Source organism: Streptomyces sp. Tu 3180 (genome assembly GCF_009852415.1).
Classification (GTDB): Bacteria; Actinomycetota; Actinomycetes; order Streptomycetales; family Streptomycetaceae; genus Streptomyces.
Genome location: NZ_WOXS01000002.1, coordinates 4,477,627 through 4,534,459, shown reverse-complemented (window position 1 = coordinate 4,534,459; position 56,833 = coordinate 4,477,627). Strand labels below are relative to the sequence as shown.

At 70.8% G+C, this 56,833-nt stretch carries 49 protein-coding genes, 1 tRNA gene and 5 pseudogenes (2 of these 55 running past the window's edge); 27 read left to right on the top strand and 28 right to left on the bottom strand.

Annotated elements, in window-relative coordinates:
• On the top strand, positions 1-36 hold the final stretch of the coding sequence (locus GL259_RS21330; protein ID WP_159534966.1) for an ATP-binding protein. 945 nt of this gene lie to the left of the window's left edge; 36 of the gene's 981 nt are visible here — the last part of the coding sequence; the start codon falls outside the window, past its left edge; it ends in the stop codon at positions 34-36.
• A 3-nt stretch (positions 37-39) separates the two neighbouring features.
• Here GL259_RS21330 and GL259_RS21325 read toward each other — a convergent pair whose 3' ends face one another.
• Positions 40-1,311, bottom strand: coding sequence for a hypothetical protein (locus tag GL259_RS21325; RefSeq protein ID WP_159534965.1), 1,272 nt, complete (start codon positions 1,309-1,311; stop codon positions 40-42).
• A gap of 331 nt (positions 1,312-1,642) precedes the next feature.
• Between GL259_RS21325 and GL259_RS21320 the strand changes: the two genes are divergently transcribed.
• The 6 genes from GL259_RS21320 (at position 1,643) to GL259_RS38860 (ending at position 9,763) form a co-directional block, all read left to right on the top strand.
• Entirely contained in the window at positions 1,643-4,042 is a 2,400-nt protein-coding gene (locus GL259_RS21320; RefSeq protein ID WP_159534964.1) for a SulP family inorganic anion transporter, read from the top strand.
• A 206-nt stretch (positions 4,043-4,248) separates the two neighbouring features.
• Positions 4,249-6,204, top strand: a complete 1,956-nt coding sequence (gene acs / locus GL259_RS21315) for an acetate--CoA ligase (RefSeq protein WP_159534963.1) — start codon at positions 4,249-4,251, stop codon at positions 6,202-6,204.
• Between the two features lie 242 nt (positions 6,205-6,446).
• Entirely contained in the window at positions 6,447-7,883 is a 1,437-nt protein-coding gene (gene nhaA / locus GL259_RS21310; protein ID WP_159534962.1) for a Na+/H+ antiporter NhaA, read from the top strand.
• Between the two features lie 141 nt (positions 7,884-8,024).
• Positions 8,025-8,513 carry a phage holin family protein gene (locus tag GL259_RS21305; RefSeq protein ID WP_159534961.1) on the top strand — a complete coding sequence of 163 codons (489 nt, stop codon included), beginning with the start codon at positions 8,025-8,027 and terminating at the stop codon, positions 8,511-8,513.
• On the top strand, positions 8,510-9,475 hold the full coding sequence (locus GL259_RS21300; protein WP_159534960.1) for an alpha/beta hydrolase: 966 nt from the start codon (positions 8,510-8,512) through the stop codon (positions 9,473-9,475). The genes GL259_RS21305 and GL259_RS21300 overlap by 4 nt, the downstream gene beginning before the upstream one ends.
• Positions 9,476-9,580: 105 nt before the next feature.
• Positions 9,581-9,763, top strand: a complete 183-nt coding sequence (locus GL259_RS38860; RefSeq protein WP_159534959.1) for a hypothetical protein — start codon at positions 9,581-9,583, stop codon at positions 9,761-9,763.
• Between the two features lie 69 nt (positions 9,764-9,832).
• Here the strand turns inward: GL259_RS38860 and GL259_RS21290 are convergent, their stop codons facing one another.
• The 3 genes from GL259_RS21290 to nth all read right to left on the bottom strand — a co-directional run bounded on the left by GL259_RS21290 (position 9,833) and on the right by nth (position 13,097).
• A complete protein-coding gene (locus GL259_RS21290; RefSeq protein ID WP_159534958.1) occupies positions 9,833-11,032 on the bottom strand; it encodes a MarP family serine protease in 1,200 nt (399 codons plus the stop codon).
• Positions 11,033-11,149: 117 nt separating this feature from the next.
• Positions 11,150-11,845: a CoA pyrophosphatase gene (locus GL259_RS21285; protein ID WP_159538834.1), complete on the bottom strand. Its 696-nt coding sequence runs from the start codon at positions 11,843-11,845 to the stop codon at positions 11,150-11,152.
• A gap of 112 nt (positions 11,846-11,957) precedes the next feature.
• On the bottom strand, positions 11,958-13,097 hold the full coding sequence (gene nth / locus GL259_RS21280) for an endonuclease III (RefSeq protein ID WP_159534957.1): 1,140 nt from the start codon (positions 13,095-13,097) through the stop codon (positions 11,958-11,960).
• A gap of 275 nt (positions 13,098-13,372) precedes the next feature.
• On the opposite strand from nth, the gene GL259_RS21275 reads away from it, so the two are divergent.
• Positions 13,373-14,047 (top strand): Crp/Fnr family transcriptional regulator, encoded by a 675-nt coding sequence (locus tag GL259_RS21275; RefSeq protein WP_010031945.1) that lies wholly within the window; start codon positions 13,373-13,375, stop codon positions 14,045-14,047.
• Positions 14,048-14,162: 115 nt separating this feature from the next.
• On the opposite strand, the gene GL259_RS21270 is transcribed toward GL259_RS21275, so the two are convergent.
• The 4 genes from GL259_RS21270 to GL259_RS21255 all read right to left on the bottom strand — a co-directional run bounded on the left by GL259_RS21270 (position 14,163) and on the right by GL259_RS21255 (position 16,874).
• Positions 14,163-14,993, bottom strand: a complete 831-nt coding sequence (locus GL259_RS21270) for an MBL fold metallo-hydrolase (RefSeq protein ID WP_159534956.1) — start codon at positions 14,991-14,993, stop codon at positions 14,163-14,165.
• Positions 14,990-15,871, bottom strand: a complete 882-nt coding sequence (locus GL259_RS21265) for an NUDIX domain-containing protein (RefSeq protein WP_159534955.1) — start codon at positions 15,869-15,871, stop codon at positions 14,990-14,992. Before GL259_RS21265 ends, GL259_RS21270 begins: the two co-directional genes overlap by 4 nt.
• Before the next feature lie 377 nt (positions 15,872-16,248).
• On the bottom strand, positions 16,249-16,716 hold the full coding sequence (locus GL259_RS21260) for a RidA family protein (protein ID WP_159534954.1): 468 nt from the start codon (positions 16,714-16,716) through the stop codon (positions 16,249-16,251).
• Positions 16,713-16,874 (bottom strand): DUF4177 domain-containing protein, encoded by a 162-nt coding sequence (locus tag GL259_RS21255; protein ID WP_142194045.1) that lies wholly within the window; start codon positions 16,872-16,874, stop codon positions 16,713-16,715. The genes GL259_RS21260 and GL259_RS21255 overlap by 4 nt, the downstream gene beginning before the upstream one ends.
• A 150-nt stretch (positions 16,875-17,024) precedes the next feature.
• Here GL259_RS21255 and GL259_RS21250 point away from each other — a divergent pair, with 150 nt between their 5' ends.
• Both GL259_RS21250 and GL259_RS21245 read left to right on the top strand, forming a co-directional pair.
• Complete coding sequence (locus GL259_RS21250; protein WP_159534953.1) at positions 17,025-18,002, top strand: ArsA-related P-loop ATPase; 978 nt, start codon at positions 17,025-17,027, stop codon at positions 18,000-18,002.
• Between the two features lie 133 nt (positions 18,003-18,135).
• Positions 18,136-19,572, top strand: a complete 1,437-nt coding sequence (locus GL259_RS21245; RefSeq protein WP_159534952.1) for an ArsA family ATPase — start codon at positions 18,136-18,138, stop codon at positions 19,570-19,572.
• 109 nt (positions 19,573-19,681) lie between these two features.
• Here GL259_RS21245 and wblA read toward each other — a convergent pair whose 3' ends face one another.
• Positions 19,682-20,020 carry a transcriptional regulator WblA gene (wblA, locus tag GL259_RS38000; RefSeq protein ID WP_208026623.1) on the bottom strand — a complete coding sequence of 113 codons (339 nt, stop codon included), beginning with the start codon at positions 20,018-20,020 and terminating at the stop codon, positions 19,682-19,684.
• A gap of 418 nt (positions 20,021-20,438) precedes the next feature.
• Between wblA and GL259_RS21230 the strand changes: the two genes are divergently transcribed.
• The 7 genes and pseudogenes from GL259_RS21230 to GL259_RS38855 all read left to right on the top strand — a co-directional run.
• Positions 20,439-22,742, top strand: a complete 2,304-nt coding sequence (locus tag GL259_RS21230; protein WP_159534951.1) for a transglycosylase domain-containing protein — start codon at positions 20,439-20,441, stop codon at positions 22,740-22,742.
• 282 nt (positions 22,743-23,024) lie between these two features.
• The gene (locus GL259_RS21225) at positions 23,025-23,435 is read left to right on the top strand and encodes a transposase (protein ID WP_159534950.1); all 411 of its coding nucleotides are present in this window, start codon (positions 23,025-23,027) and stop codon (positions 23,433-23,435) included.
• Positions 23,436-23,534: 99 nt separating this feature from the next.
• The gene (locus GL259_RS21220; RefSeq protein WP_159534949.1) at positions 23,535-24,152 is read left to right on the top strand and encodes a hypothetical protein; all 618 of its coding nucleotides are present in this window, start codon (positions 23,535-23,537) and stop codon (positions 24,150-24,152) included.
• Between the two features lie 46 nt (positions 24,153-24,198).
• The gene (locus tag GL259_RS21215; protein ID WP_159534948.1) at positions 24,199-24,594 is read left to right on the top strand and encodes a hypothetical protein; all 396 of its coding nucleotides are present in this window, start codon (positions 24,199-24,201) and stop codon (positions 24,592-24,594) included.
• A 47-nt stretch (positions 24,595-24,641) separates the two neighbouring features.
• Positions 24,642-25,079, top strand: coding sequence for a hypothetical protein (locus GL259_RS21210; protein ID WP_159534947.1), 438 nt, complete (start codon positions 24,642-24,644; stop codon positions 25,077-25,079).
• A 298-nt stretch (positions 25,080-25,377) separates the two neighbouring features.
• The gene (locus GL259_RS21205) at positions 25,378-25,884 is read left to right on the top strand and encodes a hypothetical protein (RefSeq protein WP_159534946.1); all 507 of its coding nucleotides are present in this window, start codon (positions 25,378-25,380) and stop codon (positions 25,882-25,884) included.
• A gap of 196 nt (positions 25,885-26,080) precedes the next feature.
• Positions 26,081-26,206: pseudogene (locus GL259_RS38855) on the top strand (helix-turn-helix domain-containing protein); the annotation flags it as partial.
• Between the two features lie 139 nt (positions 26,207-26,345).
• Here GL259_RS38855 and GL259_RS21195 read toward each other — a convergent pair.
• The 4 genes from GL259_RS21195 to GL259_RS21180 all read right to left on the bottom strand — a co-directional run bounded on the left by GL259_RS21195 (position 26,346) and on the right by GL259_RS21180 (position 30,941).
• The gene (locus GL259_RS21195) at positions 26,346-27,098 is read right to left on the bottom strand and encodes a hypothetical protein (protein ID WP_243762350.1); all 753 of its coding nucleotides are present in this window, start codon (positions 27,096-27,098) and stop codon (positions 26,346-26,348) included.
• Position 27,099: 1 nt separating this feature from the next.
• Positions 27,100-27,582: a hypothetical protein gene (locus tag GL259_RS21190; RefSeq protein WP_159534945.1), complete on the bottom strand. Its 483-nt coding sequence runs from the start codon at positions 27,580-27,582 to the stop codon at positions 27,100-27,102.
• Positions 27,583-27,587: 5 nt separating this feature from the next.
• Positions 27,588-29,828 (bottom strand): glycoside hydrolase domain-containing protein, encoded by a 2,241-nt coding sequence (locus GL259_RS21185; protein ID WP_159534944.1) that lies wholly within the window; start codon positions 29,826-29,828, stop codon positions 27,588-27,590.
• Positions 29,829-30,476: 648 nt separating this feature from the next.
• On the bottom strand, positions 30,477-30,941 hold the full coding sequence (locus GL259_RS21180; protein WP_159534943.1) for a GatB/YqeY domain-containing protein: 465 nt from the start codon (positions 30,939-30,941) through the stop codon (positions 30,477-30,479).
• A 165-nt stretch (positions 30,942-31,106) separates the two neighbouring features.
• On the opposite strand from GL259_RS21180, the gene GL259_RS21175 reads away from it, so the two are divergent.
• From GL259_RS21175 to GL259_RS21165, 3 genes and pseudogenes are all read left to right on the top strand, one after another.
• A complete protein-coding gene (locus GL259_RS21175) occupies positions 31,107-32,042 on the top strand; it encodes a metallophosphoesterase (protein WP_159534942.1) in 936 nt (311 codons plus the stop codon).
• Between the two features lie 246 nt (positions 32,043-32,288).
• A pseudogene (locus GL259_RS21170) lies at positions 32,289-33,040 on the top strand (Pr6Pr family membrane protein).
• Between the two features lie 69 nt (positions 33,041-33,109).
• A tRNA-Pro gene (locus GL259_RS21165) sits at positions 33,110-33,183 on the top strand.
• A 70-nt stretch (positions 33,184-33,253) separates the two neighbouring features.
• Here the strand turns inward: GL259_RS21165 and GL259_RS21160 are convergent.
• Both GL259_RS21160 and GL259_RS38850 read right to left on the bottom strand, forming a co-directional pair.
• A complete protein-coding gene (locus tag GL259_RS21160) occupies positions 33,254-34,435 on the bottom strand; it encodes a site-specific integrase (protein WP_159538826.1) in 1,182 nt (393 codons plus the stop codon).
• An 82-nt stretch (positions 34,436-34,517) separates the two neighbouring features.
• A pseudogene (locus GL259_RS38850) lies at positions 34,518-34,682 on the bottom strand (DNA-binding protein); the annotation flags it as partial.
• A 151-nt stretch (positions 34,683-34,833) separates the two neighbouring features.
• Between GL259_RS38850 and GL259_RS21150 the strand changes: the two are divergent.
• Positions 34,834-35,169 carry a hypothetical protein gene (locus GL259_RS21150; RefSeq protein WP_159534941.1) on the top strand — a complete coding sequence of 112 codons (336 nt, stop codon included), beginning with the start codon at positions 34,834-34,836 and terminating at the stop codon, positions 35,167-35,169.
• On the opposite strand, the pseudogene GL259_RS21145 reads toward GL259_RS21150, so the two are convergent.
• The 3 genes and pseudogenes from GL259_RS21145 to GL259_RS21135 all read right to left on the bottom strand — a co-directional run bounded on the left by GL259_RS21145 (position 35,166) and on the right by GL259_RS21135 (position 37,940).
• Positions 35,166-35,970, bottom strand: a pseudogene (locus tag GL259_RS21145) (IS5 family transposase). The gene GL259_RS21150 and the pseudogene GL259_RS21145 sit on opposite strands and share 4 nt — an antisense overlap.
• 100 nt (positions 35,971-36,070) lie before the next feature.
• Positions 36,071-36,793, bottom strand: a complete 723-nt coding sequence (locus GL259_RS21140) for a HEPN domain-containing protein (RefSeq protein WP_159534940.1) — start codon at positions 36,791-36,793, stop codon at positions 36,071-36,073.
• Positions 36,794-36,800: 7 nt separating this feature from the next.
• A complete protein-coding gene (locus GL259_RS21135; RefSeq protein ID WP_159534939.1) occupies positions 36,801-37,940 on the bottom strand; it encodes a DUF262 domain-containing protein in 1,140 nt (379 codons plus the stop codon).
• 584 nt (positions 37,941-38,524) lie between these two features.
• Here GL259_RS21135 and GL259_RS21130 point away from each other — a divergent pair.
• From GL259_RS21130 to GL259_RS21120, 3 genes and pseudogenes are all read left to right on the top strand, one after another.
• Positions 38,525-38,943 (top strand): annotated as a pseudogene (locus tag GL259_RS21130) (transposase).
• Between the two features lie 1,417 nt (positions 38,944-40,360).
• Positions 40,361-40,867, top strand: a complete 507-nt coding sequence (locus tag GL259_RS21125; RefSeq protein ID WP_243762348.1) for a GNAT family N-acetyltransferase — start codon at positions 40,361-40,363, stop codon at positions 40,865-40,867.
• Positions 40,868-42,130: 1,263 nt separating this feature from the next.
• Complete coding sequence (locus GL259_RS21120) at positions 42,131-42,421, top strand: zinc-ribbon domain-containing protein (RefSeq protein ID WP_159534938.1); 291 nt, start codon at positions 42,131-42,133, stop codon at positions 42,419-42,421.
• Positions 42,422-42,499: 78 nt separating this feature from the next.
• Here GL259_RS21120 and GL259_RS21115 read toward each other — a convergent pair whose 3' ends face one another.
• On the bottom strand, positions 42,500-42,889 hold the full coding sequence (locus GL259_RS21115) for a BlaI/MecI/CopY family transcriptional regulator (RefSeq protein ID WP_159534937.1): 390 nt from the start codon (positions 42,887-42,889) through the stop codon (positions 42,500-42,502).
• A gap of 153 nt (positions 42,890-43,042) precedes the next feature.
• On the opposite strand from GL259_RS21115, the gene GL259_RS21110 reads away from it, so the two are divergent.
• Positions 43,043-43,267 (top strand): twin-arginine translocase TatA/TatE family subunit, encoded by a 225-nt coding sequence (locus GL259_RS21110; protein ID WP_159534936.1) that lies wholly within the window; start codon positions 43,043-43,045, stop codon positions 43,265-43,267.
• A 6-nt stretch (positions 43,268-43,273) separates the two neighbouring features.
• Here GL259_RS21110 and GL259_RS21105 read toward each other — a convergent pair whose 3' ends face one another.
• Positions 43,274-44,008 carry a TIGR03943 family protein gene (locus GL259_RS21105; protein WP_159534935.1) on the bottom strand — a complete coding sequence of 245 codons (735 nt, stop codon included), beginning with the start codon at positions 44,006-44,008 and terminating at the stop codon, positions 43,274-43,276.
• Between the two features lie 41 nt (positions 44,009-44,049).
• Complete coding sequence (locus GL259_RS21100; RefSeq protein ID WP_159534934.1) at positions 44,050-45,096, bottom strand: permease; 1,047 nt, start codon at positions 45,094-45,096, stop codon at positions 44,050-44,052.
• A 214-nt stretch (positions 45,097-45,310) separates the two neighbouring features.
• Between GL259_RS21100 and GL259_RS21095 the strand changes: the two genes are divergently transcribed.
• The gene (locus tag GL259_RS21095) at positions 45,311-47,212 is read left to right on the top strand and encodes an NAD(P)-binding protein (RefSeq protein ID WP_159538820.1); all 1,902 of its coding nucleotides are present in this window, start codon (positions 45,311-45,313) and stop codon (positions 47,210-47,212) included.
• Positions 47,213-47,311: 99 nt separating this feature from the next.
• Here the strand turns inward: GL259_RS21095 and GL259_RS21090 are convergent, their stop codons facing one another.
• Positions 47,312-49,159 (bottom strand): prolyl oligopeptidase family serine peptidase, encoded by a 1,848-nt coding sequence (locus tag GL259_RS21090; RefSeq protein WP_159534933.1) that lies wholly within the window; start codon positions 49,157-49,159, stop codon positions 47,312-47,314.
• A 155-nt stretch (positions 49,160-49,314) separates the two neighbouring features.
• Between GL259_RS21090 and GL259_RS21085 the strand changes: the two genes are divergently transcribed.
• The gene (locus GL259_RS21085) at positions 49,315-50,115 is read left to right on the top strand and encodes an SURF1 family protein (RefSeq protein WP_279578627.1); all 801 of its coding nucleotides are present in this window, start codon (positions 49,315-49,317) and stop codon (positions 50,113-50,115) included.
• Between the two features lie 49 nt (positions 50,116-50,164).
• Here the strand turns inward: GL259_RS21085 and GL259_RS21080 are convergent, their stop codons facing one another.
• The 6 genes from GL259_RS21080 to recR form a co-directional block, all read right to left on the bottom strand.
• Positions 50,165-51,679, bottom strand: a complete 1,515-nt coding sequence (locus GL259_RS21080; protein WP_159534931.1) for a hypothetical protein — start codon at positions 51,677-51,679, stop codon at positions 50,165-50,167.
• Complete coding sequence (locus tag GL259_RS21075) at positions 51,676-52,251, bottom strand: SigE family RNA polymerase sigma factor (RefSeq protein ID WP_159538818.1); 576 nt, start codon at positions 52,249-52,251, stop codon at positions 51,676-51,678. The genes GL259_RS21080 and GL259_RS21075 overlap by 4 nt, the downstream gene beginning before the upstream one ends.
• A 479-nt stretch (positions 52,252-52,730) precedes the next feature.
• Complete coding sequence (locus GL259_RS21070) at positions 52,731-53,804, bottom strand: aspartate-semialdehyde dehydrogenase (RefSeq protein ID WP_159534930.1); 1,074 nt, start codon at positions 53,802-53,804, stop codon at positions 52,731-52,733.
• Positions 53,804-55,081, bottom strand: a complete 1,278-nt coding sequence (locus GL259_RS21065; protein ID WP_159534929.1) for an aspartate kinase — start codon at positions 55,079-55,081, stop codon at positions 53,804-53,806. The genes GL259_RS21070 and GL259_RS21065 overlap by 1 nt, the downstream gene beginning before the upstream one ends.
• A gap of 589 nt (positions 55,082-55,670) precedes the next feature.
• On the bottom strand, positions 55,671-56,333 hold the full coding sequence (locus GL259_RS21060) for a DUF5063 domain-containing protein (RefSeq protein ID WP_159534928.1): 663 nt from the start codon (positions 56,331-56,333) through the stop codon (positions 55,671-55,673).
• On the bottom strand, positions 56,326-56,833 hold the 3' portion of the coding sequence (gene recR, locus GL259_RS21055; protein WP_159534927.1) for a recombination mediator RecR. It continues 92 nt past the right edge of the window; only the last 508 of its 600 coding nucleotides appear in the window; its start codon lies beyond the right edge, outside the window; its stop codon occupies positions 56,326-56,328. The genes GL259_RS21060 and recR overlap by 8 nt, the downstream gene beginning before the upstream one ends.

Genomic DNA, 56,833 nt, shown 5'->3' with positions numbered 1-56,833 from the left:
TTCGTGCTCGGCGAGAGGGTCACGGCGCCCGTCTGACGCTCACCGCTTCGCCGCCGGCGCCCCGGGCACGCCCTTGGGGGCCGGGGCGGGAGCGCCGGACAGGAAGGACTTCCAGCCCCGCTTCGGGGCCTCGCCGACGTCCAGGGTGCGCAGCTTCGCCAGTGTCTTCGGGTCCTGGGCGTCCAGCCAGTCCACGAGCTGCCGGAAGGAGACGCAGCGCACCTCGGACCTGGTGCACACCGCCTCGATGACCTCCTCGACGGCGCGCATGTAGGTGCCGCCGTTCCAGGACTCGAAGTGGTTGCCGATGATCAGGGGCGCGCGGTTGCCGCGGTAGGCCCGTTCGAAGCCCCGGAGCAGGCCGTCGCGCATCTGATCGCCCCACATCTCGTGCTTGTCCGGGTCGCCCTGGGTGGTGGTGCCGGACTGGTTGACCATGAAGTTGTAGTCCATGGTGAGCTGCTCGAAGGAGTGCCCGGGGAAGGGCACGAGCTGCATCGACAGGTCCCACAGACCGCGTTCCTTCTTCGGCCACACCTGGTTGTTGACCCCGCTGGTGTCGTAGCGGAAGCCCAGGTCGCGGGCGGCCCTCATGAAGTTCTTCCGCCCCTCCAGGCACGGGGTGCGGGCGCCGATGAGCTCCTCGTCGTAGTCGAAGGGCAGCGGGGCCTTGCTCTTCATGCCGGTGTTGGTCTTCCAGGTCTTCACGAAACGCTTGGCCTGGGCGATCTCGTCCTTCCACTCCGCCACCGACCACTCGCCGACCCCGCCGCCGCTGCCGCAGAAGTGCCCGTTGAAGTGGGTGCCGATCTCGTTGCCCTCCAGCCAGGCCAGGCGCAGCTGCTTCACGGTGTCGGCGATGCCCTGCCGGTCGTTGAAACCGATGTCGGAGCGGCCCGGGGAGTGCCGCGGCGGGCGGTACAGGTGGCGTTTCTCCTCCGGGAGCAGGTACACGCCGCTCAGGAAGTACGTCATGGTCGCGTTGTTCTCCTTGGCGACCCCGCGGAAGTGGGAGAAGAGCTTCTGGCTGTCCTCGCCCGCCCCGTCCCAGGAGAAGACGACGAACTGCGGCGGCCTCTCGCCCGGCTTCAGCCGCTCGGGCCGGGGCAGGCGCGGCTGCGCCCCGGTGTACGCGGTGGAGCCGTCGCCGATCAGCCGGACGACGTTCTTCGGCGCGGGGGCCGGCCCGGCCTTCTCCCGGCCCCCTTCCCGCTCGCGGGGGCCGTCGGTGCCGGTCCCGCAGCCGGCCAGCGAGACGACGCACACCGCGGCGACGACGGTGCCCGCGGCGATCCTGTGGGTGGCGGCCATCCGCCCACCTTCTTCCTTCTCTCGGACCGACCCCGATGGGGGCGATGTCTGGTGCCGCGCCGGCCCGGACCGACGGCGCCGCCAACGTCGCACGGAACCGAGAAGGAATAAGTACGACAAGCCGATGAAATGACCGCTTCACTCGCGAGAATGATTGATTAGTCCATTTGCCCGGAAAGTCTATGCTCGACCTTTACTCTCAATTACGATCCGTTTACTGATTGTTGATGCATCCCGCCGATCTACGCCGTGCCCCACGGCCGCGACCACCCCGCCCCGTGCGGGGCCCACCCTTTCCGCGACCGCGCAGACCTGGAGGAGACGGGAGACCATGTCAGCCTGCGTTCCCGCCCGCACCGCCGACTCGGACCGGACCGAGCGCACCCACCCGCCCCACAGCCCGCCGACCGGACCGCGGCGCTTCCGCATCGCGGGCGCCGACCTGTCGGCCTCGATCGCGGTCTTCCTGATCGCCCTTCCCCTGTCCCTCGGCATCGCCCTCGCCACCGGCGCGCCGCTCCAGGCCGGACTGGTCGCCGCCGCCGTGGGCGGACTCGTCGCCGGGCGGCTCGGCGGCTCCCCGCTCCAGGTGAGCGGCCCGGCCGCCGGGCTCACCGTCGTCACCGCCGACCTCATCCAGCAGTACGGCTGGCGGACGACCTGCGCCATCACCGTGCTCGCCGGACTCGCCCAGCTCGGCCTGGGATGTCTGCGGGTGGCGCGCGGCGCGCTCGCCGTCAGCCCCGCCATCGTGCACGGCATGCTCGCCGGCATCGGCGTCACCATCGCCGTCGCCCAGCTGCACATCGTCCTCGGCGGCACCCCGCAGAGCTCCGTCCCCGACAACCTCCGCGCGCTCCCCGCCCAGTTGGCGAACCTGCACCCCGCGGCCCTGTCGGTGAGCGTGCTGACGCTGGCGCTGCTGCTGCTGTGGCCCCGGCTGCCCGGCCGGGCCGGACGCGTCGCCCGCGCGGTCCCGGCCGCGCTCGTCGCCGTCACCGGGGCCACCGCGGTGGCCGCCGCGGCCGGCCTCGTCCTGCCCAAGGTGGAGCTGCCGTCCTGGCGCAACCACGCCCTGGCCGGTCTGCCCGACGGTCCGGTGCTCGGCCTCGCCGCCGCCGTGCTCACGACGACGCTGGTGTGCAGCGTGCAGTCGCTGCTCGGCGCGGTCGCCGTGGACAAGCTGGCGTCCAACCGCCCCGGTCCCGCCCGCGTGGGGCGGTCCGACCTGGACCGCGAACTGCTCGGACAGGGCGCGGCCAACATCGTCTCCGGCTCCCTCGGCGGACTGCCCGTGGCCGGGGTGGCCGTCCGCAGTTCCGCGAACGTGCACGCGGGCGCCGTGAGCCGGAACTCCACGATGCTGCACGGCGCTTTCGTCGTGGTCGCCGCGCTGCTGATGGTGCCGCTCCTGGAGCTCATCCCGCTCGCCTCGCTCGCCGCCCTGGTGATGGCCGTCGGCATCCAGATGGTGTCCCTGCACCACATCCGCACGGTGACCCGCCACCGCGAGGTCCTGGTCTACGCCGCCACCACCCTCGGCGTGGTGTCCCTCGGCGTCCTGGAGGGCGTGGCGCTGGGCATCGCCGTGGCCGTCGGCGTGGCCCTGCACCGCCTCACCCGCACCCGTATCACGCACGAGGAGCGGGAGGGGGTCCACCACGTCCACGTACGAGGGCAGTTGACGTTCCTCGCGGTGCCGCGGCTCAGCCGCGCCCTGCATCTCGTCCCGCACGGGGCCGACGCCGTGGTGGCGTTGGACGGATCGTTCATGGACCACGCGGCGTACGAGACGCTGCAGGACTGGCAGAGCACCCACACCGCGCGGGGCGGCACCGTGGAGATCACCGGCCGCCGTGCCGGGATCCGGATCGCCGAGCCCGCGACCCTCACCGGCCACCACCCGGAGGACGGGACCGAGGAGAGCGGCGCGTCCGGCGCCGACTGCCGCTGCCGGCCCTGGACGGCCTGGCGCAACCACCAGTGCGAACGCCCGCAGTCCGGACCGGGCGGCGCAGGGCCGAGCGCGCCCGACGAGGACGAGCCGGAGCCGTCCGGCACCGGCGGACACGAACTGGTGCGGGGCATCAGCACGTTCCAGCGCAACACCGCTCCCCTGGTGCGCGGTGAGCTGGCCCGGCTGGCGCGCGAGGGACAGCGGCCCACGCAGCTGTTTCTGACCTGCGCCGACTCCCGGCTGGTGACCTCGATGATCACGTCCAGTGGTCCGGGGGACCTGTTCGTGGTGCGCAACGTCGGCAACCTCGTGCCGCCGCCCGGCGAGGAGAGCGGCGACGACTCGGTGGCGGCCGCCATCGAGTACGCCGTGGAGGTGCTGGCGGTGCGGTCGATCACCGTGTGCGGCCACTCGGGGTGCGGCGCGATGCAGGCGCTGCTCGACTCGGATCCGGACGGCGCCGAGACCCCGCTGAGACGGTGGCTGCGGCACGGGCTGCCGAGTCTGGAGCACATGGGCGACGCGAACAGGTCCTGGGCGCGGCTGGCCGGGCGGGCGCCCGCCGACGCGGTCGAGCAGCTGTGCCTGACCAACGTGGTCCAGCAGCTGGAGCACCTGCGCGCCCACGCCTCGGTGGCCCGGGCCCTGGAGAAAGGGGCCCTGGAACTGCACGGGCTCTACTTCCACGTGGGCGAGGCGCAGGCGTACCTCCTCACGGAGCGGGACGGGGAGGGGGTGTTCGACCGGGTGCGCGCGGTGGACCTGGCGGTGTGAGGGGGCCCGTCCGGGTGTGAGAGGCGTTACACCGCTTGAACCGGCTTGCTCCGGGGTCCGTGGGAACGGATGACCGGGACGACGGTGACCTCACCTCTCTCCACCCAACAGGTCTAAACCAGTTTGCCGTCGACCCTTGTCAGCGCACCCCCAGGTCTGATGAGCTGTGGCCTGGGACACAACGGACACCGGGAAAGGCAGATGCCGTGAGCAATGAAAGCCTGGCCAACCTTCTGAAGGAGGAGCGTCGTTTCACGCCCCCCGCCGACCTGGCCGCGAACGCCAACGTCACGGCGGAGACGTATGAACAGGCCAAGGCTGACAGGCTCGGCTTCTGGGCCGAGCAGGCCCGCCGGCTGACCTGGGCCAAGGAGCCCACGGAGACCCTCGACTGGTCGAACCCGCCGTTCGCCAAGTGGTTCAAGGACGGCGAGCTCAACGTCGCCTACAACTGCGTCGACCGGCACGTGGAGGCCGGTCACGGCGACCGGGTCGCCATCCACTTCGAGGGCGAGCCGGGCGACAGCCGCTCCCTCACCTACGCCCAGCTCAAGGACGAGGTCTCCAGGGCGGCCAACGCCCTGCTCGAGCTGGGGGTCCGCAAGGGCGACCGGGTCGCCGTCTACATGCCGATGATCCCGGAGACGGCGATCGCGATGCTGGCCTGCGCCCGCATCGGCGCCGCGCACTCCGTCGTCTTCGGCGGCTTCTCCGCGGACGCGCTCGCGACCCGCATCCAGGACGCCGACGCCAGGGTCGTCATCACCGCCGACGGCGGCTACCGGCGCGGCAAGCCCTCCGCGCTCAAGCCGGCCGTGGACGAGGCCGTCGGACGCGTGGAGAGCGTCGAGCACGTCCTCGTCGTCCGCCGCACCGGCCAGGACGTCGCCTGGACCGAGGGCCGCGACGTGTGGTGGCACGACCTGGTCGAACGGCAGAGCGCCGAGCACACCCCGGAGGCGTTCGGGGCCGAGCACCCGCTGTTCATCCTGTACACCTCGGGCACGACGGGCAAGCCGAAGGGCATCCTGCACACCTCCGGCGGCTACCTCACCCAGACCGCGTACACCCACTGGGCCGTCTTCGACCTCAAGCCGGAGACCGACGTGTACTGGTGCACGGCCGACGTCGGCTGGGTCACCGGGCACTCGTACATCGTCTACGGCCCGCTCGCCAACGGCGCCACCCAGGTCATGTACGAGGGCACGCCGGACACCCCGCACCAGGGCCGCTTCTGGGAGATCGTGCAGAAGTACGGCGTGACGATCCTCTACACCGCGCCCACCGCGATCCGGACGTTCATGAAGTGGGGCGACGACATCCCCGCGAAGTTCGACCTGTCCTCGCTGCGGGTGCTCGGTTCCGTCGGTGAGCCGATCAACCCCGAGGCGTGGATCTGGTACCGCAAGAACATCGGCGCGGACCGCACCCCGGTGGTGGACACCTGGTGGCAGACCGAGACCGGCGGCATCATGATCTCGCCGCTGCCGGGCGTGACCGGGGCCAAGCCCGGCTCCGCCCAGACCCCGCTGCCCGGCATCTGCGCGACCGTCGTCGACGACGAGGCGGGCGAGGTGCCGAACGGCGGCGGCGGCTACCTGGTGCTCACCGAGCCGTGGCCGTCGATGCTGCGCACCATCTGGGGCGACGACCAGCGGTTCATCGACACGTACTGGTCCCGCTTCGAGGGCAAGTACTTCGCCGGCGACGGCGCCAAGAAGGACGACGACGGCGACATCTGGCTGCTCGGCCGGGTCGACGACGTGATGCTGGTGTCCGGGCACAACATCTCCACCACCGAGGTCGAGTCCGCGCTCGTCTCCCACCCGTCGGTGGCCGAGGCGGCCGTGGTCGGCGCGGCGGACGAGACCACCGGGCAGGCGATCGTCGCCTTCGTGATCCTGCGCGGCACGGCGGCGGAGAGCGACGACCTGGTCGGCGAGCTGCGCAACCACGTGGGTGCCACGCTCGGGCCGATCGCCAAGCCCAAGCGGATCCTGCCGGTGGCCGAGCTGCCGAAGACCCGCTCCGGCAAGATCATGCGCCGTCTGCTGCGGGACGTGGCGGAGAACCGCCAGCTCGGCGACGTCACCACGCTCACCGACTCCACGGTGATGGACCTGATCCAGGCCAAGCTGCCCCAGGCGCCCGGCGAGGACTGAGCGGACACGGACCGGTCACGGACCGGTCACCGAGGAACCGGTCACCCGACTGCTCACCGCCGCACGGGGCACCCGGCACCCGCCGGGTGCCCCGTGCGGCACGTCGGCGGCACGCGACCGGGAGTCCTCCCGATGCGCCCCGCAAGCACGTTAGGTAAGCTAAGGATAAAGCTGTCTCATGGAGCGCCGGGAAGTCTGGTCGGCACGCGATTCGTGTTGCCCGACGACCAGAGGACCCACCCGTGACCGCGCCCCGCACCCCCAGCCCCCGCAAGGCCTTCGGACGCCTCTCCCTGCCCGAGCGGACGTTCGTCGCGGACGCGCTGCGCACCGAGACCGTCGGTGGTGTCCTGCTCCTCCTCGCCGCCGTCGCCGCGCTGGTCTGGGCGAACGTGCCCGCGCTGCACGACAGCTACGAGAGCGTCAGCCACTTCCACTTCGGCATCGAGGCCCTCGGCCTGAATCTGTCCGTGGCGCACTGGGCGGCCGACGGACTGCTCGCGATCTTCTTCTTCGTCGCCGGGATCGAGCTCAAACGCGAACTCGTCGCCGGTGACCTCAGGGACCCGAAGGCGGCCGCGCTGCCCGTGGTCGCGGCCCTGTGCGGCATGGCCGTACCGGCGCTGGTCTACACCCTCACCAACCTCGCCGGCGGCGGCTCGCCGGCCGGCTGGGCCGTGCCCACCGCCACCGACATCGCCTTCGCCCTCGCCGTGCTCGCCGTCATCGGCACCTCCCTGCCGAGCGCGCTGCGCGCCTTCCTGCTCACCCTCGCCGTCGTCGACGACCTGTTCGCGATCCTGATCATCGCGGTCTTCTTCACCGACGACCTGAACTTCGCCGCGCTCGGCGGCGCGGCCGCGGGCCTGGCCGTCTTCTGGCTGCTGCTGCGCAAGGGCGTGCGCGGCTGGTACGTGTACGTCCCGCTCGCGCTCGTCGTGTGGGGGCTGATGTACAACAGCGGCATCCACGCCACCATCGCCGGTGTGGCCATGGGCCTGATGCTGCGCTGCCACCGCCGCGAGGGCGAGGAGCAGTCCCTGGGCGAGCACGTCGAACACCTCGTCCGGCCGCTCTCGGCGGGCCTCGCGGTCCCGCTGTTCGCCCTGTTCAGCGCGGGCGTGACCATCTCCGGCAGCGCGCTCGCGAACGTGTTCACCCAGCCCGAGACGCTCGGCGTCGTGCTCGGACTCGTCGTCGGCAAGACGCTCGGGATCTTCGGCGGCACCTGGCTGACGGCCCGTTTCACCCGGGCCTCGCTCAGTGACGACCTCGCCTGGGCGGACGTGTTCGCCGTGGCGACCCTCGCCGGGATTGGCTTCACCGTCTCGCTGCTCATCGGCGAACTCGCCTTCGAGGGCGACGCGTCCATGACCGACAGCGTCAAGGCCGCCGTGCTGACCGGTTCGCTGATCGCCACCGGCGTCGCGACGGTGCTGCTGAGGGTGCGGAACGCCAGGTACCGCAGGCTGACCGAGGAGGAGGATCGCGACGAGGACCTCAGCGGAGTCCCGGACATCTACGAGCAGGACGACCCGGCGTACCACCTGCGCATGGCGGAGATCCACGAGCGCAAGGCCGCAGAGCACCGGCGACTCGCCCGGGAGAAGGCCGCCGAGCGGGACAGGCTTGCCGAAGTGGCGGGCAGGGCAGGCGAGGACCACGAGGGTCCGGCATGATCTGACGAGACGGTACAAAAGACAGGACTGCGTCCGGCCGCACGCGAGCGGCCGGACGCAGGCGGTCGTACACGGACCGTCGGACGGCAGACTGAACCGTACGCGCAGGCACGCAGAAGTACGCAGAAGAGGGAGACCGCGATGAGCGCACCCGACGGCAGCCCGGTCGGCGCCGAACGCAGCATCGGCCAGCTGTTCGCCTCGGCCACGGCGGACATGTCGGCGCTGGTGCACGACGAGATCGCGCTGGCGAAGGCGCAGCTCAAGCAGGACGTCAAGCGGGGCGCGACCAGCGGCGGCGCGTTCACGGCGGCCGGCCTGCTGCTCCTGTTCTCCCTGCCGATGCTGAACTTCGCGCTGGCCTACGGCATCCGCACCTGGAGCGGCTGGAACCTCGCGCTCTGCTTCCTGCTCTCCTTCGCGGCGAACGTCCTGATCGCGCTGGTCCTCGCGCTGATCGGCGTCCTCTTCGCGAAGAAGGCCAAGAAGGGCCGGGGACCGCAGAAGGTCGCCGCCTCGATGAAGGAGACGGCGGGCGTGCTGCAGAAGGCCAAGCCGCACCCGCGCCCCGAGCTGCCGGAGGACCGGGGCGCCCCGGCCATCGAGGCTGTGGCACGCTCGTCCTCATGACGGGCACCTCCACCCCTTCGGGACCACCCCCCGCACCGCAAGCCGGCTCGGCCGTACGCCTCGGCATCCCCGGCGGTGCCGGGGTGGTCCACCGGGACGTCGCCGCCAACGGCGCCCGCTTCCACATCGCGGAACTGGGCGACGGACCGCTGGTGCTGCTGCTGCACGGCTTCCCGCAGTTCTGGTGGACCTGGCGGCACCAGCTGACGGCACTCGCCGACGCCGGGTTCCGGGCGGTCGCCATGGACCTGCGGGGCGTCGGCGGCAGCGACCGCACACCGCGCGGTTACGACCCGGCCAACCTCGCCCTGGACATCACCGGGGTGATCCGCTCCCTCGGCGAGCCGGACGCCGCGCTGGTCGGCCACGACCTGGGCGGATACCTGGCGTGGACGGCGGCGGCGATGCGCCCCAAGCTCGTGCGGCGGCTGGCGGTCGCGTCCATGCCGCATCCACGGCGCTGGCGGTCGGCGATGCTCTCCGACGCCCGGCAGTCGGCCGCCATGGCGCACATCTGGGGGTTCCAGCGGCCCTGGATCCCGGAGCGCCGGCTCACCGCGGACGACGGGGCGATGGTGGCCAAACTCATCCGGGACTGGTCCGGGCCGCGGCTGCCGGACGAGGAGGCGCTGGAGAACTACCGGCGGGCCATGTGCATCCCGTCCACGGCGCACTGCTCGATCGAGCCGTACCGCTGGATGGTGCGCTCGCTGGCCCGCCCGGACGGCTTCCAGTTCAACCGCCGGATGAAGCGGCCGGTGCGGGTGCCGACGCTGCACCTGCACGGTTCGCTGGACCCCGTGATGCGCACGCGCAGCGCCGCCGGGTCCGGGCAGTACGTCGAAGCGCCCTACCGCTGGCGGCTGTTCGACGGGCTCGGGCACTTCCCGCACGAGGAGGACCCGGTCGCCTTCTCGACCGAGCTGGTCAACTGGCTGAAGGATCCCGAACCGGACCGGTGAGCGGACTGAACACCCGTATGACGATCGGCCAATTGCCCGGCGCATAGGCCAATTGGAAGCCCGCGGGGCGGTTATCGACCATGGGGCGGGGGCAGACGTCGGGGTATGGGCTGGACGCACGACTACAGTGACGCAAGCCGCACCCGCCGCTCGGCGGGCGGTATGGGTTCCCACCAGCGAGGCGGTGCACCGCAGATGGCAGGTACGGACCTCAGGGTGGGAATCCCGCGCATCCTCCGCCGTCGGGCCCGCTGGGTCTCGGTACGTCTGCGTCATCCGCGCGGCTGACCGGACCTCCGCCCGAGCGGCCGGTCCCCGCCCGGGCAGCCGGCCGTCCGTGGGCCTCCCCCGGCGTTCCTAGAGCGCGCAGCTGTCGCTGTCCACCTGCTGGTTCGCGGTGCGGCCCTTGGCGATGTCCTCCCGGATCTCGTCCGCGGTGAGCGCGTAGCCGGTCTCCGCGTCGTCCCTGGACTTCGCGAAGATGACGCCGTAGACCTCCCCCTCGGTGGTCAGCAGCGGTCCGCCGGAGTTGCCCTGACGGACGGTCGTGTACAGGGAGTACACGTCGCGGCGGACCGTGCCCCGGCGGTAGATGTCCGCGCCGTTGGCCGTGATGCGCCCCCGCACGCGCGCGGAACGGACGTCGTACGCCCCGTTCTCCGGGAAGCCGGCGACGATCGCGTTGTCGCCGCTGCTCGCGTCCTCGGTGGTGAAGCGCAGCACGGGCGCCTTCAGGTCGGGGACGTCGAGGACGGCGATGTCGCGCTTCCAGTCGTAGAGGACGACCGTCGCGTCGTACTTCCTGCCCTCGCCGCCTATCTGCACGACCGGTTCGTCGACGCCGCCCACGACGTGCGCGTTGGTCATCACGCGGCGGTCGTCGAAGACGAAGCCGGTGCCCTCCAGGACCTTGCCGCACCCGGCGGCGGTGCCCGTGACCTTGACGATGGAACGCTGGGCGCGGGTGGCCACGGCGCTGTTCGCGAGGGCCGGGTCCGGGGGCCGGACGTCGGTGATCGGCTCGTTGGCGAACGGGCTGAAGACCTGCGGGAAGCCGTTCTGCGCGAGGACGGAGGAGAAGTCGGCGAACCAGGTGTCGGCCCGGTCGGGCAGTGCCCGGGAGACCCCGAGCAGCACCCTGGAGCCGCGGACCTCCTTGCCGAGCGTCGGCAGCGTCGTACCGGCGAGGGCCGAGCCGATCAGCCAGGCGACCAGGAGCATGGCGACGACGTTGACCAGGGCGCCGCCGGTGGCGTCCAGCGCACGGGCCGGTGACCAGGTGATGTAGCGGCGCAGTTTGTTGCCGAGGTGGGTGGTCAGGGCCTGGCCGACGGAGGCGCAGACGATGACCACGACGACCGCGACGACGGCGGCGGCCGTGCCGACCTCGGAGTTGTCCGTCAGGACGTCCCAGATGACGGGCAGCACGTACACGGCGGCGAGGCCGCCGCCCAGGAATCCGATCACCGACAGGATGCCGACGACGAACCCCTGGCGGTAGCCGACAACCGCGAACCAGACGGCGGCGACCAGCAACAGGATGTCCAGCACGTTCAACGCTTCACGCCTCGCCTCGTCGTTCCGGTCGCTCCCGTTCGGCCGGAGCCCGGGGGCACACGGCGCTGACCGCCGCCGTCGTCCGCCCCCGGAGCGCACGGCACGGCGCCCACCCTGTCACGCCCGCCAGTCCAGCGGGACCTGCCTGTCGTGGTCCCAGGGGCGCTCCCACCCGGCGAAATGCAGCAGCCGGTCGATGATCCCGGCCGTGAAGCCCCACACGAGGGCCGATTCGACCAGGAATGCCGGACCTCGGTGGCCGCGGGGGTGGACCGCGGTCACCCGGTTGTCCGGGTGGGTGAGATCCGCCACGGGGACCGTGAAGACCCGGGCGGTCTCCTTCGGGTCCACGACGCCGACCGGGCTGGGCACCCGCCACCAGCCCAGCACGGGCGTGACGACGAAGCCGCTGACCGGGATGTAGAGCTTCGGCAGGACACCGAAGAGCTGGACCCCGGACGGGTCGAGCCCGGTCTCCTCCTCGGCCTCGCGCAGAGCGGCCCGCAGCGGCCCGTCGCCCTGCGGGTCGCCGTCCTCGGGGTCGAGGGCGCCGCCGGGGAAGGACGGCTGGCCGGCGTGCGAGCGCAGCGAGCTCGCCCGCTCCATCAGCAGCAGCTCCGGGCCGCGCTCCCCCTCGCCGAACAGGACGAGGACGGCGGACTGGCGGCCCGCCCCGTCCTCCGGGGGCAGGAAGCGGCTCAGCTGCCCCGGCGCGACCGTCTCCGCCGCGCGGGCCACCGGGTCCAGCCAGGCGGGCAGGCCCTCCCTGTCGAGCGTCAGCCGGCCGCCCTGGGTATCACTCGCACGCGTCATCGCCACCCCCGCCGTCCTGTCCCGTCCCGTGTCCCGTCGCACGCCGCGTCCCACGGGTCCAACGCCCGGCGTCCCCGAGATCGTTCCGCGGGCCGCCGCGTGCGCCGCGCCGTCATCCGGCCCCCAGCGGCGGGGCCGGCCGCCCGCCCGCGTCCAGGTAGGCCTGCGGCGGCTTCAGGCGCTGGCCCGGGAGTCCGCCCTTCTCGTACTTCAACAGCTTCTTCGCCTTCTCCGGGTCCGTCTCGCCCTCGCCGTACGCCGGGCAGAGCGGGGCGATGGGGCAGGCGCCGCAGGCGGGCTTGCGGGCGTGGCAGATGCGGCGGCCGTGCCAGATGACGTGGTGCGAGAGGTCGGTCCAGTCGCTCTTGGGGAAGAGCGCGCCGACGGCGGCCTCGATCTTGTCGGGGTCGGTCTCGTCCGTCCAGCGCCAGCGGCGCACCAGGCGCTGGAAGTGCGTGTCCACGGTGATGCCGGGACGGCCGAAGGCGTTGCCGAGCACGACGAAGGCGGTCTTGCGGCCGACTCCGGGCAGCTTCACGAGGTCCTCGAGCCGGCCCGGCACCTCGCCGCCGAAGTCCTCGGCGAGCATCCTGGAAAGCCCCATCACCGACCGGGTCTTGGCGCGGAAGAAACCGCACGGGCGCAGGATCTCCTCCACCTCCTCGGGATCGGCGGCGGCCAGGTCCTCGGGGGTGGGGTACTTCGCGAAGAGGGCGGGGGTCGTCTGGTTGACGCGCAGGTCGGTGGTCTGGGCCGAGAGCACCGTGGCGACGAGGAGTTGGAAGGGGTTCTCGAAGTCCAGCTCGGGGTGCGCGTACGGGAACACCTCGGCGAGCTCGCGGTTGATGCGGCGCGCGCGGCGGACGAGCGCGGTGCGCGACTCCTCCTTGACCGGCTTGGCGACGGTCCTCGTCGGGGCGCCCTGCACGGCGGCGGCGGTCTCCCCGGGGGCGACGAGGGGCTTCCCGGCGGCCGGAACCCTCCCGGCGGGGGCGGACTTCCCGGCGGGCGCCCTGCGCGCGGCCGCCCTGCCCGCGGACGCACTCCTCCCCGCGGACGCCGGCTTCTTCGCCGACGCCTTCGCGGGCGCGGCTTTCCCGGCGGGCACGGCCTCTTCGGCGGCCGCCTTCCCCGTCGGCGCGGGCTTCTCCTCGGCCGCGCCGCTCGCGCGTACCGTCGGTTTCCTTCTCACCGGGGCCCTCTTTGCCGCTTTCGCCGTTTCCCTACCGCCATCGGAGTCCTGTTCGCCCATAGCGGAATCGCGACGTACCACCACTCGCGCAGCCCCCTCGGCCTGTGCTCTCACCGGCGATTTGGACACCCGGCCAGCCTACGACCCGGCACCGACATCCGCTCCGGACCTCGGTGACCGGCGTCCAATCGGACCCCTGCCGCTTACCCCGGCGGGTCCGTGCGGCATCCTTGTGACAGATCACACTGTTTGGACCGTCCGGCAAAATGGGCACCACGGTCCCCTGGTACGTGGGGGCGCAAGATCCCCTGAGCAGGTCGACAAGGAGAGAACTCGTGGACGACGTTCTGCGGCGGAACCCGCTCTTCGCGGCGCTCGATGACGAGCAGGCCGCGGAGCTTCGCGCCTCCATGAGTGAGGTGACCCTGGCACGGGGCGACTCCCTGTTCCACGAGGGCGACCCCGGCGACCGGCTCTACGTGGTCACCGAAGGCAAGGTCAAGCTGCACCGCACGTCCCCCGACGGCCGCGAGAACATGCTCGCCGTCGTCGGCCCCGGCGAACTGATCGGCGAGCTGTCGCTCTTCGACCCGGGCCCGCGCACCGCGACCGCCACGGCGCTCACCGAGGTGAAGCTGCTCGGCCTCGGCCACGGCGACCTCCAGCCCTGGCTGAACGCCCGCCCCGAGGTGGCCACGGCGCTGCTGCGGGCGGTGGCACGACGGCTGCGCAAGACCAACGACGCGATGTCGGACCTGGTCTTCTCGGACGTCCCGGGCCGTGTCGCGCGCGCCCTGCTCGACCTCTCCCGCCGCTTCGGCGTGCAGTCGGAGGAGGGCATCCACGTCGTGCACGACCTCACGCAGGAGGAGCTGGCCCAGCTGGTCGGCGCGTCCCGCGAGACGGTCAACAAGGCCCTGGCGGACTTCGCCCAGCGCGGCTGGCTGCGCCTGGAGGCCCGTGCGGTGATCCTCCTGGACGTCGAGCGCCTCGCGAAGCGCTCCCGCTGACGTACGGCGCGACTCCTCGGGCGCACGAGCCCCGCTTCCCCCGGAAGGCGGGGCTCCGTCGCGTCCGGGCTCCTGCCCGGGGCGCCGTCCGGGCTTCCGCCCGGGGCGCGGCCGGTCAGATGATCCCGTGCTCCTGGAGGTACTCCAGCTGGGCCCGCACGGACAGTTCCGCCGCGGGCCACAGCGAGCGGTCGACGTCGGCGTAGACGTGGGCGACGACCTCCGACGGGGTGCGGTAGCCGTCCTCGACGGCCGTCTCGACCTGGGCGAGGCGGTGGGCGCGGTGGGCCAGGTAGTACTCGACGGCGCCCTGGGCGTCCTCCAGGACGGGTCCGTGGCCGGGCAGGACCGTGTGGACGCCGTCGTCGACGGTGAGGGACCGCAGGCGGCGCAGCGTGTCCAGGTAGTCGCCGAGGCGGCCGTCGGGATGGGCCACCACGGTCGTGCCGCGGCCCAGGACGGTGTCGCCGGTCAGGACCGCCCGGTCGGCCGGGAGGTGGAAGGAGAGGGAGTCGGCGGTGTGGCCGGGCGTCGGTACGACCCTCAGCTCCAGGCCCCCGACGGTGACGACGTCACCGGCGGCCAGCCCCTCGTCCCCGAGCCGCAGCGCCGGGTCCAGGGCCCGCACCTTGGTGCCGGTCAGCTCGGCGAACCGGGCGGCGCCCTCGGCGTGGTCGGGGTGACCGTGCGTCAGCAGGGTGAGGGCGACGCGCTGTCCCGCCCGCTCCGCCGTGTCGACGACGTTCCGCAGGTGTCCCTCGTCCAGCGGGCCGGGGTCGACCACGACCGCGAGGCCGGAGTCCGGTTCCGCCAGGATCCAGGTGTTGGTGCCGTCCAGGGTCATCGCCGAGGGGTTGGGCGCCAGCACGTTGACGGCGCGTGGGGTGGCACGGCCGGAGAGGGCTCCGACCCGTGGCCGGCCGGGAAGGGTGCTTGCGTCCGTCATGCGGGGGCTCCACCCGTCGGGATGTGTTTGGTGAACTCGTCGTGTCCCGGCCAGGAGAGCACGATCCCGCCCTCCCCCAGGCGCGCGGTGGCCAGCACCGGCGTGAGATCACGCGCGGGCGCCGCCTCGAGCGCCTGGGCCGCCGTCCCGTACTCCGTCAGCTGGCGCAGGGTCGCGATGGTCGGCGGCATCATCAGCAGCTCGCCCCGGTCGTACGCGGCGGCCGCCTCGCGCGGGGTGATCCACACCGTGCGGTCGGCCTCCGTGGAGGCGTTGCGGGTGCGCTGCCCCTCGGGGAGCGCGGCGACGAAGAACCAGGTGTCGTAGCGGCGCGGCTCGAACTCGGGGGTGATCCAGCGCGTCCAGGCGCCGAGCAGGTCCGAGCGCAGGACCAGTCCGCGACGGTCGAGGAACTCCGCGAAGGAGGTCTCCCGCGCGACGAGCGCGGCACGGTCCGCCTCCCAGTCCTCGCCCGTGGTGTCACCGACCACGGAGTCGGGGGCCGGGCCGGCCAGCAGGACGCCGGCCTCCTCGTACGTCTCCCGCACGGCCGCGCACACGATCGCCTGCGCCCCCGCCTCGTCGACGCCGAGCCGCTCGGCCCACCACGCGCGCGCGGGGCCCGCCCAGCGGACGTGACGGTCGTCGTCACGCGGGTCGACGCCGCCCCCGGGATAGGCGTACGCGCCGCCGGCGAAGGCCATGGAGGCGCGCCGGCGCAGCATGTGCACGACGGGTTCGCCGCCGGCGTCCTTGAGCAGCATGACGGTGGCCGCGCGCCTCGGCGCGACCGGCGTGAGCGTGCCGTCCGCGAGCGCACGGATCCGGTCCGGCCATTCCGGCGGGTACCACTGCCCACCAGCCTGCGCATTCGCCATGGCCGGAGGCTATCCCGTGACGGGCGGATGTTCGAGTGCCCACCGGGACGGGAGCGGGGGAAGCGCCGCCCCGGCACTCCGCACGGCGCGACGCCGGGAGGACCGGACGTGTCCCCGCCGCCTCGGCGGAGCGGTACCGGCCGGCCGGGCGGCGGTCCGGTCCGGCGCCCGCACCGGGCACCCGGGCACCGGGCGTGGGCAGAGGCCCGCGGCGGGGCCGCCACGCGCGTCGGCGGCCGGGTGCCGGTGGGGCGGACCCTGCTCCGGTGGGGCGGGGAGGCCGGGGACGGGACGGCGGGCCCGGGGATCGGGACGGCGGACCCGGCACCGGCGGGCCTGTGGGCCGACGGGCCGGTACGGCGCCGTCCGCCGGGGGCCTACGCCTCCGTGAGCTCCACCTGGACCTCGACCTCGACCGGTGCGTCCAGCGGCAGCACCGCGACGCCCACCGCGCTGCGCGCGTGGACGCCCTTGTCGCCGAGGACCTCGCCCAGCAGCTCGCTCGCGCCGTTGAGGACCGCAGGCTGGCCCGTGAAGTCGGCGGCGGAGGCGACGAAGCCGACGACCTTCACCACGCGCGCGACACGGTCCAGGTCACCGGCGACGGACTTGACCGCCGCGAGGGCGTTCAGCGCGCAGACGCGCGCCAGCTCCTTCGCCTCCTCCGCCGTGACCTCCGCGCCGACCTTGCCGGTCACCGGAAGCCGGCCGTCCACCATGGGGAGCTGGCCGGCGGTGTAGACGTACCGCCCCGACCGCACGGCCGGCTGGTACGCGGCCAGCGGCGGGACGACCTCGGGCAGGGTCAGGCCCAGCTCGGCCAGCTTGGCCTCGACGGCGCTCATCCCTGCTTCTCCCGCTTCAGGTAGGCCACCAGCTGCTCGGGGTTGTTGGGCCCGGGCACGACCTGGACGAGCTCCCAGCCGTCCTCGCCCCAGGTGTCCAGGATCTGCTTCGTGGCGTGGACGAGCAGTGGCACAGTCGCGTATTCCCACTTGGTCATGGGGCCGACTCTAGCCGCTGCCGTCCCCGGTCCCGGCGGCGACCGCGACCGCGCCGTCACCGGCCGCGCCCCGGCGGCTCCGGGACGCGAATCCCCGGAACCGCCCCCCGGATCCGCCGGGGCGCGCGGGAAGGAATTAGGCTCGAAGGCGTGAGCAGGCTCCAGGTCGTCAGTGGCAAGGGCGGAACCGGCAAGACCACGGTGGCCGCGGCCCTCGCGCTGGCCCTGGCCACGGAGGGGAAGCGGACGCTCCTCGTCGAGGTCGAGGGCCGCCAGGGCATCGCACAGCTCTTCGAGACGGAGGCGCTGCCGTACGAGGAACGGAAGATCGCCGTCGCTTCCGGGGGCGGCGAGGTGTACGCCCTCGCCATCGATCCCGAGCAGGCCCTTCTGGACTACCTCCAGATGTTCTACAAGCTGGGGAGCGCCGGACGGGCCCTGCGCAAGCTCGGCGCGATCGACTTCGCCACCACCATCGCGCCCGGTCTGCGGGACGTCCTGCTGACCGGCAAGGCGTGCGAGGCGGTGCGGCGCAAGGACAGGGACGGGCGGTTCGTCTACGACTACGTCGTGATGGACGCCCCGCCGACCGGCCGCATCACCCGCTTCCTCAACGTCAACGACGAGGTCGCCGGGCTCGCCAAGATCGGCCCGATACACAATCAGGCCCAGGCCGTGATGCGGGTGCTGAAGTCGCCGGAGACGGCCGTGCACCTGGTGACCCTGCTGGAGGAGATGCCGGTCCAGGAGACCGCGGACGGCATCGCCGAGCTGCGTGCGGCCCGGCTGCCGGTGGGGCGGGTCATCGTGAACATGGTGCGGCCCGGCCTGCTGGACGCGGCCGACCTGGAACTCCTGGAGACGGTCCCGCGTTCTTCCGTCGCGCGGGCGCTGTCGTCCGCCGGCCTCGGCGGAGCGCGGCGCGGCGGACACGCCGAGCGGCTGGTGGACCCGTTGCTCGCGCAGGCCGAGGAGTACGCCGAGCGGCACGCGCTGGAGACCGAACAGCGCGCCGTGCTGGCGGACCTCGGCCTGCCGCTGCACGAACTCCCTCTGTTCACGGAGGGCATGGACCTGGCCGGTCTGTACGAGCTGGCCAGGGAACTGCGCGAACAGGGCGTGTCATGACGGACCCCGCCCGCGCGGCCGGGAGGCGCCCCGTCCGGCCCGTCGCACCGCGCGGGCCCCGCCCCGCCCCGAACCGCCGCACCCGCCCCGTCACGAGCCGTCAGCACCGGAAACAGGGGAAGCAGAGGATGTCATGAGTCGTCGTCCGGAACCGGCGCAGGCACACGACCCGGCCGCCCGTCACCACCTCTCCCCCACCCGCATGCTCGACGTCGACCCGCTGATCGACGATCCGGACATCCGGATCGTGGTGTGCTGCGGCTCGGGCGGGGTCGGCAAGACGACCACCGCCGCCGCGCTGGGCCTGCGCGCGGCCGAGCGGGGACGCAAGGTGGTCGTCCTCACCATCGACCCGGCCCGCCGGCTCGCCCAGTCCATGGGCATCGACTCCCTCGACAACGTCCCCCGCCGGGTGAAGGGCATCGACGACTCCGCGGGCGGCGAGCTGCACGCGATGATGCTCGACATGAAGCGCACCTTCGACGAGATCGTCGAGGCGCACGCGGATCCCGAGCGGGCCGCCGCGATCCTGGGCAACCCCTTCTACCAGTCGCTCTCGGCGGGCTTCGCGGGCACGCAGGAGTACATGGCGATGGAGAAGCTGGGCCAGCTGCGGTCCCGGGACGAGTGGGACCTCATCGTCGTCGACACCCCGCCCTCCCGCTCCGCGCTGGACTTCCTGGACGCGCCCAAGCGGCTCGGGTCCTTCCTCGACGGCAAGTTCATCCGCGTCCTGCTGGCCCCGGCGAAGGTCGGCGGCCGCGCGGGGATGAAGTTCCTGAACGTCGGCATGTCGATGATGACCGGCGTCCTGGGGAAGGTGCTCGGGGGTCAGCTGCTCAAGGACGTGCAGACGTTCGTGGCCGCGATGGACTCGATGTTCGGCGGGTTCCGGACGCGCGCGGACGCCACGTACCAGCTCCTCCAGGCGCCCGGGACCGCGTTCCTGGTGGTGGCGGCCCCGGAGCGGGACGCGCTGCGCGAGGCCGCGTACTTCGTGGAGCGGCTGGCCGCGGAGCGCATGCCGCTGGCCGGTCTGGTGCTCAACCGGGTCCACGGCAGCGGCGCGGACGGGCTGTCGGCCGAACGGGCGCTCGCCGCTGCGGAAAATCTTGAGGACTCCGGCATTGTGGATCAGGAGGACGGGAAAGCTGGACTTCGTAACTCCCCCGAAACGTACGACAGTTCAGACTCTCCCGCTCCCACCGCACCGGCTCGTGCCCCGGAGGCGCCGGCTCACGACGTCCCCGACGGAGGCTCCCCCGCCACCGCGGACGACACCGGCACCGGCGACACGGAGGCGGACCCGAGGACGGCGGCGGAGCGGTCCGCCGAACGGCTCGCCGCGGGCCTGCTGAGGCTGCACGCCGAGCGGATGCACCTGCTCTCGCGCGAGCAGCGCACGCGTGACCGCTTCACCGCGCTCCACCCCGAGGTGGCGGTGACGGAAGTGGCCGCACTGCCCGGCGACGTGCACGACCTCGCGGGCCTGCGGGACATCGGCGACCGGCTCGCGACCAACCGGCCGGAGCTCCCCGAGACGCCCGAGGCATCCGAGACGACCGCCTGACACACCCTCCGGGCGCACCGGGACGACCGGGACGCACTACGACGCCGGAAGCACCAGAAGCGCCCGAAGCACCGGGAACGCCGGACGGGAGCGAAAGCCCCGAGGGGCCTCAGCCCACCGCCGCGTAGCTCTCGTACACCTCGTCGTCGTCGAGCGGGACGACACCCGTCCCCCGCTCGTACTCCGTCCGCGCGGTCTCCAGCAGCCTGCGCCAGGAGGTCACGGTCGGCCGCCGGCGCAACAGTGCGCGGCGCTCACGTTCCGTCATGCCTCCCCACACACCGAACTCGACGCGGTTGTCCAGCGCGTCGGCCAGGCATTCGGTGCGTACCGGACATCCGGTGCACACCGCCTTGGCCCTGTTCTGCGCTGCTCCCTGAACGAACAGTTCATCCGGATCGGTAGTGCGGCAGGCAGCCTGCGCACTCCAGTCGGTAACCCAGCCCATACCGGCGCCGTCCTCTCCCGAATCGAGGCTCCCCCACGGCGGCAGCGGCATATTCACCGCCGCCAGTTGAGGACGTTACGGAAGGTGGGCACGGCGCAACACCCCCAGCGGGCCCAATCTTGAATGGTCCGAACGGACTATGGGTAAGCGGCAGATCACCCGGGGGAGTGAGGTGACGACATGCGCGGCAATCCCGGCATTCCGGGTCACTTCTCTTGCGTCACAACGGGCACCGCGTGACACACGAGGCGGATCCGGACACGGACCCACCACACCCCGACCAAAAAAGTCGAGAAGATCCGGAACGATTCGGGGTCGCCGGACGTATTGATACGTGGCCTCACTGCTGTGACAGTTGAGAGCAGCTTAGGCCAAGGCATATACGCTTGTCCGGCGAATGAGAACGTAGGCTGCTCCCATGCCAAAGAAGCGCTCGGGCGGTGGTCTGTCTCCCACGCAGCAGGCCGCCAAGTTCCTCGGTGTCAGTGTCCTCGCGGGGGCCGTCATGGCCGGCATCGCGCTGCCCGCCGTGGGCGCGCTGGGACTGGCGGCCAAGGGATCGGTCGAGAGCTTCGACGAGCTCCCGGCCAACCTCAAGACCCCGCCGCTGAGCCAGCGCACCACCATCCTCGACGCCGAGGGCGGTCAGATCGCCACCGTCTACTCGCGCGACCGCACGGTGGTCGACCTCAAGGACATCTCGCCGTACATGCAGAAGGCGATCGTCGCGATCGAGGACTCGCGGTTCTACGAGCACGGCGCGGTCGACCTGAAGGGCGTACTGCGCGCGCTCAACAAGAACGCGCGCAGCGGCGAGGTCTCCGAGGGCGCGTCCACGCTCACGCAGCAGTACGTCAAGAACGTCTTCGTCGAGGAGGCCGGCGACGACCCCACCAAGGTCGCGCAGGCCACCCAGCAGACGATCGGCCGCAAGATCCGCGAACTGAAGTACGCGATCCAGGTCGAGGAGGAGCTGGGCAAGAAGAAGATCCTCGAGAACTACCTGAACATCACGTTCTTCGGCCAGCAGGCCTACGGCGTGGAGGCCGCCGCCCGGCGCTACTTCTCCAAGCCGGCCAAGGACCTCAACCTCCAGGAGTCCGCCCTCCTCGCCGGGCTCGTCCAGTCCCCGAGCCGCTACGACCCGGTCAACGACGAGGCGGAGGCGAAGAGCCGGCGCAACGTCGTCCTCCGGCGGATGGCCGAGGTCGGCGACATCTCCCGGGAGCAGGCCGACGAGGCGGCGAGGACCCCGCTGGGGCTGAACGTCAGCAAGCCGAAGAACGGCTGCACCACGGCGGTCAAGGACGCCGGGTTCTTCTGCAACTACGTGAGGAACGTCTTCCTCAACGACCCGGTCTTCGGCAAGGACCAGAAGACCCGGGCGAAGCTGTGGAACCAGGGCGGCCTCACCATCCGCACCACCCTCGAGCCGCAGGCCCAGGAATCCGTCCAGCAGTCGCTGAAGGACCACGTCTACAAGAGCGACGAGGTCGCCGCCGCGGCCACCCTCGTCGAACCCGGCACCGGCAAGATCGTGGCGATGGGCCAGTCGAAGCCGTACGGCTCCAACGCCAAGGAGCACGAGACCGAGATCAACTACTCGGTGGACTACAGGATGGGGACGAGCAGCGGCTTCCCCACGGGCTCCACGTTCAAGCCGTTCGTGGCGGCCGCCGCCCTCGAGGAGGGCCGCCCGCCGACGCAGGAGTACCCCTCGCCGTACGAACTGACGGTCCCGAGCCCCATCCAGACGTGCGGCAAGCCCTACACCAACGAAGACGGCGCCAAGATCCCGAACGAGAACGAATCGGAGAAGGGCCCCTACCAGCTGAAGGAGGCGATGGCCCTCTCGGTCAACACCTACTTCATCGAGATGGTCGCGGACATCGGTCTCTGCCCGGTCACCGAGATGGCCGAGAAACTGCACGTCCGGCAGGGCAGCGGCAAGAAGATGCCCCAGGTCCCGTCGATCGCCCTCGGCACCGAGTCCGTCTCCCCGCTGACCATGGCGTCCGCGTACGCCGCCTTCGCCAACCGCGGCATGTACTGCACGCCCATCGCCATCGAGGCGGTCACGCAGCAGGTGGGCGACACCAGGAAGAGCCTCGGGGTGCCGAAGTCCACCTGCTCGCGGGCGATGTCGGAGCGGACCGCCGACACCATCAACGCCCTGCTCAAGGGTGTGGTCGACTCCGGTACCGGCCAGCAGGCAGGCCTCGCCGACCGGGACAACGCGGGCAAGACCGGTACCACCGACGAGCGCCGCAACGCCTGGTTCGTCGGCTACACGCCGAACCTCTCGGGCGCCGTCTGGGTCGGCAGCGCCAGCCAGCAGGTCAAGATGCAGAACATCACCATCGGCGGCGTCTACCACGACCTCGTCTACGGCGCCGACACCCCCGGCCCGATCTGGAAGGACGCCATGACCGGCGCCCTCGAGGGCAAGGAGGCCGAGTCCTTCGTCCCGGTCGACATCCCCGACCCGGTGGAGGAGAACGACGACGACCGCGACGATCCCGGCCGCGGCCGTGACGACGGCGGCAACGGCGACGACAACGGAAACGGCGGCCTCCTCGGCGGCCTGACCGGCGGCGGGAACGACGGCGGCGTCCTCGGCGGCCTGACCGGCGGGGACGACGGCGGCGGCGTCACGGAACCGACCTTCCCCGACGGCTTCATCCAGGGCAACGGCAACGGCAACGGCGGAGGCCGCGGGTGACGGCTCCCTCGAGCCCGGCGCCCGTGCGTCTCCCCTCCCGCGGGCTCCTCGGGCCCGGGCCGCACGCCGGCACCCGCGTCGGCCCACCGGGGTGGTCCGGCGGCAACGGTCCCGGCTGAGCGAGCCCGTCGCGGCGCGGGGACCGGAACGGAGGAGGGGCCCACCGGCGCGGGCGGGCCCCTCCTCCGTTCCGCGGTTCTCCCCTCCTGGGGTTCTGACGTAATTGCGCCAACCCGCGTCGGCCCACCGCTGTCTCATGTGGTGCCGACGACGATGGTGAGCATGACTGGCGATCTCTCCCGGCGACTGGTCACCGACGAGCTGTGGGCCCTGACGGAACCGCTGCTGCCGGCGTTCGCACCGCGTCGGCAGGGCGGGGGTACGGCTCCCGTCGACGAGCGCGCGGTGCTCACCGCGGTGGTGTACGTGCTGACCAGCGGATGCGCCTGGCGACTGCTGCCGCCCTGGCTCGAGGTCTCGCCGGCGACCGCGCACCGCCGCTTCACCGCCTGGACGAAGGCCGGTGTGTGGCGACGGCTGTACCGGGCCGCGGTGCGTGGCGGGCTCGCGGGCCCGGGCGAGTCCGACTGGGCCGCCGTGATCGCGGACGCCGCGGCGCTGCGGGCCGGACGGGGAGCCCGCGGCGGCCCGCCGATGGGCACCACGCGAGACGGCCACGAAGACACAGAATGACCCAGCAAATACCCAATTCGGACAGCACCTGAACCCTTGACTCCCCCATTTCCCTGGTGTTCCTTTGATCATCACGCGCATGAGGGGGAGGAGTGATTCATGGGGTTCCAGAACGTCTCCGAGGGGCGAGTACGCGGCTTCTTGGCGAGCGCAGCGGCCGCTTTGACGATTCTGGCCGGTATCACCGCGTGCGGCTCGGGCGCAGCGGGCGAAGAACGCGGGAAGCCTGTCGCGGCGCACGCCGAAAATGAATCCGCCGCCCGCCCGGCCGAGGGCCCGCTCGACATCGCCATGAAAGAGAAAGCGGACCAGGGAAAAGGGTTCGCGCTCCGTGATGCGACAAGTCTGGATCGGTATGTGAGTCCGGCCCACGCGAAGAAATTCAAGGTCTGTTTCGAGAAGGAGAAGCCGAACCTCAGCGCGGTGGTCCTCTTCGCGGCCCGCAGTTCCGAGACGTGCCCGCGGAAGGTCGGCGCCGGAGGGGAGGCCGACGCGACGCCGAACGTCGTGGGCATGCGCCTCCGCAAGGCCGCCGACCGGCTCGTGCTGGCGGGACACGCACCGAAGCGCATACGCGTGGATGCCACCGGCGACCCCGTGTCCGAGGCGCGCAGCTGGTCCTACGAGGTCTGCGAGCAGAGCCCAGCGGCCGGCGCACCCTTCTCGGCGGACCGGGGGCCGCGGCTCGTGATCGCGGCTTCCTGCCACGAGGACTGAACCAGAAACCGACGGATCCACCACGAGAAAAAGAAGAGGTAATCCCATGCGCAAGTTCGCACGCGCCGCGGCCGTACTTCCGATCATCGCGGCGCTCACCGTCGGCATGACGGCGACCGCCGAGGCGGAGACGGACTGCACCGACTACTCCGACAACGGCGGAGCCAAGGCCACGTTCAAGGCGTACGGCGAGCACCTCCTGGTCGACGACATCTTCGCCGACGGAAATTCCGCCGTCGGCGGCATCGAGATCTACGGCGACGGTCACTACTTCTACTGGAACAGGAACGGCGCGGACTCCGGCGTCCGCGACGTCGACCTCGACATCAAGGAGGGGACGACCGTCGTCGTCAATGCCTTCCTCGGAAACTGGGACGGCACCGTCACGGGCGGAATCGATTTCGGCTCCAACGTCGTCACGAATTGCCACGGTGTGGCCTGACCCGCCGCGTCCGCACATGAAGGCCAGAACAGGAGCGTGAACGGCACATGCGCAGAATCCTCGCCACCGCGGCCGCCCTCGCGCTGTCGTTGACCGGCCTCAGCGTGGCCACGGCGCCCGGCGCTCTCGCCGCCACCTCGGGTGCCACTGAGTACGGCTGTCCAGGAAGCCTCATCGACACGTACAACACACCCGCGTCGGGCACGGTGTGGGGGCAGTCGCGCCTGTACTACTCCCCGGCGAGCGGCGGGACCAACTGTGCCGTGCTGCTGGCGAAGAAGTACTACGGCACGAGCCACTACATGGAAGTGGGCATCAGCATATCCGGCAGCGGCAACACCGAGCTCGACTCCGGTGCGTACAGCTACTACGCGGGACCGGTCACGGTGACCTCGACCAACGGGCACTGCATCGACCTCGGCGGCGGCGAGGACATCGGGGGCCTGTGGGCCGGCAGGAGCCTCAAGGGCGTCCACTGCGGATGACCGCTCGTCGCTGAAACCGCCGTGCCGCTGCCCTTTCACCCCTCCTCCGGAAGGGGTGAAAGGGCAGCGCCGCATCCGTCACGGGATGTCCCGCACCCGGTACGACGAACGCTCCCTCCCTGTGCACGGGAGCGAAAGACCATTCTTTATCACTCCCACACGCCGGCAAACGTAAACATGACCGGCGTGATTACGCCAGCGCCACGAAAGAGGCATTCCTCCGCCCCCGCCCATGACATAGTCACGTGCGGCACCGCTCGTCCGGGTGCTTTTCCGTGCTGTTGCCCATGGAGGAGAAATGAGAATCCGGTCACGGATCGGCGTGACGTTCGGTGCCCTGCTCAGCGCTCTCGCCCTGGCCCTCATGATCCCGAGTTCCGCTTCGGCCGGCGTCCTCGCCTGCGACAACTTCGGCTGCGACGGCCACGACCCGAACATCCAGAGCTGGGAGTCCGGACCGGTCTCCCCGTACGGCCCCTACGACCTCGGCGGCTCCTTCATGTACGAGATGCGGTGGGGCAAGACCGACGGCGACCAGTACAGCTGGGCCCGGCTGCACTACATCAGCGGCTCGAACGAGCAGGACTGGAGCGTGTACGTCCAGCGCTGCACCAAGGACCAGTCCACCTGCTACTGGCGGCTCGGCCTGAAGAAGGGCGGCGCCTCGGGCTGGACCGCCAAGATCCCGGGAGGGACGAACTACTACTGGACGCGCACGCCGATGTACTACAACCCCTCGACGCACATGATGCGGGCCTGCGTCGAGGACCCGTCGGGCGAGCAGAGCTGCACGCCCTGGTACTGAGCCGGCCCCGGGCCGTCACATCGACGGCCCGGCCGGCTGCGGGCGGGACGGCGCGGGGGCGCCGTCCCGCCTTTTCATTTCGCCTTATTAACTTCCCCATGCAAGCAAGTCACATTTAAACTATTGAAGAAAAGAGACCACAAACCACATCGGGGATGTTTTGACCACCGGACCGAGCTCTTTTTCCGACCTTTCCCCCATCGACGCCGATGACCGAAAAATCTTGAACCTCTTGTATGCGGGGCTCAGTGACGCGTCGATCGCCCGGCAACTCGACGTGGGGCACCGCACCGTGCAGCGCAGGGTTCAACGGCTCATGGAGCAGTTGCAGGCCAACGGGCGGGTGGCCCTGGGGCACGCGCCCAGGAACTGGGGCTGCTGCACTCGCGCCGGCGGAGGAGGACCGTGGTCACCGGTGACACCGACGTCACCGGTGACCACGGGGCCGGCGGACCGTTCCCTCAGCGGTAGCGGGCGGGCCTGCGGCGCCGGGCCGGCTCCGTCACGTCGGGCACCACGCCGGCCCCCGCCCCCGGGGTCTCGTTCCAGGAACGGATCCTGGCCGCGACCCGTGCCAGTCGCGCGTCACCCGGCGGCACGCCGAGGTAGAACAGTCCCTCGTAGGGGCGACGGTCGTCGCCGCCCCAGCGGACGACGCCCTCGGTGTCGGCGAGGATGTCGCGGATGACCAGCCGCTGCCCCTCGGTGAAGCCGTCCCGTACGCCCGGCGGGTAGGAGCCCGGCCGGATGACGACGGCGGTGCCGGACGCCTGGTTCGACTCGGGGCGCCGACTGTCCCGTACCGCCGACGGTGCCACCCAGCCCTCCAGGGGGTTCGGCTCTCCGCCCGTGCCCAGGGCGTCCACCTCGTAGTGGAAGCGGCGGATCACGTGGGTCAGGACCGTTTCCGTGTCGCCCGTGCGGAGCGGGACGCTCAGGCCGGCGCCCGCCACGGACGTGGTGACGATGTCACCGTCGGCGTCGACGGCCTTCTGCATCTGCCAGCCGTTGGCCGACGGACGGCCGGTGCGCAGACGGCGGTGACGGGCCCGTGCGCGGCGCAGCGCCTCCTTCAGCTCGTCGTTCCTGAGGGGCTCCGGCGCGGCGGCGGCGGGGGTCGCGAGGAGGCCGGTGGTGGTGAGGCCCGCGGCGGCGGTGACGCCGGCGGTGGCCATGAGGGTGACTCTGCGGGTGATGCCGGAGTTGGTCGACAACTCAGCCTTCCTTCCGTGTTGGCGTGCGCTGCTTGTGGTGCAGGAGCCCGGAGGCCACGGCGGTGACGAGTGCGAGCAGCAGCAGCACGGTGAGGGACGGGTTGATGTAGCCGGGGACGACGACGGAGTAGTCATGACCGTCCGATGCCTCGCAGACGAGCCGCAGCGGGATGAAATCCCCTCTGCGGCCGACGAGGGCGGGCGTCCCTTCGGGGCGCTGCCGTTCGCACTCCTGCGCCTGTTCCCGGTCGTCCAGGAACAGGACGTGGAGCAGTCCCCACAGGTAGAGGGCGAGCCCGGCCGCGACCGCCGCCAAGGAGACGTCCCGCCACGTGCGGACCGGAGTGTTCCGGCGGCGTGCCTGTCGTGTCAGCCGTGAGCAGAGATACGCCGTGAGACCGATCAGGGTCGGCATTCCCGTGAGCAGGAGGGTGAACAGCACGGTGGCGTCGTGCCCCTGCCAGGGATCGGATGCCGTGACCACGGCCGTCAGACCCCGCGGATGGCGAAGTTGTACTTCTCGAAGATGGCGTAGAGCGGCATGCGCTCCCTCGCGTGGGCCTCCGCCTCGTCACCGAAGCCCTGGTACCGGCGCAGGACCTCGTAGATCTCCGTTTCGTCGTAGTCGAGGGCCGGACGGCGGATCGGGGTCTCCTCGTGGTCCCCGGCCTTTCCGTCGGCCCCCCAGATGTGCATGTGCGGCACGGTACTCAGGTTGAAGACGTTGTCCTGATTGACCTTCTGCCACATGGCCCAGCGGTCGGCGTCGGCGGCCGAGTCGAGGATGGTGCCCTCCAGCAGCCCCGAGCGGATCGAGTTGTTGCGCGCCAGGATGCAGGTGCGGCCCGAGATCTTGGCGATGCCGGTGCTGCTGTCGACCAGCTGCTCGACCTTGGGCAGGTCCTTGGCCCAGTCCGGGATGATGCCGGTGTGGTACAGCACGACACCGGCGTCCTCGGTGTAGTCCTTGATGCTGTAGTGGGCGAACTCCCAGAAGGCCGAGGTCTGGATGAGTGCCTTGCGCATGCGGTACCTGCGGGCCCCCGAGGTGATCGTGGCGTCGTAGCTGATGATCGTCTCGAGGCACTCCTGCAGGGTGTACATGCGCTCGCCCCCGGGCTTGCCGATCCGTGCCATGTAGTCCTGGACCTCCTGGAGCAGGGCGGGCCACAGGTCGATGTCGAAGCCGATGTCCAGCTTCTGGGAGGGCGTGGGGTAGAAGTCGCCCTGCCCGGTGTCCCGGCCGGAGGCGATGTTGTTGTCGATCTCGATCTGCCCGTCACCGGAGCCGATCGTCTTGGTGACGATCTGGTCGAAGGCCCAGTTCTGGGGCATCGGGTAGCCGAGGTTGCCGGAGAACCCGGACGACATGTCCGACACGAAGCTGGCGTCCGCGTAACCCGCCTCGGAGATCCGGGAGCACGCGTTGCGCGGGCCGTAGACCCCGATCTTGTAGGGGCTGCCCAGGTGGTTCATCTCCTCTCTGATCTTCTGGAAGTACGGCAGGATGAACGACGTGACCTCCTCGTCCACCGCGTCGTAGTCGACGGCGAAGTAGATGCGCGTGCCCGGCTTGAACCCGTGCTCCTCCGCCTTGTACGACGCGGTCATGCAGTCCGTGACGCCCTGCTCGGGGCTGTAGTAGTCGACCGAGCGCGCCCACGTCTGGTAGATCGGGAAGCAGCGCAGCCCGTACTCCTCGATGGTCGCGAGCTCGCCCGGCTGGATCTCCTTCTCCGGCAGGGACGTGGTGGAGGGGTTGTAGAGGTACCGCCCGATGTACTTGTAGCCCGCGGCCTTCAGGGCCTGGGCCCGGGCGGGGGTGACCTTCGTGACGCCGTCGCACGCCTCACCCTGGCGGCTCTGGTCCCCGTAGGAGACGAGCAGGGAGGCCCAGGTCTCGAAGTTGCCCTGGCCCGTCACGGCGAGCTTCATGAACGACTGGAACGTCCTGACGCTGTCGGCCAGCGAAGACGTGAACGAGCTCGAGAAGGAAACCGGGCGCTTGTTGAGGACCATGGCCCCGGTGAACAGCTGCACCCACACCCCGGAGGAACCGGTGGACACCGTGTGGCTCCTCAGGCCGGACTGGGTGCCGGGGCCGAAGACCCCGTTCGCCACGCCGTCCGCCATGCCCAGCTCGTACTGGATCGCGAACAGCATCGACTTGGCGACGTCACGGGAGTGATGGCCGTCGCAGGGGATGATGTAGAAGTCCTTGCGCAGGACGTAACGGCCGTTCAGCCACTGCTGGATGGACCGGATGGTCTCCGAGCCGTTGTTGACGGTGACGTAGGCGTCCATGTTCAGCAGGCCCTTGACCACCTTCGGCCACAGGGAGCTGCCGGGATAGGTGCTGCTGACACCCATGTTCGCGTTGAGCTGCGCCACCGCAGCCTTGACGCGGTCGTTGTAGGTCCCGTCGATCTCGCCGCCGTCGTAGCCCTTGCAGTACAGGGCGGACTGGATGATGCGGCAGAAGTTGGCCGACGGGATGGTCGTCTCGTCGAGCTTGCCGTACTTCTCCTGGAGGGCGGCGAGCGTGCCCGGGCCGAAGTTGTTCGAGAGCGAGGAGATGCCCATCTCGTACTGCAGCGCCCGAGTTAGAGCGTACATGACAACCCAACCGGTGCGGCCGTTCTCCTCCAGCTTGGGAATGCCCAGGGTGGCGCCGTTCCCGTAAGTGGTGTTGATGAATCTCTGGGCGCGGAGCACCATCTCGTCGGCCATTGAGTTCCTTCCGTGAGCGGAGAAGTCGGGCGGATGAGAACGTCGGCGCACACAGCGGGTCGGTGCCGTCCACCGGAGGAGGGCACGCAAAGACATCTCGGCGCCGTCCCGGCGAACGGCTCGCGCGGCCGCCGGGGTCCCGCCGGCGGTATTCGGGCGCACAACGTGGGACACGGGGAGCCGGGCTGCCGATGCCCGGCGGCGGGCCGGGGCCGAGGCGACCGCAGCGGCTGGAACACGGCCCCGGGGCCACGAGGGGACCGCTCCCGAGCGCGCGCCGCCGTCGGCCCGCACCCGGTCACACGTTTGAAGTCCCCCGGTGAGCGATCGGTCCCCACCCCTACGGGCGGCCCGAGGCCCCCCTTGATCACTTAAAACTTAGATCATCCGAGCGGACACGAGAAGGATCCCGGCACGGCCGGGGCACAAAGGCCGAATGTCGCCGGTGATCAGAATGATGCAACCGCCCACAACGGACGAAGACGCTCGGACGCGGCCGCACCGTGCGGCCGCGTCAAGCCCGGTTTCCGTCCTTCTCACCCGGGCACGGCACCACGGAGCCGGTCCGTGCCGGAACGGAACGCGCCCGCCGACACCCCGCGCCCCGGGGAGGCGACGGCCGGGAGCGACCCCGGCCGTCGGCCGTACTCAGCCGGCCAGCAGCTTCTTCACGGCCGCGGCCACCCGGCCGCCCTCGGCCTGCCCGGCCACCTTCGGGTTCACGATCTTCATCACGGCACCCATGGCCCGCGGCCCCTCGGCACCGGCCGCCCTGGCCTCCTCGACCGCCTGGGCGACGATCGCGTCCAGCTCCTCGTCGGACAGCTGCTTGGGCAGGTACGCGGCCAGCACCTCGCCCTCCGCCTTCTCCCGCTCGGCCTGCTCGGGACGACCGCCCTGCGCGAAGGCGTCCGCCGCCTCACGGCGCTTCTTCGCCTCCCGGGTGATCACCTTCTGCACCTCGTCGTCGGAGAGCTCGCGCTTCTCCTTCCCCGCGACCTCCTCCTTGGTGATCGCGGCGAGCGTCAGCCGGAGCGTCGAGGAGCGGAGCTCGTCGCGCTCCTTGATCGCGGCGTTGAGGTCTTCCTGCAGCTTCGACTTGAGCGTGGTCATGGCCTGATTGTCGCAGGTGCGGAAGGAAGGACGCCCGTCGATTTAAGGGCCCGTGCCCCAGGGGCCGTTCGCGCTCCCCGGCAGTTGCCCGCGAAGCCGCGGAGAACGAATGCGGAGGACGACCGCGGCGCACGGCGGACCGTCCGGATCTGACACGATGGGCACATGCGCGCGCGATACGGAATCCCCCTGGGAATCACGGCGGCCGGAGCCGCCGGACTGCTGTACGCGGCGGGCTTCGAGGCCCGCTCCTTCCGCCTCCGGCGGGTGACCGTCCCCGTCCTGCCCTCCGGGATGCGCCCCCTGCGCGTGCTGCAGGTCTCCGACATCCACCTGGTGAGCGGCCAGCGCAAGAAGCAGCGCTGGCTGCGCTCCCTGGCGGGCCTGCGCCCCGACTTCGTGATCAACACGGGCGACAACCTGTCCGACCCCGAGGCCGTGCCCGAGGTCCTGGACGCCCTCGGCCCCCTGATGGAGTTCCCGGGCGCCTACGTCTTCGGCTCCAACGACTACTACGGCCCCAGGCTGCGCAACCCCGCCCGCTACCTGCTCGAGAAGGTCCAGGGCCGCCACGGCCTGAACGGCAACCCCCCGGTCGTCGGCGCGGTCCACAACCCCTGGGAGGACCTGCGGGACGGCTTCGACGCGGCGGGCTGGCTGAACCTGACGAACACCCGGGGCACGCTGAAGATCGAGGGAACGTCGATCGAGCTGACCGGCCTGGACGACCCGCACATCAAGCGGGACCGGTACACGGAGGTGGCGGGCGGCCCGTCGGGCTCGGCGGACTTCTCGATGGGCGTCGTCCACGCCCCCTACCTGCGCGTCCTGGACTCCTTCACGGCCGACGGCTACCCCCTGATCCTGGCCGGCCACACCCACGGCGGCCAGCTCTGCATCCCCTTCTACGGCGCCCTGGTCACCAACTGCGACCTGGACACGGACCGGGTGAAGGGCCTGTCCACGCACACCTCCCAGGGCCGCACGTCGTACCTCCACGTGTCGGCGGGCTGCGGCACCAGCAGGTACACCCCGGTCCGCTTCGCCTGCCCCCCGGAGGCGACGCTGATGACGCTCGTGGGCCGGGACCAGCGGGGCTGACGGGACTCAGCAGAACACGGCCGGGCCCGGGCGGGCCGGGGCGGGCCGGGGCGGGCCGGGCACGGGCGGACGAGCACCGGGGACACCGGGGCACCGGGACGCCGGGGGAACCGGGACCACCGGAGACATCGGGGGGGCGGCGGACGCGGCAAGGGCGACGGAGGCGGCGCCCCGGACCGCCCGCCCCATAACCCACATGGCCCACCCACATGGCCCCGAACGGGACACCTTCCCACGATGGGGTCCATGACCGCCCCGATACCCAGGGACATCCCGGACCTCCCCCGCTCCCGGGCTTCCCGGAGACGCCACCGCCCCTGCTGTCCTCCCCCGTCCCCGCCCGAGCCGTGGTCCCTCCGGTACGCCGCCCGCTCGCGGCGGCGTACCGCCTGCTCCTGGCACTGACGGCGACGGCGGCGGTGACCACCCAGGTGCTCCTCGGCAGCCCGGCCCGGGTCCTGAGCCACTTCACGATCCAGAGCACGATCCTGCTGGCCCTGGTCACCCTCGTCTCGGCCCGCCGCGCCTGGACGCCCCGCCATCCCCTCCCGGCCACCCTGACGGGCGCGGCCCTGCTGTACGTGACGACGGCCGCCCTGGTCCACCACGTACTGCTGTCGGACGCGGCCCCCCGCTTCTCGATCACCGGCGAGGCCTCCCCGTGGCCGGCGACGCTCACCGCCCACCTCCTGCACACGGTGATCCCCGTCGCCGCGCTCCTGGACTGGCTCCTGCTCTCCCCGCAGGCCCGCACCCACCTCCGCCAGACCGCCGCGTGGCTGCTGTACCCCCTGGCCTACCTGCTCTTCTCCCTGGCCCGCGGCGAACTCCTCACCGGCTCCCCGGACCGCTACCTCTACCCCTTCCTGGACGTCACCCACCACGGCTACCGGAGCGTCCTCGCCAACGCCCTCCTCCTGGGCCTCTCCTTCTACGCCGTCGCCGTCCTCCTGGTGGCCCTGGACCACACCCGCCCGAAGCCGGCCCGCCGCCGGTGAGAAACCGGATTTCGTCTCCGGGCACCAGTGGGCTAAAGTAAACGTCGTCGCCGCGAGAGCAGCGACGATCGGGGTGTAGCGCAGCTTGGCAGCGCGCTTCGTTCGGGACGAAGAGGTCGTGGGTTCAAATCCCGCCACCCCGACGCTGGTCAGAGGGCCTGGTGTGCAAGTGGCACCAGGCCCTCTGTCATGCTCGGGGCCAAAGGAATTTGATCAAGCCTCGCGGGTGGTCGCCTCGCGCCGCCAGGTGAAGATCACGTCCATCGCCTCCGCGCCCTCTGTGGTGACCGGGCGGAGCTGCTTCCAGTAGTCGGCCTCCGTCGTCGCCTGACTGGTGTGCCCGACAAGCTGGGCGATGCGCTCCAGCCGGATGCCATGGTCCGAGAGCAGTGAGACGAAGCTGTGCCGCAGCTCGCGCGGCGTCCACTCAGGCACCAGCCCCGCCTTCTTCACGATGGCTTTGAAGTCACGCCGCACATTGGCAGCGTCGAGCGGCTCACCGGACCGCGTCGTGAAGACGCGGCCGGCCGGGCTCCCCTCCATCCCCCGAGACGCCCTCTCCTGCTTCTGCCATCGCTTGCGTTCTTCAAGGACGTCGACCACCTGCTTCGGCAGAGCGATGGTCCGCCGGCTCTTCCTGGTCTTGGTCTCACCGTGCTTGCGCACCGATCGCCACACGGCAACATGGGGCAGGGTGCCGTCCTCCGTCTCCAGGAAGACGTGATCCCAGGTGAGGGGGCGCGCCTCTTGCGTGCGTACGCCACTGAGAAGTGAGAGCACGAGGTAGGCGTACAGCCGCGAGGGGCGAGCCGCGGCAAGCACAGCTTCCGCCTGTTCCAGGTTCAAGGCCTTGCTCGGACGCCCAGGCCGTCCTTCCGGAACGGTGGCGAGCAGGGCGACATTCCGTGCGGCCTTGTCCCTGCGCTGAGCGTGCTCGATGGAGCGGCGCAGGGTGGCGAGCAGGTCACGGAGACTGCGCGTCGCCAGGAATTCGGCCCTGCCATCCAGCCAGTCGTCGACGTCGTCCGCGCAGAGGTCCTTCAGCTTCGCTTTGCCGATGAACGGGATCAGGTGTTTGTTCGCCATCGAGTGGTTCTTGCCGATGGTGCCCTTCTCGTCGCACCCCTTCAGGCCGCGCTCCAGCCAGTCGTTCACCGCGTCGGCCACGGTGTAGTTGGCCGGCGTCTTTACGCCCGACTGCAATTCCTTCTTCAGGTCCCGGATCTTCTGGCGGACCTCGGTCTTGGTCTTGCCGTACACCTTCGGCCGGCGGCGCTTACCATTCGGGGCGTACCCGAGGGACACGGCTCCCACGTACCGGTTCTTCGCCGTGTCCCAGTAGATCGTTTCTTCACCGTGGCCAGCCCTGCGGATCCGCTTTGGGGTCTCGGTCATGGTCATGCGGTGCTCTCCAAACGGCAGGGCCGCGCTACAGGGAGCACGGCCCTGCCGAAGTGTGTAGGGATAGGTAGGGCATTCAGGCTGTTTGGGCGGCAGCTTCCGCCTCGCGCTTGAGGAGCTCGACATACTGCGCGACATACTCGGGTGGGATGAGTCGACGACGACCGATACGGACCGTCCAAAATCGTCCGAGGCGGATCTCCTCATAGATCAGCGACCGACCGATGCCGAACGTGGCCGCTGCTTCTTCCGGTCGGTGCGAGAGTCACTCAGTGGGAGCGGCAATCGCGGTGCTCATCTGGGTGTCTCTTAAGAGCTCCTAACAGAATGATCTGCCTCGACGTCTTCATAGCCACATCAGGATTGGTGAACGTGGTTGGTAGGGTCCGGCAGTGACCTTGACGGACCTCAGCTACGGCTTTCGTGAAGATGATCAGCGGCGCCGCGTCCAGGCGGTTATCCACGATCGCCTTGCAGACGACCGCGAGCCGCAGGAGTGTCGTTACCTCACGCGGCTCTGGTGGCAGCTGGGCATGCCGTACCAAGAGGTGTCGTTGGCGCAGCTGAGCCTGAACGTTCGCAAGTCGAAGCTGGACGTGCTCGAGAGGCTGATCAGAGCCATCAGGACGTCCCACGACGAGATCGACGCATGGGTAGCCACCGCGCAGGACACCTTCCCGGTGATTCAAGATCGTGGCTTCCGGGCCGCCTCGGGCGACGACGGCTAGCGCAACAAGCCGAGTTGCCGGTGGGCGATGAGGCAGCAGGCGAGTCTGAGGAACGCTTCGTGGATGTCGGCTCGTCGTTCCCAGCGGATACGTAGGCGTCGAAAGCTGTGAAGCCAGGCGAAGGTGCGCTCGACCACCCACCGATAGATGCCAAGGCCGGTGCCGTGCCGGGTGCCGCGACGGGCGATGGCCGGCACGATGCCGCGAGCGCGGACCTGGTCGCGGTAGATGTCGTGGTCGTAGCCGCGGTCCGTGAACAGAGAGTCGGGTTTGCGCCGTGGCCGTCCCACGCGGCCACGGACCGGCGGGATCACGTCGGGCAACGGCAGGAGCTGGGTGACGTCGTTGCGGTTGCCGCCGGTCAGCAGAATCGCGAGCGGAGTGCCGTGTCCGTCGGCGATGAGGTGATGTTTCGATCCGGCTCGCCCACGGTCAACCGGCGAAGGGCCCGCGTGCTGTCCCCTTTTAGGGCCCTGACGTGGGACGAGTCGACCACGCACCGAGACCAGTCCAGCGGTGAGGCCGCGTTCAGCTCGGCCAGCAGGACCTCGTGAAGCCGCTGCCACACGCCGGCCTCGTTCCAGTCCCGCAGCAGCCGCCAGCACGTCATGTCCGAGCCGAAACCGAGGTCCTGTGGCAGGTACTCCCACTGGATCCCGGTGGGCAGCACGTACAAGATTCCGCACAGCACTTCCCGGTCCGGCAACGGCTTGCGCCCGGATACCGGAACCTGCGCTCACGCTGCGGCAACAGCGGATCCAAGCGAGCCCGCAACTCATCCGACACGATCCACAGCGACATCCCCACACCGGACCGAACGCTCAACTCCCGCCCCGGACACGGCAACCAGAGCTGATCCACCTCATTGTGTTAGCCGTTGTAAGACTCCACCGACCTGCAATCAAGGACCAGGCGGAGTTACGGGTGGACTCTGGGCGCCAGCGATGATTCCGTCCACGTGCTGACTCAACTGTGCATGAAGCACCCGAGTGAGAACCTCAATAAACCTCAGATTATAGCTGAGTTCCGGTCTAGATATGTGCATGGCCTGCGCTGTATGTGCCACCTGATGCCTAGAATCGAGAATGCTATCAAGCTTTTGGCTCTCGAATCCAGAGACTTCTTGCCGCCCCCAGTGCTTAGTGAATTCATCGCTGCAGACTTGAAAGACCTCGGAGATTCCCACCGCTTTGAACATTCGCTTAACGCAAGCCGAGTCAGGATTGCTGTTCGTTGCAGCAAGGGCTTTCGGCTCAAAGCTGTCCTTGGCCAGAAGTCTTGCCGCAGTCAAGACATTGGCCAACCGTAGTTCACGGTCCATACCCTTAGTGGAAAAGTCACCTTTTAGCGCAAGCTCGAGGGAAGCAAAGGAGGCCTCGACTTGAAGCTTTTTTGGGAGTAGCCCCATTGGCACTTTTGCAGTCCGAATACGGTCTAGTTCCTCCTCGAACAGGTCACGGAGGAACTTCTCAAAGGAAGCCACGGTAAGTACCGTGCAGGCACCTCGAAGCGCGGATACCTTGGGAAATTCTATGCTGTCAGGCGGATCCGGATACACAGACTCGAGAGAAATTAGCGCTTGGACCGCCTGTGCCCCGGCGTGGAATGTAGCCAGCGCCCCCATCGCGGCGTCAACCAACCTTTTCGCTGATCATGTCACGCATCATTGTGATTCGATCACGAAAGTAACTGGGGGTGTTGGTGGCAGCGTCAACCGCCCGCCGGAATTTTGTGTTCGAGAAGAGTTCCTGCACTCCTGCAATGATCTCTGAGCTGTTCTCCCGCAAAGTATCCTCAGAAAACTGTCCAACGGCAAAAATCTCAGCGTCGTATAGAGAAGCAAGCACCTGCCGTCGCCAGGACTGCTTTTCTGGCGACCATCGCTGGAAGGCGTTTTCACCAAACGCCGCCCTTGCCTTTCTGACGGCAGCGCGAAAGTGAGACCGAGCTTCCTCTACCTGAACTGCGGGCATATTGTGGTGAGTAGCCATGAAGGTGTCGAGCTTGCGACCCATTCCACCAGCAAAAGTGTCCCAGTTTTCACGGAATGTAAGATACCGCAAAACGAACTCGGCGTCGCGCATCTCGCTGTAGATGGCGGATCGATTCCGGTCTTTAATGCCGAGCAGCTTATGAAACTCGCTCGAAATCGACTCCTCGAGGATCATGTCGTTCAGCTTGCCAGGCCAGGCACTGTTTCTGATCTCTTGAGGGTTGAGTCTAATGCCGCCAGTATTCAAACGTTGGAAGACTTGATACTTGATATCAGGGTCGGACTGGCGGAGGATGATGACAGCTCGCAGGTTGGCGCGCGTCTCGAGAATGGTCTGAAGTGTTGTGGGAAGCTCATCAAACCTCAGGCCGTTGGCTTCTCCGAAAACCTTCAAACCAGTAAGAGCGAATCGCCCGAAGAGGAAATCACTGATTGCCGTCAGGCGCTGCTTTCCATCGATGACGGAATAGTGCCCATAGGCATCCTCATTCAGGAAAATATTAGGGATCGGGACATTCATCAAGAAAGACTCAATCAGTTGAGACTTCCGGTCGTCCTTCCACCTGTTTCGTCGCTGATAGTTAGGGGACAGGTCGATCTGCTTGTTCTTGACCAAGTCCGTCAGAGAGCGCAAATTGTAGTCAAGGACGCTCGTGAGCAGGTCTCTCTGCTTGGATTCCCAGAAACCGATCGGATCTTCCTCGTATTCGGAGTCGAGTTGGGCCTCCGATTCTTCGATATCCCGACTATTGCTGGATTCGAACTCGATCTGCTCCATTGCTCCCCTGCCGCCTGACGCCTCATCAAAAGCGGCCAACATCGTAGAGCATCAGCATCCATAGCGCAGTAGGACTTGAGAACTGTTGCACACGGCGTTGTGGACCGACAGCGGCTGTGTTCGTCGTAGGGATGTTGCCGCCGCGCCTCTCCTCCTCCTTCCTCCTGCGGCGTCATGCGCATCGGACTCGACAGCGTGGAGCGGGCGCCGACCGAGCCCGAAGACGTTGCGGCCGGCTTCTCGAGCCAGTGGAACGCGCGCTGAGCGCGCTCTTCATATAGCGCAGAAAGACCTATTTAGGCTATAAATGTTCAGCCACTCTCGATCATAGAATGGCCGCAGTGGAGGGACCTGCGGGGGCGGGGGACCGTGAGCGAGAAGGTTGCTGACGGCATCCGCAACCACCAGGTCAGCTTCCGGCTCTCGAGAGTGGCGAGCAGCCGACGAGTGATCTCCGCTGGGCCATCTCTGGGTCGTCCGAGGCCACTCGGTGCCGACCGGCGACGACCACTACTGACCTTCAAAGCGTGATGTCGGTAGGGCTGACGGCCCATGACCTCTGCGGTATCCCGAGTACATGAGGTATGCCCAGGGCGGTGGCCTGGCCGATCTACCGGCCCTGTCCGGACGCCCGGCCCGACGGACGCAAGAGCTTCTCCTGGAAGGACTACCGCGACCTCATCCGGAGTGCCCACCGGCAGCTCGGCGGCCCGATCGTGTTGGTCTGGGACAATCTCAACACCCACCTGTCCGCCGGGATGCGCCGCTGCATCGCCGACCGCGACCGGCTCACGGTCTTCCAGCTGCCTCCCTACGCACCCGACCTCAACCCGGTCGAGGCATCTGGTCCGTGCTGCGGCGCACCACCACAGCCAACCGGGCCTTCGCCGACCTAGACGATCTGATCACCGCGGTCCGACGTGGCCTACGTCGACTCCAGTACCGCCCCGACGTCCTCGACGGCTGCCTCACCGGCACGGGCCTCCAGCGCGAGCCACCATGACGGCACCACGCTTTGAAGGCCAGTAACAGCTTCTCCAGCGCGCGCCGTTCCATGGTCACCCCCTCCGGGACCCAGCGGCCGGAATGGCCGCCACTGACCGATCCAGCTAGAGCTACGGATCAGCGGTTCCCTCTGCCAGACGTGTGCCAGATCGTGCGGGGAGCCCCGAGGAACAGCGGAAGACCCATCCGCAGTCAACCAGACGTCTTCATTCCTCCGCCGCAGGTCAACACCGCAGCGAGCTCTAGATCACATTAGCTTCCCAGGCTGATGGCTTGGCGCCGGCCTTGACTCGATCGGTGCGTGCTGATCGGCTGAGCCCATGGCCACGGATCCCAGCGAGTACGAGAAGGCAATGCCGATCGTGGCAGCCCACCTTGCGAAGATCGAGCGAGCGGTTGACCGAACCCGTGCTTCACACACGGGGCAGCCGTTCGCAGCGGTCCATCAGGCGCTTGCCGAAGCACTGCAAGACGAGGGTGCCCAACGCGTCGTGCCCCAAGTCGTCGAGGAGTTGGCGCGCCAGATCTCTGGGACAGTGACCAGGCCCTCAGGAGCGGCAGGGTAAGTGTCTAACTGCGTGACAACACCGACGTACACCGGCGGACATGCGCGGACGCGTACGGACCATAAACGCAGGTGACGAGCGCGCTAGCCCAAGGCAGAGCGTCCACCCAAACTGCTTCGGGACGGAGATGTCGGGGGTTCAAATCCCGCCACCCCGACACAGGTCAGAGGCCCCTTCACGGGATCGTGAAGGGGCCTCTGCCGTGCGTGCGGCAGCGGAGTACAGCAACCGCCATGGCTCTTGACGGCCGTCCCCGGCCGGCCGCTCCTGCTGCTTGCGCTCGCCCTTCTTCTCCTTCTGCCTGCCGCCGCCGCCCGGTGCCTTGCCGAGCTCGCGGAGCGCCCGGCGGGTCCCGGCGAAGGGCACATGGGTGTGGACCTCCATCGTGACCGCGATCTCGGAGTGCCTCAGGATCTGCCTCGCGAAGCGGGGGTGAACGTCTTCGGCCGACCAGGGGTCGGGCCGCCCGCGCCGGGCCCGCTGGACCTCGACCAGTCGGGGCGGCGTTCTTCAGGGACCCGCGCGAGGCGCGGGCGGGCCCCTTGGGCTCGGCCCCTCTGCGCCTTCGGCAGGGAGCCGGCCCGTGGGGCCGCGGCGAAGCGACGGCCCGAAGGCAGAGCCCGCATGGCGTGCGACGGTCTCAGGCGGAGCCGAGCAGACGCGGTCCCCGGTGTCCGGGTCGTTCGCACAGCGGCGCGCTCCACCTGGACGCCGGGAGCCACGCCCGCTCCACGGTGTGAGGGTCGACGGCGGACGGGACGGGAGCGGGCATCGTCGTGGTCGAGCTGGAGCCCCGCAGGATCGGAAACCCGGTACCGCAGTGACCGGTGACCGGCCGAAGATGGGGGCATGGACGCGCAGAAGGTGACCTTGCGGAAGATGACACCGCCGGAGTACGACGCGGCGACTGAGCACCGCGAAGCCGAGACGGCCCGGGAACTCGGCAAGTTCATGCCCGAGGAGCTGGCGCGGGAGCGGGCTCATCAGGGCACGGCGCAGTTCCTCCCCGACGGGCTCGACACGGCCGGTCACCATCTCGTGGTGGCGGAGAACGAGGCAGGCGAGGTCGTGGGGAACGCGTGGATCGGCCCGGATCCGCGCCGGGCCGCGGGCACTGCCGGCTCGGCTTGGCTGTACGACATCAACGTCTTCCCCGCGTTCCGGCGCCGCGGATACGGGTCCGCGGTCCTCTGCGCCGCCGAAGAACTCGTTGTCCGTGAGGGCTGGACTTCTCTCGGCCTGAACGTCTCCGGGGACAACGAGGCAGCCATTGCTCTGTATCGCCGCAACGGCTACGACGTGGAATCCATGTCCCTGCGCAAGAGCGTGCGGCAGGCTCCTGGCATCAACAGCTGACGTCGGCAAGCACGAACAGCACCGGCCGACGCCGGGCCCCGGAGGACGGACCGCCGGGCCGTGGGCCGTGGGCCGGTGGTCCGGTGGTCCGGTGGTCATGAAGACCGGTGATCGCCCCGATGAGGATGAGACCCCGGGTTCAGGACGCCGTGCCCTCACGTCCCGATCAGGTGGCAGCCGCGGCTTTGTTCACCGCAGTGCGGACCACCACCACGAGGGGGGACCACGGCGGACTACGGGACCCACGCGAACAAGGCCCGGGAGATCCTGGACGAGGTTCACCCCAGGACCTTCCAGTGCTCCGAAACACTCGCCGTCGCCGCTGCCCAGGCCCAGGCGATCCTCGCCCCGGCCGCAGCCGTCGGTCGTCGGAGCGGCAACGACAGGGGTGGGGTCAGGTGAATGTCCAACGGTTCATCTCATACGGCGAACTGCTGTGGTCCGACGGGGGATTGACTGATGCGAGGCATCGGCCAGTCGTCGTCCTCCCGCCTCCGGGCCGAGCCACCCCACTCCCTCGGACCGCTGCGTTGGCGGGTGAAGGCCGGGAAGCGGCCGGCTTTGCGCTCGTAGCGGCGGTGCGGACGGCGGCGTCCGGCGAGCCGGGCCCTGGCCGTCGAAGCGTGCCGGCGCTTCGTCCGCCTCGCCCAACGGCAGGGACGGCAGGACCGGACATCCTCCGGTTCGTCCCGGACCGCCTCGGGCCGACCGTCCGACGAGGCGGCCTCGAGGGAACGACCTGCCCGTTCAGGAGCTGAACGGGACGTGGCGGTGATCACCGTCGCCTGCCCCCGGTACGGTCGTGGCGACGGCGGTGCAGCGGGAAGACGGAGACGTCCGTGTCGCCGCCTTCGCGGGACTGAAACCGGCGGTGCCCCGCAGCGCCGGGCGGCACCGTGGGTGCCGTCGCACCGGACCCGGCGCTCGCCCACCCGGAGCGCCGGCTCGCGTCCTCGCCGGGCCGGGGACACCGGCACCGGACCGGTCCGCTTCCTCGGACGCGGGCTTTCGGATCTCGTCCGTCGCGCCTCGCTCCGCGACGCACGCCCTGCCGAGGAGCCGCCACCGGCCCGCCTCGCGGCGGCCGCTCGGTGCAGGGGCAAGAGGGGGTGACCGAGGGTACTCGTGCCCGGTACGGCAGTTTCCCGGCCGCCACATCGCCGATTGCCGACCGGGTGACCGGCGACCGGGTGGCATGGTTCTCAGCGGAGTGGCAGGCGGTGCGGCGGTTCGGCGGGCCGCGCCCCGGGAAGGATGGGCGACATGATCATTTTCGGTACCAAGGGGTATCTGTACCAGCTCGCGATACTGACGCTGGTGTGCGGGCAGTGCGGGAATCCGTCCGCGCACACGCTCAGGAAGCGGGTCACGAAGTTCACGCTGTTCTTCGTGCCGCTCTTCCCCTTCTCGACGAAGTACGCGACGCAGTGCACCTTCTGCGGCGCGGAGCAGCGGGTGACCAAGGAGCAGGCCGAGCAGCTCCAGGCACAGGCCGCAGCCGGTCAGGGAGGCCAGGGGTACGGGCAGCCCCAGCAGCAGCCCTACCAGTCCTGAGGCCCTGTCCCGAGGCCCGGGCGGCCCGGGTGGTCCTCGCAGCGGTGTCGCCGCGGAGACGGACACCCTCGGGGGGTCTCAGTCCTCCCCTTCGCTCCCGGGCCGGTCCAGCAGTTCGCGCAGCAGCCGTTCGTCGTCCGGGGCGAGGCCGGTGACGAAGCTGGCCAGAACCGCCCTGCGGTCGCTCTCGGCGTCCAGGACCTTGTGCATCTTGTGGGCCGCCAGGCCCGCGTGGTCCGACGCCGGGGTCCAGGCGAAGGAGCGGCCCGTCCGCTCCCGGGTGACGGCGCCCTTGTCCAGCAGCCGGGTCAGGATCGTGACGACCGTCGTGTGGGCGAGGTCGCCGCCCAGGCGCTCCCGCACCCAGCCGGCCGTCGCCGGTCCGTCCGCCTCCCGCAGCGCCGACAGGACCTGTGCCTCCAGCTCGCCCTGTCCCCGCCGCCGGGGGCGCCGCCCGTGTTCCGCCACGGCCCGCCTCCCTTCCGCCGCCGCACGTTTCCCGGGCGGTCATCGTATAGATGAGCGGACTCCGTCAAATTCTCTACATTGCTGTAGATTCCGGTGGCGGCACCCGCCACCGCCGCCGGCACTCGGCACCGGCTCACGAGAGGAACGGACCCCATGTTCGGACTGAGCGAACTCGCGATCATCCTCGTCGTCGTCATAGCCGTCCTGGCCGCCCGGAAACTGCCGGACCTCGCCCGGTCGGCGGGCAAGTCCGCCCGCATCCTGAAGGCCGAGGCCCGGGCCGCCGAGGAGCAGGACCGGCGGGACGCGCCCCGTGTCATCCGGGGGGAGACCGTCCCCGGGGACGCCTCGCCCGAGGCGGAGCGGCCCCGGCGGTGAGCGTCCTCAGCCGCTCCCCGCGTCGTCGTACGGGTCGGCCGGGGGCGGGACCGGCCGGGCCGCCGTGACCTCGAAGTAGGGCACGGGACCGTCGTTGACCGGGTCCCTCGTGCGGCGCGGGGTGTAGGTCCCGGTGAGCTCCAGCCAGCTGTCCGGTTGCAGGACCGGGGGGATCTCGCCGGTCAGGGCGACCTTCACCGGCTGGGCGTCCGCCGCACAGCAGTCGAGGGTCATGCGGGCCAGGTACGGGGCGCCGGATCCGTCCAGGGCCACGAAGCCGGTGAGGGTGAGGGGGCGGCCGCGGAGGTGGCGGCCGTCGTCGTAGACCGCGCGTGCCGCGTAGTCGTCCACGCCGAGGCGCAGGGGGCCCCGGGCGGGGAGGTCGGGGAAGCCGAAGGGTTCCTGCAGGGCCGTGCCCATGTGGGTGGCGCTGTAGGAACCGAGGGCCGGTGGGGCGACCAGGACCAGGGCGAGGAGGGGGAGGGCGAGCAGCCAGGAGACGCGGGGCTCCGGGTGGTGGTCCTGCCCGGCGGGGTCGTCCTTCCCGGCACGGTGGCGCCACCCGTACCGGACCGTCGCCGCCGCCGTGGCGATCAGGACCGCTCCCGCCAGCAGGAGCAGCGGGCGCAGGCCGGCCTTGACGTAGCGCAGGTGGAGGTCGGTCCAGCCGGCGTGCAGCACGGTCGCGCCGAGGAGGAACAGCAGCGCCGCCTGGGCCTGCCGGTCCGGACGCGGACGCACCCGCGTGCTCCGGTCGCTCCGGTTCCTTCGCTTCCCCGGGTTCACAGCAGCACCGCTCCCGTCAGGGCCGAGACCGCCACCGCCGTCACGAAGGTCGCGGGGGCGAAGCGCAGGGCGAAGGCACGGCCGAACGTGCCCGCCTGCATGGCGAAGAGTTTGAGGTCGACCATCGGGCCCACGACCAGGAAGGTGAGCCGGGCCGTCGCCGAGAACTGGGTCAGCGACGCCGCCACGAACGCGTCCGCCTCCGAGCAGAGGGACAGCAGGACGGCGAGGGCCGCCAGCGCCAGCACCGACAGCACCGGGTCGCCGGCCGCGGCCCGCAGCCACTCGGCCGGGACCACCGCCTTCAGCGTCGCCGCGGCCGTCGCGCCGATCACCAGGAAACCGCCCGCGTGCATCACGTCGTGCCGCACCGACTCCCAGAAGGCCGCACCCCTGCTCCGGCCCCCGTGGGACGGACGGGCCGGTGGGCGCAGCCAGTCGGCGCGGCCCAGGCGGTGCCAGAGCCAGCCCATCACGCACGCCGCCAGCAGACTCGCGACGAAGCGGGCGAGAACCATCTCCGGGTCGTTCGGGAAGGCGACCGCCGTGGCCGTCAGCACGATCGGGTTGACGGCCGGAGCGGACAGCAGGAACGCCAGGGCCGCCGCCGGGGTCACTCCCCTGCGCACCAGCGCGCCCGCCACCGGCACGGACGCGCACTCGCAGCCGGGGAGCACCGCGCCCGCCGCGCCGGCGACCGGGACCGCCAGCGCGGGGCGTCGCGGCAGCGCCCGGGCGAAGAAGGACGGTGGGACGAACACCGCGATCGCCGCCGACAGCAGGACGCCGCACACCAGGAAGGGCAGGGCCTGGAGCACCACCGCCACGAACACCGTCATCCAGCTCTGCGTCACCGGGGCGGTCAGGGCGCGGCGGATCGTGTCCTGGAACATCACGGCCGTGAGCAGCGTCAGGACGAGGAGGAGGGGGGAGGTGAGGTGACGGGGCTGCTCGCCGGGCTCCCCGCCGAGCTCCTCGGCGGGCTCCCCTGTGGGCTCCCCGACGGGTTCGGCCTCGTCCGGGGCCGACTTGGTGAGGAACACGGGCCGGCTGCACCTCCGGGGAACGCGCGCGACGAGACGGGACGCCGGGACCCCCTGAACGCCGGGGCCCCTCCCCCTCCATACGGCGCGACCGGTACGGCCGTTCAGCCCGCCGCCGATCACACCTGGAACCACCCGTGCGCATGGGGCAGTCTTTTCCCCCGTGGTGAGCCTCCTTCCGAATCCGGCCCTGCCCGGCGACCCCTCCGCGCCCATGGTGGTGTGCGGCGACGACGGGCTGGCGCACCGGCTCGCCGCCGAACTCCGGGGCGTGTACCGCGAGCAGGTCGTGCTCGTCGTGCCGCCGGCCGGGCGCCGGGTGCGGCAGCCGGTGGTGGGGCGGGCCCGGGCGGCCTCCGCGGCCCTGCTCGACCGGGTCGTGACCGCCGTCAACCGGGGCAACGGCGGCTTCGACGGGACCCCGGCCCCGGGCGAGCGGGTGGTGGAGGCCGCCGAGCCGACCGAGGCCGTGCTCGCCGAGGCGGGCGTGGAGCGGGCCGCCGCGCTGGCCCTCGTGTACGACGACGACGAGACCAACATCCGCGCCGCGCTCACCGCCCGCCGGCTCAACCCCCGGCTGCGGATCGTGCTCAGGCTCTACAACCGGCGGTTGGGCCAGCACATCGAGGAACTGCTGGACCAGGCGGCCGAGTTGGCCGACCCGGACGCACAGGGACGGCACGGTCCGGGGGGCGACGCCTCCACGACCGTCCTGTCCGACGCGGACACGGCCGCGCCCGCGCTGGTCGGCACCGCGCTCGTCGGCACCAACAAGGTCGTCGACGCCGGCGGCCTGCTGCTGCGGGCCGTGGAACGCCGGCCGCCGGAGCCGGGCCAGGTGGCCGACCCCGGTCTGTGCACCCTGGCGCTGCTGTCCGCGACGAGCAACGACCCGGCCGGTGCGGAGGGTTCGGAGGACAGCGGGGAGCAGGGGCCGCAACTGCTGCCCGACGCGGCGGCGGTGGCGGCGGCGACGGGGCGCGGGACGGTGGTGCTGGAGCAGGTGTCCTACTCGGGGCCGCCGCTGCCGGCCGGACGGGCCCGGGTGCCGCCGTTCGCCTCGCTGTTCTCGCGGCGGCTGCGCTGGTCGCTGGCGGGGCTGGTGGCGGCCGTGGTCGCGCTCGCCGTCGCGCTGACGGTGGTCACGCGGGACCACCCGCTGCACGCCACCTACGTCACCCTGCTCGACCTCTTCGCGATCAACGAGCCCGCGCACCACGAGTCCACCGGCCGCCAGGTGCTGCAACTGCTGTCGGGACTGGTCGGGTTGCTGTTGCTGCCGGTGCTGCTGGCGGCGGTGCTGGAGGCGCTGGGGACGTTCCGCACCGCGTCGGCGCTGCGGAAGCCGCCGCGCGGGCTGAGCGGTCACGTGGTGCTGCTCGGGCTGGGCAAGATCGGGACGCGGGTGCTGACGCGGCTGCGGGAGCTGCACATCCCCGTGGTGTGCGTCGAGGCCGACCCGGAGGCGCGCGGCATGGCGACGGCGCGGCGGCTACGGGTGCCGGTGGTGCTCGGGGACGTCACGCAGGAGGGCGTCCTGGAGGCCGCGAAGATCCACCGGGCGGACGTGCTGCTCGCACTGACCAGCGCGGACACCACCAACCTCGAGGCGGTGCTGTACGCCCGGTCCGTGCGGCCCGACCTGCGGGTCGTGCTGCGGCTGTACGACGACGACTTCGCGAAGGCGGTGTACCGCACCCTGCGGACGGCGCACCCCGGCGCGCTGACCCGGAGCCGCAGTGTGTCCCACCTGGCCGCGCCCGCGTTCGCCGGATCGATGATGGGGCGGCAGATCCTGGGCGCGATCCCGGTCGAGCGGCGGGTGCTGCTGTTCGCGGCGGTGGTCGTGGGCGGGCACCCGCAGCTGGAGGGGAAGACGGTCGGCGAGGCGTTCCGGGCCGGGGCGTGGCGGGTGCTGGCCCTGGACACCGCGGCGTCCGCCTCCGGCGGGGAGCGGGGCGAGGAGAGGTCCGGCGCCGCGGCGGGCTCGGGACTGGTGTGGGACCTGCCCGACACCTACGTCCTGCGGGCGGGGGACCGCGTGGTGCTGGCCGCCACGCGACGGGGGCTGGCGGAACTGCTGGGACGCAGGGGGCGGGAGCGGGCGGAGACGTGAGCCCCGCGGCCGCCGTCCCCGGCCCCGGCCCGGCGGGCGCCGTGGGCGACACGGCCGGCCCCGCCCGCCCCGGGACCGGTCGCCGTCGCCGTTACCGGGTCACCCGCCGAGGTGCCGGCGTGCGAAGTCCAGTTCCAGCCGTACCTGCTTGATGCGCTCGTCCACCACCAGGGAGCCGTGTCCGGCGTCGTAGCGGTAGACCTCGTGGACCGCGCCGCGGGCCTCGAGGCGCTGGACGTAGTTCTCGATCTGCCGGATGGGGCAGCGCGGGTCGTTGACGCCGGCCGAGATGTAGACCGGGGCCTTGACCCGGTCGACGTAGGTGATCGGGGAGGACGCCTCGAAGCGCTCGGGGACCTCTTCCGGAGTGCCGCCCAGCAGGGTGCGGTCCATCGCCTTCAGCGCCTCCATCTCGTCGTGGTACGCCGTGACGTAGTCGGCGACCGGGACCACCGCGATCCCCAGCGCCCACGCGTCGGGCTGGGTGCCGAGGCCGAGGAGGGTGAGGTAGCCGCCCCAGGAGCCGCCGGTGAGGACCAGCCGGGCGGGGTCCGCCAGGCCGGAGCCGATCGCCCACGCGCGGACCGCCGCGATGTCCTCCAGCTCGATCAGGCCCACCCGGTGCTTCAGGGCGTCGGTCCAGGCACGGCCGTAGCCCGTGGAGCCGCGGTAGTTGACGCGGACCACCGCGTAGCCGTGGTCGACCCAGGCCGCCGGGCCCGCGGCGAAGGAGTCGCTGTCGTGCCAGGTGGGGCCGCCGTGGATGTCGAAGACCGTCGGGAGCGGGCCGGTCGCGCCGGCCGGCTTCTGGACCAGGGCGTGGATGCGGCCGCCCGGGCCCTCCACCCACACGTCCTCCACGGGGACCGAGCCGGGCGACTTCATCCCGGGCGGGTCGAGGACGACACCGCCCGCGGTGGAGCGGACCACCGGCGGCTCGGCCGCCGACGACCACAGGTACTCCACGCTGCCGTCGGGGCGGACCGTCGCACCCGAGACCGCGCCGCGCGGGGTGGGGACCTTCACCAGCCGCCGCTCGGCCAGGTCGTAGCGGAAGAGCTCGCCGCGGGCCTCGAAGCCGTGCGCGATGATCAGCCCGGTGCCGTCCGGGTACCACTCGGCGCTCACGTCGCCGGGCAGCTCCAGGGCGAGGTCCGTCTCCTCCCCGGTCGCCACGTCCCACACCAGGGGCTCCCAGCGGCCCCGCCGCTGGTGCCCGACGAGCAGCCGGGTGTCGCCCGCGACCGGGGCGAAGCCCAGCACCTCCAGGCCCAGCTCCTCGGTGCCGCCCCTGGTGTCGTCGAGCTCGGCGACCACCGTGCCGTCGGGGCGCAGCACCCGCAGCGCGGAGTGCATCGCGTCACCGTGCTCGGTGTGCTCCACGGCGATCAGCGAACCGTCGTGGGAGAGGTCGCCGACGCCCGCCGACTCGCGGTGGCGGTAGATCTCCACGGGCGGCTCGCCGGTGCGGACCAGGTGGATGGTCGTGCCGTCCTCGTCCGTGGAGCGGCCCACGACCGCCGTACGGCCGTCCCGGCCCAGCGCGAGGCCGGCGGGGTAGGAGGGGTCCAGGCCCGGCGCCGCGAGGTCGTCCTCGCCGCCGGAGAAGCGCTGGCGGCGCCAGACGCCGAACTCGTCGCCGTCCTTGTCGTCGAACCACCAGATCCACTCGCCGTCCGGCGAGAGCACGCCGTCCGTCGTGCCGTTGGGCCGGTCCGTCACCTGGCGCTGCTCGCCCGTCGACCGGTCCCAGGCGTACAGCTCGTACGTCCCCGTCGCGTTCGACACGAACAGGGAGCGGTCGGGTGCGTCCTGCGCCCACTCGGGCAGGGACACCCGGGGCGCCCGGAAGCGCTTCTCCCAGTCGGGCATGTCCCCGCCCTGCTCCACCACTCGCTCGGTCTGGTCCGGCCGGTCCGGCGCGTCGGACCCGTTGCTCTCAGTCATGGCCCCATACTGCCCGCCCCGGCGGACATCGCGCCGCCGAGGTCCCCGGCCTGTGGACAACCTCCACCGGATCTTCCACCGGTCCTCAGGCCCGCCCCTCCCCCGGGACGACCCCGCGGGCCGGGGACGGCCGGGAGCACCGTACCGTGGAGGGCGTGTACCGGTTCCTGCTGACGCCCCGATGGTGGGGGATCAACGTCTTCGTGCTGCTCGCCATCCCCTTCTGCATCTTCATGGGGTCGTGGCAGCTCGGCCGGTTCGAGGACCGGGTGGACAGCCACCGCGACGCCGAGGCGCGGGTCACCTCCGACAAGCGGGAGGCGGCCAGGCCGCTGGACCGGCTGCTGCCGGTGACCAAGGCGACCTCCGGCAAGCAGACCACCGCGACCGGCCGGTACGACAAGCAGCTGCTCGTGCCCGACCGGACGCTGGACGGCACGGGCGGCTACTACGTCCTGACGCTGCTGCGCACCGACACCGGCAAGGCGCTGCCCGTCGTCCGGGGCTGGCTGCCCGGCGACCCCGACCCGGCGAAGGCGCCCGCGGCACCCGCCGGCGAGGTCACCGTCACCGGCGCGCTCCAGGCGTCCGAGACGCCGGGCAGCAACGGCGTCAGCGCCCGCAGCGGGCTGCCGGACGGCCAGACCGCCGCGATCAGCGCGGCCTCGCTGGTGAACCTGGTGCCGTACGACGTGTACGACGCCTGGGTCACGCTGAACCGCGGTGACTCGGGGATGAAGGCGGTGCCGGCGTCCGCGCCGGGCGGGACGGGCCTGGACCTGAAGGCGTTCCAGAACCTCGGCTACACCGCGGAGTGGTTCGCCTTCGTGGGCTTCGTGATCTTCATGTGGTTCCGCCTCCTGCGCCGCGAGGTGGAACTCGCCCGCGACGCGGAACTCGGCCTGGTCCCGGACGAGGAGCCGGAGCCGGCGCCGTCGGCTCCGTCCACGGTGTGACGCCGGACCGGCTCGGAGGCGGAGGCGGGGGCCGTGGCGGCCCCCGGCGTCACATCCCCGTCAGCAGGCCCGTCCAGTAGACCGTGCCCGCGCAGGCGTTGCTCACCGTCGCGGTGCCCACGCCCGAGCCCGTGGCCGCCGTGTACGTCACCGTCACGCTGCCGTCAGCCGTGCCGTCCTCCATGACGAGCTGCGTGGACATCCCGGTCTCGGTACCGGTGCCGGTACCGGTGGACGCGCCGCTCGTCGTCGTCGGGTCCTCAGTGGGCGACGGGTCGGGCGAGGGGCCGCCGGTGCCGCCGCCGTCCGTACCGCCGCCCGCGGGGGAGCAGGGCTCGGAGGGCACCCAGGCGAACTTCACCTCGTACGCCTCCCCCGGCGCGAGCACCAGGGTCATCACTTCCACGGAGGGGTCGGGCAGACCGGCCGCCGCGTCGCCCGCCACGTGCCGGGCCGAGGTCACCCTGGCGGGATCGGCCGCGCCCGCCGGCGTCGCGCTCACGCCGCCGGGGCCGTCGACGGTACAGCTCCCGGTGGAGACGTTGGTGACCCTGAAGGAGCCGTAGACCGCGCCCGTGGAGTCGGGGGCGGCACTGCTCGCGACCGCCGGGCCGAGCTGGTCGGCGGTGCAGGCGGACGCCCCGGCCTCGGTGCCGGACGAGGGGTCGGCCCCCTCGGTCGCGCCCTCGCTGGTGCCGGTGCTCGCGCCGCCCTTGTCCTCGTCCTTCTTGTCGCCCTTGCCGGTCCCCTCGACCTGGTCCGAGGCGCCGCCCGCGGTGGTCTCGCCGTTGCCCGGGCCCTTGCCGTCGCCGGTGCCGCCCTGGGTCTGCGAGGCGTGGCCGACGGCGGACGGGTTGGCGTCGGAGCCGGCCGTGTTCGAGACGTGGACGGCGGCGGGGACGGCGGTGCCGACGAAGAGCGCGGCGGCGGCCATGCCGACGAGGGCCTGCCGCTTGCGGGCACGGCGGGCGGGGACCGCCCGGCGCAGGTAGTCCAGCGTGCCGTCGCTCGGCTCCACCTCCCGCACCACCTGGTGCAGCATCGTGCGCAGCGCCAGCTCGTCCGCGTCGAGTCCGTCGAATCCCTCGGGGCCCTGCTCGTCGGGGCCCTGTCGGTCGGGGCCGTGGTTCACAGTTCCGTTCCCAGCGTGCGATTGCTTCGGCTCTTGTCCGTGCGGCTTCCCGGGTCCGCGCAGCCACGTCGGCTTCCTCGGCGGCACGGCGTCGGGCGGGCCGTCGGGCTCGGGCGCCCGCGTCCGCCGCGACTCGTCCGGGGCATCGAGGTCACCGGAATCGCCGGCGTCCCGGGGAAGGGCGGGACCGCCGGAACCACCGGGACCGTCGACGTCGGGCGCGTCACCGGCGCGGTCACCGTCACCGGTCCCGCTCGGGCCCAGGGGCTCGCCGGCGTCCCCGGGCCCGTCGGCGTCCGCCGGCTCCCCCGCGTCCCCGGACTCCCGTATCCCCTCGGGCGCGGGCGGGCCCTGCGGCTCGCGGGCGTCGCCGGACGGGCGCGGGCCCTGCGGCTCGCGCTCCTCGCGCCGCGCGTCCTTGCCGTCGCTCATGCCGGGGCCTCCATGGCCAGCCGCAGCGCCGCGATGCCGCGCGAGCCGTACGCCTTCACCGAGCCCAGCGAGATGCCGAGCGTCTCGGCGACCTGAGCCTCGGTCATGTCCGCGAAGTAGCGCAGCACCAGCACCTCGCGCTGGCGGCGCTGCAGCCCCTTCATCGCCTGGATGAGGGAGTCGCGCTCCAGCTGGTCGTAGGCGCCCTCCTCCGCGCTCGCCATGTCGGGCATCGGCTTGGAGAGCAGCTTGAGACCGAGGATGCGGCGGCGCAGCGCGGAACGGGACAGGTTGACGACCGTCTGCCGCAGGTACGCCAGGGTCTTCTCGGGGTCGCGGACGCGTTTGCGGGCGGAGTGCACCCGGATGAACGCCTCCTGGACGACGTCCTCGCAGGAGGCGGTGTCGTCGAGGAGGAGCGCCGCGAGGCCCAGCAGCGAGCGGTAGTGCGCGCGGTAGGTCTCGGTGAGATGGTCGACGGTGGTGCCGGCCGCCACGACGTCGTCGGCGCCGTCACGCTGACCGGGTATGCGGGCGGGCCGCGCTGCGGGCATGGGCGCGATCACCGGCATGCCGCCGGGCGCACCGGGCATGCGGGGTCGGAGGGCCTGGCGGGGAGGCCGTAGGGCCGTGCCACGCGGCGCTGTGAAGTCGAGTACCTCAGCCACGCCAGTTGGACACGCTTCCCCCGTAAGGGTTGTACGCGCCGGACGTCACTTCCGCGCCGACCGGTGCCACCGGTCGGCCGCCCGCGCCAGGCAGCGCCACCGGCAGCACATCCCATGCCTTCATGCGTCCCGCTCTTCCCCTGTGTTCCATGTGAACGGGCGTCCCCACGCCCGGTTCCAGACGTCCCCACGCCTGAAAGAACGCGCCCCCACGCCCCGAAGAGGTGACCGCAAAGACGCTCCCCGCCCTCCGCTCGGTTGCGGAGGGCGGGGAGGTAAATCCTCGGCTGCAAGCCAGGCCGATTCAAGTGGCCCGGATCAAGAAACCGGCCCACCAGGCTTACACAGATCCTACAAACGAATCATGTAGGGGCCAGAACTTTTCACGAGCCGGCCGCCACCAGCTCGGCGATCTGCACGCTGTTGAGCGCGGCGCCCTTGCGCAGATTGTCCCCGCACACGAAGAACTCCAGCGCCGTGGGGTCGTCCAGGGCCCGCCGCACCCGCCCCACCCACGTGGGATCGGTCCCGACGACGTCGGCGGGGGTGGGGAACTCCCCCGCGGCGGGATTGTCGAACAGCACCACGCCGGGCGCCGTGGCGAGGATCTCCCGGGCCCTGTCGACGGTGACCTCGCCCTCGAAGCGGGCGTGCACGGTGAGCGAGTGCGCGGTGACCACCGGGACGCGCACGCAGGTGACCGCCACGGGCAGCGCGGGCAGGCCCAGGATCTTGCGGGACTCGTCCCGGACCTTCATCTCCTCCGACGACCAGCCGTCCTCCCGCAGCGACCCGGCCCACGGCACGACGTTCAGCGCGACCGGCTCCGGGAACGGCCCGGTGTCGTCCCCCACGACCCGCCGCACGTCACCGGGGCAGGTCCCCAGCTCCGTACCGGCCACCAGGGACATCTGCCGGCGCAGCGTCTCGACGCCCGCGCGCCCGGCGCCGCTGACCGCCTGGTACGAGGAGACGACCAGCTCGCGCAGGCCGAACTCGGCGTGCAGCGCGCCCAGTGCGACGATCATCGACAGGGTGGTGCAGTTCGGGTTGGCGACGATCCCGCGCGGCCGCATCCGCACGGCGTGCGGGTTGACCTCGGGGACGACCAGCGGCACGTCCGGGTGCATGCGGAACGCGCCGGAGTTGTCGACCACCACCGCGCCCCGCGCGGCGGCGACGGGCGCCCACTCCCCGGCGACCTCGTCGGGGACGTCGAACATCGCGATGTCGACCCCGTCGAAGGCCTCCTCGGTGAGCGCCACGACCTCGACCTCCTCACCGCGCACGGCCAGCTTGCGGCCGGCCGAGCGCGGGGAGGCGACCAGTCGGATCTCGCCCCAGACGTCCGCCCGCTGGGACAGGATCTGGAGCATGACCGTGCCGACGGCCCCGGTCGCTCCCACGACCGCGAGCGTCGGCCGCCCGGGACGTCCGGGTCGTGCGGACCCGGCCATCAGCGGCCGGTGCCTCCGTAGACCACGGCCTCGTCGCTGTCGGAGTCCAGCCCGAACGCGGAGTGCACGGCGCGGACGGCCTCGGGCACGTCGTCCTTGCGGGTGACGACCGAGATGCGGATCTCGGAGGTCGAGATCAGCTCGATGTTCACCCCGGCGTCGCTGAGCGCCGTGAAGAAGTCGGCGGTGACGCCCGGGTTGGTCTTCATGCCGGCGCCGACCAGGGAGATCTTGCCGATCTGGTCGTCGTAGCGCAGGGAGTCGAAGCCGATGGCGGTCCTGGCCTTCTCCAGGGCGTCGATGGCCTTGCGGCCCTCGGCCTTGGGGAGGGTGAAGGAGATGTCCGTCAGGCCGGTGGAGGCGGCGGACACGTTCTGCACGACCATGTCGATGTTGATCTCGGCGTCGGCGATCGCGCGGAAGATCGAGGCCGCCTCGCCCGGCTTGTCCGGCACACCGACGACCGTGACCTTGGCCTCGGAGGTGTCGTGCGCGACACCGGAGATGAGAGCCTGCTCCACCTGCTTGTCCCCTTGCTGAATCGGCTCGCTGCTGACCCACGTGCCCTGCAGTCCGCTGAAGGACGAGCGGACGTGGATCGGGATGTTGTACCGGCGGGCGTACTCCACACAGCGGTGGAGCAGCACCTTGGACCCGGAGGCCGCCAGTTCGAGCATGTCCTCGAACGAGATCCAGTCGATCTTCCGGGCCTTCTTCACCACGCGCGGGTCGGCGGTGAACACGCCGTCGACGTCCGTGTAGATCTCGCACACCTCGGCGTCGAGCGCGGCGGCGAGGGCGACGGCGGTGGTGTCGGAGCCGCCGCGGCCGAGCGTGGTGATGTCCTTGGTGTCCTGGCTGACGCCCTGGAAACCGGCGACGATGGCGATGTTGCCCTCGTCCACCGAGGCCTGGATCCGGCCCGGCGTGACATCGATGATGCGGGCTTTGTTGTGGACCGAGTCGGTGATGACACCTGCCTGGCTGCCGGTGAAGCTCTGGGCGTTGTGGCCCAGGTTTTTGATCGCCATGGCCAGCAGGGCCATGGAGATCCGCTCTCCGGCGGTCAGCAGCATGTCGAGCTCGCGCCCGGCAGGGATCGGGGAAACCTGCTCGGCGAGATCGATCAGCTCGTCCGTCGTGTCGCCCATCGCGGAAACCACGGCGACCACCTGGTGGCCGTTCTTCTTGGCTTCCACGATCCTCTTGGCGACGCGCTTGATGCCCTCGGCATCGGCTACGGAGGAGCCTCCGTACTTCTGCACGACAAGGCCCACGTGCGCTCCTCGCTCAGTCCGTCGTTTTCCACGGTCCGTACACATGTGTGCAGGCCGCGGTCGGCAGTCAGTCTATCGAGCGTCCGAAAATCCCCTCGGTGATATCGCATGGTGAGACTTCGGCGCTCGCGCAGGGGGCTCATGCCCATCCCGGCGCGGACCACTCGGAAAAGCGACCTGCGTCACACCCCGGATCCGGGCCCCGACCGCACCGCGCCGGGCCCGCGCACGGCCCCGGCCGGCTGCCGTACCGGCTCATCAGGCCTCCCGGTCCGCGCTGCCCGCGCACGCGTTGTCGTTCACGTGACCGGACACCGGCGGTCGCCCCCGGCCCGCCTTCGTGACGGCAGGAGCCGACGCGTGGCGGGTGACTGCGTCCACAGGGCACCTTCACCGAAAGGTGTGAGCACCCCAGTCGACATTGTTCACTAAATGCTCATGTGAGCACTTAAGTGTCATTCGCCCACTGTCTGCTCACGTTTTCCGGCAAGACACCCGCCCCGGCCCACGATGCCGGCTCACGCGTTCCGGGTCGTCGGCCGGTCGGTTCCCGGTGGCCCGCCGGGACAGCCCGGAGCCGCCCGGCCGGTCACGTGGCCGGGCGCACGCCCAGCGGAGCGCCGAGTTCCTCCGCCATCACCTGGCCCGCCTCGAACTCCAGGGTGTCGTCGCCCATGCCCTGGTCGTCGGTGTCGAGGCCGTCGAGCTCGGCCAGGGGCTGGTTCAGGCGGACGTGGGCGACGACCGACTGGAGGGCGCGCAGGGTGGCGGACGCCGTGGAGCCCCAGTTGGAGAAGTAGGAGAACTGCCACCACCACAGGGCCTCCGTGGTGCGGCCCGCCCGGTAGTGGGCCATGCCGTGGCGCAGGTCGGCGACGACGTCGGCGAGGTCGTCGGAGATGCGGGCCGGGACGGGGGCCTTGCGGGGCTCGTAGGGGTCGAAGACCTCGGAGTAGACGTCGATCGGGTCCAGCATGCGGGCGAGGTTCTCGCGGAGTTCGTCCACGTCGGCCTCCGGGCCCAGGTCGGGCTCGTAGCGCTCGTCGGGGACGATGTCCTCGTGGGCGCCCAGCCGGCCGCCGGCCAGCAGGAGCTGGGAGACCTCCAGGAGAAGGAACGGAACCGCCGAGTCCGGCTCGTCGCCCTTCGCGATCTCCGTCACGGCGACCAGGAAGCTCTCGATCTGATCCGCGATCTGGACCGCGAAGTCGTCGGGGTTCTGGTGGGTCGCGTGCAGCGTGGCGTCAGACATCTAGGAGTCGTCTCCCCTCGAAGGCGCGGCCGAGGGTCACCTCGTCCGCGTATTCCAGGTCACCGCCCACCGGGAGGCCGCTGGCCAGACGGGTGACCTTCAGCCCCATGGGCTTGATCATGCGGGCGAGGTACGTCGCCGTGGCCTCGCCTTCGAGATTGGGGTCCGTGGCCAGGATCAGCTCGGTGACCGTGCCGTCGGCCAGCCGGGCCAGGAGCTCCCTGATGCGCAGGTCGTCGGGGCCGACGCCGTCGATCGGGCTGATGGCGCCGCCCAGGACGTGGTAGCGGCCCCGGAACTCCCGGGTGCGCTCGATGGCCACGACGTCCTTGGGCTCCTCCACGACGCAGATCACCGCGGGGTCGCGGCGCGCGTCGCGGCAGATGCCGCACTGCTCCTCCTGCGCGACGTTGCCGCAGATCGCGCAGAAGCGGACCTTCGCCTTCACTTCCATGAGGGCGTGCGCGAGACGCCGTACGTCGGCCGGTTCCGCCTGGAGG

Bases quoted from the DNA above. Each gene is read 5' to 3' on its own strand.
- GL259_RS21205 (WP_159534946.1), top strand. From the start codon at position 25,378: ATGAGAATCCGGTCACGGATCGGCGTGACGTTCGGTGCCCTGCTCAGC.
- GL259_RS21225 (WP_159534950.1), top strand. From the start codon at position 23,025: ATGACTGGCGATCTCTCCCGGCGACTGGTCACCGACGAGCTGTGGGCC.
- GL259_RS21060 (WP_159534928.1), bottom strand. From the start codon at position 56,333: ATGTCTGACGCCACGCTGCACGCGACCCACCAGAACCCCGACGACTTC.
- GL259_RS21135 (WP_159534939.1), bottom strand. From the start codon at position 37,940: ATGGAGCAGATCGAGTTCGAATCCAGCAATAGTCGGGATATCGAAGAA.
- GL259_RS21305 (WP_159534961.1), top strand. From the start codon at position 8,025: ATGAGCGCACCCGACGGCAGCCCGGTCGGCGCCGAACGCAGCATCGGC.
- GL259_RS21220 (WP_159534949.1), top strand. From the start codon at position 23,535: ATGGGGTTCCAGAACGTCTCCGAGGGGCGAGTACGCGGCTTCTTGGCG.
- nth (WP_159534957.1), bottom strand. From the start codon at position 13,097: ATGGGCGAACAGGACTCCGATGGCGGTAGGGAAACGGCGAAAGCGGCA.
- GL259_RS21070 (WP_159534930.1), bottom strand. From the start codon at position 53,804: ATGGCCGGGTCCGCACGACCCGGACGTCCCGGGCGGCCGACGCTCGCG.
- GL259_RS21110 (WP_159534936.1), top strand. From the start codon at position 43,043: ATGTTCGGACTGAGCGAACTCGCGATCATCCTCGTCGTCGTCATAGCC.
- GL259_RS21080 (WP_159534931.1), bottom strand. From the start codon at position 51,679: ATGAGCGACGGCAAGGACGCGCGGCGCGAGGAGCGCGAGCCGCAGGGC.
- GL259_RS21090 (WP_159534933.1), bottom strand. From the start codon at position 49,159: ATGACTGAGAGCAACGGGTCCGACGCGCCGGACCGGCCGGACCAGACC.
- GL259_RS21210 (WP_159534947.1), top strand. From the start codon at position 24,642: ATGCGCAGAATCCTCGCCACCGCGGCCGCCCTCGCGCTGTCGTTGACC.
- GL259_RS21140 (WP_159534940.1), bottom strand. From the start codon at position 36,793: ATGGGGGCGCTGGCTACATTCCACGCCGGGGCACAGGCGGTCCAAGCG.
- GL259_RS21255 (WP_142194045.1), bottom strand. From the start codon at position 16,874: ATGACCAAGTGGGAATACGCGACTGTGCCACTGCTCGTCCACGCCACG.
- GL259_RS21075 (WP_159538818.1), bottom strand. From the start codon at position 52,251: ATGCCGGTGATCGCGCCCATGCCCGCAGCGCGGCCCGCCCGCATACCC.
- GL259_RS21230 (WP_159534951.1), top strand. From the start codon at position 20,439: ATGCCAAAGAAGCGCTCGGGCGGTGGTCTGTCTCCCACGCAGCAGGCC.
- GL259_RS21185 (WP_159534944.1), bottom strand. From the start codon at position 29,828: ATGGCCGACGAGATGGTGCTCCGCGCCCAGAGATTCATCAACACCACT.
- GL259_RS21125 (WP_243762348.1), top strand. From the start codon at position 40,361: ATGGACGCGCAGAAGGTGACCTTGCGGAAGATGACACCGCCGGAGTAC.
- GL259_RS38860 (WP_159534959.1), top strand. From the start codon at position 9,581: ATGGGCTGGACGCACGACTACAGTGACGCAAGCCGCACCCGCCGCTCG.
- GL259_RS21245 (WP_159534952.1), top strand. From the start codon at position 18,136: ATGAGTCGTCGTCCGGAACCGGCGCAGGCACACGACCCGGCCGCCCGT.
- GL259_RS21160 (WP_159538826.1), bottom strand. From the start codon at position 34,435: ATGACCGAGACCCCAAAGCGGATCCGCAGGGCTGGCCACGGTGAAGAA.
- GL259_RS21300 (WP_159534960.1), top strand. From the start codon at position 8,510: ATGACGGGCACCTCCACCCCTTCGGGACCACCCCCCGCACCGCAAGCC.
- GL259_RS21320 (WP_159534964.1), top strand. From the start codon at position 1,643: ATGTCAGCCTGCGTTCCCGCCCGCACCGCCGACTCGGACCGGACCGAG.
- GL259_RS21175 (WP_159534942.1), top strand. From the start codon at position 31,107: ATGCGCGCGCGATACGGAATCCCCCTGGGAATCACGGCGGCCGGAGCC.
- GL259_RS21285 (WP_159538834.1), bottom strand. From the start codon at position 11,845: ATGACGCGTGCGAGTGATACCCAGGGCGGCCGGCTGACGCTCGACAGG.
- GL259_RS21095 (WP_159538820.1), top strand. From the start codon at position 45,311: ATGGTGGTGTGCGGCGACGACGGGCTGGCGCACCGGCTCGCCGCCGAA.
- GL259_RS21265 (WP_159534955.1), bottom strand. From the start codon at position 15,871: ATGGCGAATGCGCAGGCTGGTGGGCAGTGGTACCCGCCGGAATGGCCG.
- GL259_RS21325 (WP_159534965.1), bottom strand. From the start codon at position 1,311: ATGGCCGCCACCCACAGGATCGCCGCGGGCACCGTCGTCGCCGCGGTG.
- GL259_RS21215 (WP_159534948.1), top strand. From the start codon at position 24,199: ATGCGCAAGTTCGCACGCGCCGCGGCCGTACTTCCGATCATCGCGGCG.
- GL259_RS21270 (WP_159534956.1), bottom strand. From the start codon at position 14,993: ATGACGGACGCAAGCACCCTTCCCGGCCGGCCACGGGTCGGAGCCCTC.
- wblA (WP_208026623.1), bottom strand. From the start codon at position 20,020: ATGGGCTGGGTTACCGACTGGAGTGCGCAGGCTGCCTGCCGCACTACC.
- GL259_RS21260 (WP_159534954.1), bottom strand. From the start codon at position 16,716: ATGAGCGCCGTCGAGGCCAAGCTGGCCGAGCTGGGCCTGACCCTGCCC.
- GL259_RS21120 (WP_159534938.1), top strand. From the start codon at position 42,131: ATGATCATTTTCGGTACCAAGGGGTATCTGTACCAGCTCGCGATACTG.
- GL259_RS21180 (WP_159534943.1), bottom strand. From the start codon at position 30,941: ATGACCACGCTCAAGTCGAAGCTGCAGGAAGACCTCAACGCCGCGATC.